This window comes from Limnohabitans sp. Rim28, from assembly GCF_000293865.2.
Lineage (GTDB): Bacteria > Pseudomonadota > Gammaproteobacteria > Burkholderiales > Burkholderiaceae_C > Limnohabitans_A.
On sequence record NZ_ALKN02000005.1, the window covers coordinates 111,118 to 168,109 of the forward strand.

The 56,992-nt window shown below is 57.6% G+C and carries 53 protein-coding genes, 1 other RNA gene, 1 pseudogene and 1 CRISPR repeat array (2 of these 56 running past the window's edge); of the genes and pseudogenes, 42 read left to right on the top strand and 13 right to left on the bottom strand.

All coding sequences use genetic code 11. The annotated features are described in order from the left end of the window. Positions 1-147, bottom strand: partial view of a hypothetical protein gene (locus B472_RS07390; RefSeq protein ID WP_133176079.1) — the 5' end (the start) only. The gene continues 645 nt to the left of window position 1, outside the view; the window shows 147 of its 792 coding nt (coding positions 1-147); its start codon is at positions 145-147; its stop codon lies off the left edge, out of view. Between the two features lie 130 nt (positions 148-277). Between B472_RS07390 and B472_RS07395 the strand changes: the two genes are divergently transcribed. From B472_RS07395 to B472_RS07410, 4 genes are all read left to right on the top strand, one after another. Further along, the gene (locus B472_RS07395; RefSeq protein WP_019426574.1) at positions 278-1,210 is read left to right on the top strand and encodes a hypothetical protein; all 933 of its coding nucleotides are present in this window, start codon (positions 278-280) and stop codon (positions 1,208-1,210) included. Between the two features lie 123 nt (positions 1,211-1,333). Further along, positions 1,334-3,001, top strand: coding sequence for a recombinase family protein (locus B472_RS07400; protein ID WP_192877859.1), 1,668 nt, complete (start codon positions 1,334-1,336; stop codon positions 2,999-3,001). A gap of 170 nt (positions 3,002-3,171) precedes the next feature. Then, complete coding sequence (locus B472_RS07405; protein ID WP_019426576.1) at positions 3,172-4,857, top strand: AMP-binding protein; 1,686 nt, start codon at positions 3,172-3,174, stop codon at positions 4,855-4,857. 13 nt (positions 4,858-4,870) lie between these two features. Then, positions 4,871-5,326: an SET domain-containing protein gene (locus B472_RS07410; RefSeq protein WP_019426577.1), complete on the top strand. Its 456-nt coding sequence runs from the start codon at positions 4,871-4,873 to the stop codon at positions 5,324-5,326. Between the two features lie 31 nt (positions 5,327-5,357). On the opposite strand, the gene B472_RS07415 is transcribed toward B472_RS07410, so the two are convergent. Further along, entirely contained in the window at positions 5,358-5,666 is a 309-nt protein-coding gene (locus B472_RS07415) for a VF530 family DNA-binding protein (RefSeq protein WP_019426578.1), read from the bottom strand. Positions 5,667-5,828: 162 nt separating this feature from the next. Here B472_RS07415 and B472_RS07420 point away from each other — a divergent pair, with 162 nt between their 5' ends. From B472_RS07420 to B472_RS07435, 4 genes are all read left to right on the top strand, one after another. Next, the gene (locus B472_RS07420; RefSeq protein WP_238147404.1) at positions 5,829-8,207 is read left to right on the top strand and encodes an ATP-binding protein; all 2,379 of its coding nucleotides are present in this window, start codon (positions 5,829-5,831) and stop codon (positions 8,205-8,207) included. A gap of 161 nt (positions 8,208-8,368) precedes the next feature. Next, positions 8,369-9,004, top strand: a complete 636-nt coding sequence (locus tag B472_RS07425) for a response regulator transcription factor (RefSeq protein ID WP_116798627.1) — start codon at positions 8,369-8,371, stop codon at positions 9,002-9,004. 39 nt (positions 9,005-9,043) lie between these two features. Beyond that, entirely contained in the window at positions 9,044-9,337 is a 294-nt protein-coding gene (locus tag B472_RS07430; protein WP_019426581.1) for a hypothetical protein, read from the top strand. Between the two features lie 146 nt (positions 9,338-9,483). Further along, the gene (locus B472_RS07435; protein ID WP_019426582.1) at positions 9,484-10,128 is read left to right on the top strand and encodes a response regulator transcription factor; all 645 of its coding nucleotides are present in this window, start codon (positions 9,484-9,486) and stop codon (positions 10,126-10,128) included. On the opposite strand, the gene B472_RS07440 is transcribed toward B472_RS07435, so the two are convergent. Together B472_RS07440 and B472_RS07445 are read right to left on the bottom strand one after the other, a co-directional pair. After that, complete coding sequence (locus tag B472_RS07440; protein ID WP_157951963.1) at positions 10,052-10,843, bottom strand: Crp/Fnr family transcriptional regulator; 792 nt, start codon at positions 10,841-10,843, stop codon at positions 10,052-10,054. The two genes, B472_RS07435 and B472_RS07440, sit on opposite strands and share 77 nt — an antisense overlap. 126 nt (positions 10,844-10,969) lie before the next feature. Then, complete coding sequence (locus B472_RS07445; RefSeq protein ID WP_157951964.1) at positions 10,970-11,620, bottom strand: Crp/Fnr family transcriptional regulator; 651 nt, start codon at positions 11,618-11,620, stop codon at positions 10,970-10,972. A gap of 235 nt (positions 11,621-11,855) precedes the next feature. Here B472_RS07445 and B472_RS07450 point away from each other — a divergent pair, with 235 nt between their 5' ends. Further along, positions 11,856-12,500 carry a hypothetical protein gene (locus B472_RS07450; protein ID WP_157951965.1) on the top strand — a complete coding sequence of 215 codons (645 nt, stop codon included), beginning with the start codon at positions 11,856-11,858 and terminating at the stop codon, positions 12,498-12,500. Between the two features lie 17 nt (positions 12,501-12,517). Here the strand turns inward: B472_RS07450 and B472_RS07455 are convergent, their stop codons facing one another. Beyond that, entirely contained in the window at positions 12,518-14,335 is a 1,818-nt protein-coding gene (locus B472_RS07455) for an NAD(P)/FAD-dependent oxidoreductase (protein ID WP_019426586.1), read from the bottom strand. A 42-nt stretch (positions 14,336-14,377) separates the two neighbouring features. Next, positions 14,378-15,298: a cysteine synthase A gene (gene cysK, locus B472_RS07460; protein WP_019426587.1), complete on the bottom strand. Its 921-nt coding sequence runs from the start codon at positions 15,296-15,298 to the stop codon at positions 14,378-14,380. Between the two features lie 145 nt (positions 15,299-15,443). Here cysK and rnpB point away from each other — a divergent pair. Then, positions 15,444-15,796, top strand: an RNA gene (gene rnpB / locus B472_RS07465) — RNase P RNA component class A. A gap of 104 nt (positions 15,797-15,900) precedes the next feature. Here the strand turns inward: rnpB and B472_RS07470 are convergent. From B472_RS07470 to B472_RS07480, 3 genes are all read right to left on the bottom strand, one after another. Beyond that, positions 15,901-16,422: an Rrf2 family transcriptional regulator gene (locus B472_RS07470; RefSeq protein ID WP_026039466.1), complete on the bottom strand. Its 522-nt coding sequence runs from the start codon at positions 16,420-16,422 to the stop codon at positions 15,901-15,903. A 180-nt stretch (positions 16,423-16,602) separates the two neighbouring features. Beyond that, entirely contained in the window at positions 16,603-17,298 is a 696-nt protein-coding gene (locus B472_RS07475; protein ID WP_019426589.1) for an RNA pseudouridine synthase, read from the bottom strand. A gap of 28 nt (positions 17,299-17,326) precedes the next feature. Continuing rightward, positions 17,327-18,973 (bottom strand): MBL fold metallo-hydrolase, encoded by a 1,647-nt coding sequence (locus B472_RS07480; protein WP_019426590.1) that lies wholly within the window; start codon positions 18,971-18,973, stop codon positions 17,327-17,329. Between the two features lie 71 nt (positions 18,974-19,044). Here B472_RS07480 and dapF point away from each other — a divergent pair, with 71 nt between their 5' ends. The 4 genes from dapF to B472_RS07500 all read left to right on the top strand — a co-directional run bounded on the left by dapF (position 19,045) and on the right by B472_RS07500 (position 22,826). Beyond that, a complete protein-coding gene (dapF, locus tag B472_RS07485) occupies positions 19,045-19,905 on the top strand; it encodes a diaminopimelate epimerase (RefSeq protein ID WP_019426591.1) in 861 nt (286 codons plus the stop codon). A gap of 25 nt (positions 19,906-19,930) precedes the next feature. Further along, positions 19,931-20,614, top strand: a complete 684-nt coding sequence (locus tag B472_RS07490; RefSeq protein WP_019426592.1) for a DUF484 family protein — start codon at positions 19,931-19,933, stop codon at positions 20,612-20,614. A gap of 6 nt (positions 20,615-20,620) precedes the next feature. Then, positions 20,621-21,592, top strand: coding sequence for a tyrosine recombinase XerC (locus tag B472_RS07495; RefSeq protein WP_019426593.1), 972 nt, complete (start codon positions 20,621-20,623; stop codon positions 21,590-21,592). Between the two features lie 118 nt (positions 21,593-21,710). Continuing rightward, positions 21,711-22,826, top strand: a complete 1,116-nt coding sequence (locus tag B472_RS07500) for a GTP-binding protein (protein WP_019426594.1) — start codon at positions 21,711-21,713, stop codon at positions 22,824-22,826. 228 nt (positions 22,827-23,054) lie between these two features. Here the strand turns inward: B472_RS07500 and B472_RS07505 are convergent, their stop codons facing one another. Continuing rightward, on the bottom strand, positions 23,055-23,507 hold the full coding sequence (locus tag B472_RS07505; protein ID WP_019426595.1) for a hypothetical protein: 453 nt from the start codon (positions 23,505-23,507) through the stop codon (positions 23,055-23,057). A gap of 58 nt (positions 23,508-23,565) precedes the next feature. Between B472_RS07505 and dksA the strand changes: the two genes are divergently transcribed. The 17 genes from dksA (at position 23,566) to lpxC (ending at position 43,012) form a co-directional block, all read left to right on the top strand. Next, positions 23,566-24,240 carry an RNA polymerase-binding protein DksA gene (gene dksA / locus B472_RS07510; RefSeq protein WP_369908187.1) on the top strand — a complete coding sequence of 225 codons (675 nt, stop codon included), beginning with the start codon at positions 23,566-23,568 and terminating at the stop codon, positions 24,238-24,240. A 360-nt stretch (positions 24,241-24,600) separates the two neighbouring features. Next, entirely contained in the window at positions 24,601-25,029 is a 429-nt protein-coding gene (gene mraZ, locus B472_RS07515) for a division/cell wall cluster transcriptional repressor MraZ (protein WP_026039468.1), read from the top strand. 5 nt (positions 25,030-25,034) lie between these two features. Beyond that, positions 25,035-25,964: a 16S rRNA (cytosine(1402)-N(4))-methyltransferase RsmH gene (rsmH, locus tag B472_RS07520; protein WP_019426598.1), complete on the top strand. Its 930-nt coding sequence runs from the start codon at positions 25,035-25,037 to the stop codon at positions 25,962-25,964. Beyond that, positions 25,961-26,290 (top strand): cell division protein FtsL, encoded by a 330-nt coding sequence (gene ftsL / locus B472_RS07525; protein ID WP_019426599.1) that lies wholly within the window; start codon positions 25,961-25,963, stop codon positions 26,288-26,290. The genes rsmH and ftsL overlap by 4 nt, the downstream gene beginning before the upstream one ends. Further along, positions 26,287-28,026 (top strand): penicillin-binding protein 2, encoded by a 1,740-nt coding sequence (locus B472_RS07530; RefSeq protein ID WP_019426600.1) that lies wholly within the window; start codon positions 26,287-26,289, stop codon positions 28,024-28,026. Before ftsL ends, B472_RS07530 begins: the two co-directional genes overlap by 4 nt. Then, a complete protein-coding gene (locus B472_RS07535; protein WP_019426601.1) occupies positions 28,026-29,570 on the top strand; it encodes a UDP-N-acetylmuramoyl-L-alanyl-D-glutamate--2,6-diaminopimelate ligase in 1,545 nt (514 codons plus the stop codon). Before B472_RS07530 ends, B472_RS07535 begins: the two co-directional genes overlap by 1 nt. Beyond that, positions 29,567-31,024: a UDP-N-acetylmuramoyl-tripeptide--D-alanyl-D-alanine ligase gene (murF, locus tag B472_RS07540; RefSeq protein ID WP_019426602.1), complete on the top strand. Its 1,458-nt coding sequence runs from the start codon at positions 29,567-29,569 to the stop codon at positions 31,022-31,024. The genes B472_RS07535 and murF overlap by 4 nt, the downstream gene beginning before the upstream one ends. Further along, positions 31,014-32,192, top strand: coding sequence for a phospho-N-acetylmuramoyl-pentapeptide-transferase (mraY, locus tag B472_RS07545; protein ID WP_026039469.1), 1,179 nt, complete (start codon positions 31,014-31,016; stop codon positions 32,190-32,192). The genes murF and mraY overlap by 11 nt, the downstream gene beginning before the upstream one ends. A gap of 3 nt (positions 32,193-32,195) precedes the next feature. Beyond that, a complete protein-coding gene (gene murD, locus B472_RS07550) occupies positions 32,196-33,833 on the top strand; it encodes a UDP-N-acetylmuramoyl-L-alanine--D-glutamate ligase (protein ID WP_019426604.1) in 1,638 nt (545 codons plus the stop codon). Between the two features lie 47 nt (positions 33,834-33,880). Next, a complete protein-coding gene (gene ftsW, locus B472_RS07555; RefSeq protein ID WP_026039470.1) occupies positions 33,881-35,131 on the top strand; it encodes a putative lipid II flippase FtsW in 1,251 nt (416 codons plus the stop codon). Beyond that, positions 35,128-36,198 carry an undecaprenyldiphospho-muramoylpentapeptide beta-N-acetylglucosaminyltransferase gene (gene murG / locus B472_RS07560; RefSeq protein WP_019426606.1) on the top strand — a complete coding sequence of 357 codons (1,071 nt, stop codon included), beginning with the start codon at positions 35,128-35,130 and terminating at the stop codon, positions 36,196-36,198. Before ftsW ends, murG begins: the two co-directional genes overlap by 4 nt. Continuing rightward, positions 36,195-37,625 carry a UDP-N-acetylmuramate--L-alanine ligase gene (murC, locus tag B472_RS07565; RefSeq protein WP_019426607.1) on the top strand — a complete coding sequence of 477 codons (1,431 nt, stop codon included), beginning with the start codon at positions 36,195-36,197 and terminating at the stop codon, positions 37,623-37,625. The genes murG and murC overlap by 4 nt, the downstream gene beginning before the upstream one ends. Further along, positions 37,622-38,602, top strand: a complete 981-nt coding sequence (locus tag B472_RS07570) for a D-alanine--D-alanine ligase (protein WP_019426608.1) — start codon at positions 37,622-37,624, stop codon at positions 38,600-38,602. Before murC ends, B472_RS07570 begins: the two co-directional genes overlap by 4 nt. Next, positions 38,599-39,402 (top strand): cell division protein FtsQ/DivIB, encoded by an 804-nt coding sequence (locus tag B472_RS07575; protein WP_019426609.1) that lies wholly within the window; start codon positions 38,599-38,601, stop codon positions 39,400-39,402. The genes B472_RS07570 and B472_RS07575 overlap by 4 nt, the downstream gene beginning before the upstream one ends. Positions 39,403-39,426: 24 nt before the next feature. Further along, the gene (gene ftsA, locus B472_RS07580) at positions 39,427-40,656 is read left to right on the top strand and encodes a cell division protein FtsA (RefSeq protein WP_019426610.1); all 1,230 of its coding nucleotides are present in this window, start codon (positions 39,427-39,429) and stop codon (positions 40,654-40,656) included. A gap of 146 nt (positions 40,657-40,802) precedes the next feature. Further along, on the top strand, positions 40,803-42,011 hold the full coding sequence (gene ftsZ, locus B472_RS07585) for a cell division protein FtsZ (protein WP_019426611.1): 1,209 nt from the start codon (positions 40,803-40,805) through the stop codon (positions 42,009-42,011). Between the two features lie 77 nt (positions 42,012-42,088). Further along, on the top strand, positions 42,089-43,012 hold the full coding sequence (lpxC, locus tag B472_RS07590; RefSeq protein ID WP_019426612.1) for a UDP-3-O-acyl-N-acetylglucosamine deacetylase: 924 nt from the start codon (positions 42,089-42,091) through the stop codon (positions 43,010-43,012). A gap of 59 nt (positions 43,013-43,071) precedes the next feature. On the opposite strand, the gene B472_RS07595 is transcribed toward lpxC, so the two are convergent. Further along, entirely contained in the window at positions 43,072-43,977 is a 906-nt protein-coding gene (locus B472_RS07595) for a DMT family transporter (protein ID WP_026039471.1), read from the bottom strand. Between the two features lie 77 nt (positions 43,978-44,054). Between B472_RS07595 and pyrF the strand changes: the two genes are divergently transcribed. Together pyrF and B472_RS07605 are read left to right on the top strand one after the other, a co-directional pair. Continuing rightward, positions 44,055-44,897 (top strand): orotidine-5'-phosphate decarboxylase, encoded by an 843-nt coding sequence (gene pyrF / locus B472_RS07600; protein WP_026039472.1) that lies wholly within the window; start codon positions 44,055-44,057, stop codon positions 44,895-44,897. A gap of 8 nt (positions 44,898-44,905) precedes the next feature. Further along, the gene (locus tag B472_RS07605; protein WP_019426615.1) at positions 44,906-46,264 is read left to right on the top strand and encodes an MFS transporter; all 1,359 of its coding nucleotides are present in this window, start codon (positions 44,906-44,908) and stop codon (positions 46,262-46,264) included. A 1-nt stretch (position 46,265) separates the two neighbouring features. Here the strand turns inward: B472_RS07605 and B472_RS07610 are convergent, their stop codons facing one another. Next, the gene (locus B472_RS07610) at positions 46,266-46,562 is read right to left on the bottom strand and encodes a BrnA antitoxin family protein (protein WP_040505893.1); all 297 of its coding nucleotides are present in this window, start codon (positions 46,560-46,562) and stop codon (positions 46,266-46,268) included. 248 nt (positions 46,563-46,810) lie between these two features. On the opposite strand from B472_RS07610, the pseudogene B472_RS17325 reads away from it, so the two are divergent. The 9 genes and pseudogenes from B472_RS17325 to cas2 form a co-directional block, all read left to right on the top strand. Next, a pseudogene (locus B472_RS17325) lies at positions 46,811-47,386 on the top strand (CRISPR-associated endonuclease Cas3''); the annotation flags it as partial. Positions 47,387-47,533: 147 nt separating this feature from the next. Then, entirely contained in the window at positions 47,534-49,129 is a 1,596-nt protein-coding gene (gene cas3, locus B472_RS07615) for a CRISPR-associated helicase Cas3' (RefSeq protein WP_238147409.1), read from the top strand. Positions 49,130-49,144: 15 nt separating this feature from the next. Then, on the top strand, positions 49,145-49,822 hold the full coding sequence (gene cas5c, locus B472_RS07620) for a type I-C CRISPR-associated protein Cas5c (RefSeq protein WP_019426618.1): 678 nt from the start codon (positions 49,145-49,147) through the stop codon (positions 49,820-49,822). Continuing rightward, on the top strand, positions 49,819-51,141 hold the full coding sequence (cas8c, locus tag B472_RS07625) for a type I-C CRISPR-associated protein Cas8c/Csd1 (RefSeq protein ID WP_050995434.1): 1,323 nt from the start codon (positions 49,819-49,821) through the stop codon (positions 51,139-51,141). Before cas5c ends, cas8c begins: the two co-directional genes overlap by 4 nt. Then, positions 51,126-51,683, top strand: coding sequence for a type I-C CRISPR-associated protein Cas8c/Csd1 (locus B472_RS17425; protein ID WP_255418413.1), 558 nt, complete (start codon positions 51,126-51,128; stop codon positions 51,681-51,683). The genes cas8c and B472_RS17425 overlap by 16 nt, the downstream gene beginning before the upstream one ends. A 17-nt stretch (positions 51,684-51,700) precedes the next feature. Further along, positions 51,701-52,582: a type I-C CRISPR-associated protein Cas7/Csd2 gene (gene cas7c, locus B472_RS07630; protein WP_019426619.1), complete on the top strand. Its 882-nt coding sequence runs from the start codon at positions 51,701-51,703 to the stop codon at positions 52,580-52,582. Positions 52,583-52,628: 46 nt separating this feature from the next. Continuing rightward, positions 52,629-53,306 (top strand): CRISPR-associated protein Cas4, encoded by a 678-nt coding sequence (gene cas4 / locus B472_RS07635; RefSeq protein WP_116798631.1) that lies wholly within the window; start codon positions 52,629-52,631, stop codon positions 53,304-53,306. Then, the gene (gene cas1c / locus B472_RS07640) at positions 53,303-54,319 is read left to right on the top strand and encodes a type I-C CRISPR-associated endonuclease Cas1c (RefSeq protein WP_019426621.1); all 1,017 of its coding nucleotides are present in this window, start codon (positions 53,303-53,305) and stop codon (positions 54,317-54,319) included. The genes cas4 and cas1c overlap by 4 nt, the downstream gene beginning before the upstream one ends. Before the next feature lie 4 nt (positions 54,320-54,323). After that, entirely contained in the window at positions 54,324-54,617 is a 294-nt protein-coding gene (gene cas2, locus B472_RS07645; protein ID WP_019426622.1) for a CRISPR-associated endonuclease Cas2, read from the top strand. A 177-nt stretch (positions 54,618-54,794) separates the two neighbouring features. Further along, positions 54,795-56,399: direct repeats of the CRISPR family, unit length 32 nt; unit sequence GTCGCCCCTCATGCAGGGGCGTGGATTGAAAC. A gap of 442 nt (positions 56,400-56,841) precedes the next feature. On the opposite strand, the gene B472_RS07650 is transcribed toward cas2, so the two are convergent. Then, positions 56,842-56,992, bottom strand: partial view of an acyl-CoA dehydrogenase family protein gene (locus B472_RS07650; RefSeq protein ID WP_019426623.1) — the final stretch only. It continues 1,028 nt past the right edge of the window; only the last 151 of its 1,179 coding nucleotides appear in the window; its start codon lies off the right edge, out of view — the gene reads right to left on this strand; it ends in the stop codon at positions 56,842-56,844.

Sequence of the window (56,992 nt, forward strand, 5' to 3'; positions counted from 1 at the left end):
ATCGTAGAGACCTTCGTTCGCTTTCTTGAATGCTGTTTGTTCCCAGTTATCACGAGCAATAGACAGAGCGTCCAGTGACTGGACGATGCTTGTCGCAAATGCGGTGTTTAAGGCGGATGGGGTGAAGGTTTTAGTTTGCTTGCTCATAGGTTTCTCCTTTAGTTGAGCTATCAACATCCAACTAGGCACTGCGCTTTCGTTGAGTCGATATAAGGAATATACCTACTTCATCAAGTAATTTTATATTCATATAATTAGTCAAATTATTTGTTGACATATGGCTATCAATCTTCTTCCGTGGGTACTTAGAGGCGGTGACTTTTCAAAGCCAGGCTGGCATTCGCAGCCAACTGCTGCCTATCAATTGATGTTCGAGTTTTTGCGAGTTAGTCCAAGTTATGAACTTGCTAGAAAAGAACGTACTACTGGATTGAGCCAAGAGGAAAAGACAGCTCTGCCTGATGACTTTGAGAAAGTCCTCAAGACATATGACTTGATCGGCGACGTGAACTGTGTGTTGTTTCGGTCGTGGTGGTTAAAGCGCGGCTTGAAGGTGTTCGGTAATCCTTACAGCAAGCCCGATGTCCATGAAATTTCTGTCATACCCGCAGGAAGCGACATGGACAACAAGAAAGTTTTGAATTCGCTTCAAACAGACTTCTCAGATAAAAGACGAGATGAAGGATTGACAGCTTCGTTGCTGATTTCATTGCCACTTGATTTGAAGACAACCGAAATACTGCGAAAAGTTCGGAAGTTGCTGAATGCTTATAAGGACAGGGATGTGGGTGCACCGTCACCACCGAAGATCAAATTGATGGGAAAGCGATTTCACGCCAATCCGATGTTCAAGGGTTTGCGACTGCTTTGGTTTAGAGCGGCTAAACCTAATTGGGAGTTGTGGCGATTAGGTGCGAAAGCTCAATTGAGTGACAGCTACTCAAAAGTGCTTGACCCTGCCGCACCACGCAAGCCGAAAGATCCGATTGAAATGGATGATCGCATCACCATGAGCAAGATCACATTCCGTGCTGTTCATCGCTTCGAACACATTGCTGAAAACGCCGCACGTGGACGATTCCCATGCGCTGACCCGGTGGATATGTCAGTCTTTAACTATCCCGAGATTGCTCAAAGGTTGTTGAAGCACTCAAAGTGGGTGAAGAGTCAGAAATTGAAATGGGTAGAAACTCATAAAAAGGAAAAATGACCGTCCCGTAACGGGACGCTTGTGAACCAAAATGGGCACATTAGAGCTATCTGGCTAGGAAATGATGCCCAAAGGGAATATGCTTAGTTTTTAGGCGAAAAATTGATTTTTGAGAGCAATTCAGTGACTGGTGCCACTTCAGCCGATAAGACGCTTCACATTTACACCCGTGTGTCTACGGTCGCACAGGCAGAGCAGGGCACATCACTTGAGTCACAGCATGACCTAGGGGTCAAGAAGGCTAAAGAGCTTGGGTTTGACTTCAAGGTATGGAATGAAGGTGGACGCAGTTCCCACCATGAAAACATCGCTGATCGCCCAGAACTGAATGCTCTGTATGTTGCGATGAAGGCAGGACAAGTAAAGCATCTTTGGGTTTATGACCAGTCCAGACTTTCGCGGAACGACCAAGTCGCTTCTGTCTTTCGGTATGAGTGCAACAAGCAGGGTGTCACGCTCTACACAAAAGACGGTCAGTTTGATCTGTCATCACCACAAGACAAGTTTCTGAAACAGTTGTTGGACGCTGTTGCCGAGTTTGATAACGTCACACGGGCAGAGCGAACAAGACTTGGAAAGCTCAATCGTGTTCGTTCGGGCAGCTGGCACGGTGGACCTCCACCATACGGCTACAAGCTAGACGACAGAAAACTCGTCGTTGTTGAAGAAGAAGCGAAATGGGTCAGGCGCATCTTTCAAGAGGTCGTGAAAGGTGGCGCGGCAACGCATATCAAGCAAGTCTTAGATTCAAATGGTGTGAGTCCAAGAAGAAAGAAAGGCTTGTGGACGATTGGATCAATCAATGCGCTACTGAAGAATACGCACTATTCAGGGCACTACATCTACACCGACAGCAAGTCAGGTCAGACGATTGAAGTTCAATGTCCCAGCATCATTGACCAGACCACTTGGAATGCGGCTCAGCACAAGCGTTCCAGCGAGGTGCTCAGAAATTCACAGAAGAACGCTACTGTTAAGAACTTCTATCTTTTGCGTGATTTTATGTACTGCGCTCATTGCGGTCGTCCGATCAGTGGACGAATCATCAAGGCTCGTACAGAGTCTTCTTATTACTGTCCCAATAAAGAGCGTGACTGGGTTGAAAAGGGTGGATCAGACACGCCATGGAAAAGGGGCACGGGTTGTGGCTTCGCTCGTGCCATGAACATTCCACAGACTGACAAATTGGTGTGGGAACTTGTCACATCACTTCATGCGAAGTCCAGCACATTGAAAGAAGAGGTTAAGAATCGGTTGCTCAAAGAAAGCGGCATCAAGATTCGCACCGATGCTGAGATCAGAGCATTACAGGCAAAGATTCGCAGGCTCCAGAAGAGCTATGGCTCCATGAGCGAAACGCTTGGCAATCTTGAAGCGAATAAGTTGATCGGCAAGATCAATGATGTGAGTTACGACACCACAGTTCAGAGAATTCGGGATGAACTCGGCAACATTGAAACGGAGCTTGCCAGCGCACGGCTAGAACTGGCTGGTACTGCGGAATCTCGGAAGTGGGTGAACTGGTTGAAAGCGTTTGGCGACGAAGTAGAGAAGCTGGACGCACTGACTGATGAACAAAAGAAGGAATACATCGGTGGCTTGGTAAAGCGGATTGATGTGCGCTACGACTCTAAAAATCGTGAACACCACTTAACGTTGACCATGAGTCTGCCCATCGTCGATGACGGTATCAAGAAATTGCGATCTGGGCGACAGGGACGGGAATACGAAGTCATTCCAGGAACAGACAAAGTCGCTCTAGTCTCCAAAAAAAAAGACGGTCGAGGATAGATATTTATGAACACAAAAATTACTCACTACCTGAACCAGTCTGTCACGGTGGAGTAAAAGTTTGAAGCGCCCATCGCCTTGAACCCCACACGGTTAATTCGCGGTCTGGCTCGGGTTGGTGATAATTTCTGCAGCTTCGCGCCGCATGCGCACTTAACCCGCACCGATCCATGACAATTCACTCCGCCTTGTCCCAGCCGCGCACCCCGTCTTCGGGTCTGTCCCATGTTCGAGGTGTTGACGATCAGCCCCTGAGCAAGGCTTGTTTGCACGAGTTGCTGGCCCAAGCTGTGCAGCGCTGGCCTGAGCGCGACGCCGCCATTTTTTGTGCCGAAGGCATCCGCTGGAGTTGGGCGCAATTTCAGAGCCAGGTGAATGCCGCCGCAGCCGCCTTGCATGCGCTGGGTGTGCGGTGTGGCGACAGGGTGGGCATCTGGTCGCCCAACCGATCCGAGTGGTTGGTCACGCAATTTGCCACTGCCCGCTTGGGGGCGATTTTGGTCAACATCAACCCCGCCTATCGGGTGGCCGAGTTGGCTTATGCGCTGAACAAAGCCAGCGTATCGGTTTTGGTCAGTGCCAGCCGTTTCAAAACCAGCGATTACTTGGGCATGCTGGTTCAGCTGGGCTTCGGTGCTGCTGACACCCAGCTGCCCGCTTTGCGGCGTGTGATTCGACTGGGTGAAGGGGGCAACGCCGACATGCTCGATTGGGCGACCTTGATGGCACAAGGCCACACCAGCCTGCCCGATGCACAAAGCCTGCATGCGCACCAGCCCATCAACATCCAGTTCACCAGCGGCACCACGGGCGCGCCCAAAGGGGCCACCCTCACGCACCACAACATCGTGAACAACGCCATCGCGGTGGCCGCCTGCATGCGGCTGTCGGCGCAAGACCGGCTGTGCATTCCGGTTCCGCTTTACCACTGCTTTGGCATGGTGTTGTCGGTCTTGGCTTGCACCTCGGTCGGTGCTGCCATGGTTTTTCCGGGTGAGGGTTTTGACCCGGTGGACACCCTCGCAGCCGTTCAGTCTGAGCGCTGCACCGCTTTGCATGGCGTACCGACCATGTTCATTGCCGAGCTCGACCATCCTGAGTTTTCCAAGTTTGATTTGCACACCTTGCGCACCGGCATCATGGCGGGTGCACCTTGCCCCATCGAGGTGATGCGGCGGGTTCAGTCGCTCATGCACATGCGCGAGGTGACCATTGCTTATGGCATGACGGAGACCAGCCCGGTGAGCTTTCAAAGCGCGACCGACGACCCACTCGACAAGCGGGTCACCACGGTGGGCCGCGTCTTGCCGCACCTCGAAGTGCGCATCGTCGATGCCCAGGGCCAAACCGTGCCGATTGGTGAAACGGGTGAGCTGTGCACCCGGGGTTATTCGGTCATGCAGGGTTACTGGGACGAGCCCGAACGCACGGCCGACACCATCCAAGACGGCTGGATGCACACGGGCGATTTGGCCACCATGGATGCTGAGGGCTATTGCAACATCGTGGGGCGACTCAAGGACATGGTGATTCGTGGCGGCGAGAACATCTATCCGCGCGAAATCGAGGAATTTTTATTTCGCCATCCCAAAATTGCCGCGGTGCAGGTGTTCGGTGTGCCGGATGAGCGGTATGGCGAGCAGCTGTGTGCTTGGGTGGTTCAGCGCCCGGGGGCCGAATGCACCGAACAAGAGCTTCGGGTCTTTTGCGAGCAAAACATCGCGCACTTCAAAGTGCCCCGTTACATCCGCATGGTCGAAGAGCTCCCGGTCACGGTGACGGGCAAGCCGCAAAAATTTTTGATGCGCGAGGCCATGGTGGCCGAATTGGGTCTGAGCCGCCCGGCTTCGGCCTGAACGCGAGGCCTTCGTGAAGCCCTCAGCACCGCCCAGTCCCATTGAGGTCCTGTCTTCGGCCGTGCATGGCAAAGGCGTGTTTGCCACACGCCACATGGCCGCAGGGGAACGGGTCATCGAGTACGCGGGTGAGCGCATCAGCATGGCCGAAGCCATTCGCCGCCACCCGCACGATGCGGACCAGCCTGACCACACCTTTTATTTTCACCTGGACGATGGTCAGGTCATTGATGCGCTGTACGGTGGCAATGACTCGAAGTGGATCAACCATTCCTGCCGTCCTAATTGTGTGCCCGACGAAGTCAAAGGTCGGATTTACATGTTGACGCGCAGGCCTGTCTTCAAAGGGGAGGAGCTGACCTTTGACTACGGCCTGTTCAGCGACGAGCCGATGACCGATGCGCTGAAAGCCCGGTATGCCTGCCGCTGCGGCGCCACCAAGTGCAGAGGCACGATGCTGTCGGACTGAGCAGCCGGGCGCTGCTGGCTGCCCGCGCCGATCAAAAGTCCTGGCGTTTTTGGTCGCGCAACATGAACAGGTAAAGGCTTTCCACCTTCTCGCGTGCCCAAGGTGTTTTGCGCAAAAACTTCAGGCTGGAGCCGACGCTGGGCTCGTGGGTGAAACAGCGCACAGGGATACGTTGGCCCAGATCGTCCCATCCATAAAAGTCGGCCAATTGGGTCACGATGGCTTCTAAGGTCAGGCCATGCAGCGGGTTGCGTGCTTGTTGTGGCCGTTGTGCTGGGGCGCTTGAATCCGGCATGGCGAGCAATGTGTGGGGTGTGGCGGTGGGTTCGTCAGCTTGCATAGAGCGATTGTCAACGCAAAAAGTCTCGTCCGTCACAAACAGGGCGTGACCGTGGCTTGCCGCACAGTCTGCGAGCGGGGTGGGCCATACGCTCAGGCTTTGCCAAGACGGTGATGCCCGATGACTGTTGCTGAATTGAGCCCATCTGATTTGTGTCTCTCCGTGAGTCCTGCCCAGCTGGGCTTTGAGGACACGTCCGAGTTGCTGGGTCTGCCCTTGCCTTGGTTCGGGCAAGAGCGTGCCGAAACAGAGGCCCGTTTTGGGCTACAGATCCGTCAGCCGGGCTACAACCTGTTGGTTTTGGGTGCTGTGGACACGGACACCACCGGCATGCTGACCCGTCTCATGCTGGAGCAGGCTGCCTTGCGGCCTGTGCCCCCAGACCTGTGCTTTTTGAACAACTTTGAGCAAACTGGCCAAGCCCTGGCGCTTCGGGTGCCCGCCGGTCTGGGCAGGCAGTTGCACCAAGGCATGGCCGCTTGGGTGCAAGCCATTCAGGAGGACGTGCCGCAACGCTTTTTGGAGGCCGATTTTTTGGTGGCACGAAAAGAGCTTGAGCAGGCGTTCAAAGCCCAAACAGAGGTGGCTTATGCCGCGTTGACCGCTTATGCCCAGGCTCACCATTTCGCGGTGGTACGCGACCAGGGTCACATGGTGTTCACCCTGAAAGACGCCCACGGTGAACCTGTGACGGCAAGCAAAGCCTTGTTGCTCAGCGCAGCTGAACGCACAGCGTTGAACGCGGCCGAAGAGGCGCTGCGGGGAGAAATGGACCAGTACCTTGAATGCGCCCGTTCGACGGAGCGTGCCATGGCGCAAGCGCTGGCTGCTTTGCGCCAGCGTTTTTTGCGTCCAGTCTTGGCGCATGGTTTGGCCCAGTTGCGCCAAGCACTGAATTTGTCGCCTGACACCGATGCCCGGTTGGCGGCCTACATGGCGCTGGCTTTGCAGTGCGTGCTTGAAAAGCACCGCCTGCTGATGCCCGGTGACGAAGAAGCGACGCGACGGGCCGAGTTGGCCCTGTTGCTGTCGTGGCTCAAGGTGAACGTGGTGGTGGACCACCACGCCACAAAAGGCGCACCCGTTGTGGTGGAAGACAACCCGGTTTTTAACAACCTGTTTGGCAGCATCGCCCTCGCGGCCGACGGTGGGGGGCAGGAGATCGATTTCCTCAACCTGCGTGCAGGCAGTTTGCTGCGGGCTAACGGTGGGTTTTTGATGTTGCACCTGCAAGATCTTTTGGCCGATGCGCCTGTCTGGGAAAGGCTGCGGCGGCTCTTGCGCAGTGGCCGATTGCAGCTGGAACAGCCGGGTTTTTCATCCAACGCCGGCGTCCAACCGCACGCGTGGTCCGACGCGATGGATGTGGACATCAAGCTCGTGCTGATCGCTTCGGACCGGGCCTTCGATGCGGTGCAAGAGATCGTCCCCGATTGGGCTTGCCATTTTGCTTGCAAGGTGGAATTGGCCGAAAGCTTCAAGGCGACACCTCAAAATGCACAGGCCATGGCCGTGGAGGTGGCACACATTTGCCAACGCTTGGGTTTGTTGCATTGCACGGCCGCAGCCGTTGCGCGGGTCATGGAGGACAGCCACCGTGCAGCGGGCGACCAAACGCGCCAGAGCGCCCGCACCGGCTTGTTGCGAGCCTTGGTGGTGGAGAGCCATGCCTTGGCACAAATGCGTGGGGCGCAACGGGTGGAGGCGCAGGACGTGTTGCTTGCAAGACAGCACCAAAGAGCGCGGCGTGATGGCCTTGAAGCGCGGGTTCAAGACAGCATTGCCAGTGGTGAACGCTTGTTGGTGGTCAGTGGCGAACGGGTGGCGCAGGTCAATGGCCTGACCGTCATGGACTTGGGCGACCACAGTTTTGGGGTGCCTGTCCGGGTCACCGCCCGCGCGTTCGCTGGCGACGAGGGCTTGCTCAACATTGAACGCGAAGTCGACATGTCTGGCCCCATCCATGACAAAGGGGTGCTGATCTTGCACAGTTATTTGTCGGGCTTGTTTGCCCACATCGCCCCTTTGTCGATGAATGCGGCGGTGGTGTTTGAGCAGGAGTATGGCGGTGTGGAGGGTGATTCGGCGTCATGTGCCGAGTTGTATGCCTTGTTGTCCAGTCTGTCTGGTTTGCCTTTGCGCCAGGGCATTGCTGTCACAGGTGCTGTCAACCAGCAAGGTGACTTGCTGCCCGTCGGCAGCATCAACGAAAAGATCGAGGGCTACTTCCGCAGCTGCGAGTTGTTGGGACTGGATGGCCAACAAGGGGTCTTGATGCCGGCGCGCAATCGGCGGCACCTGATGCTGGCACCCCAAGTGGTGCAAGCCGTGGCACGGGGGCAGTTTCACATCCATGTGGCCGACCAAGTGGGGGAGGGCATGAGCTTGCTGACAGGGGTTCCTTATGGCCTCTGGGGTCCTGGTGGGTATGCGGTGGGTTCGGTGCTGGCCCGTGTTCAAACCACGTTACAGCGTTTCCGCCATGCCTGCGAGCTCTTGGCTTCGCACCGGTCCAAACGCCGATGGCGCGCGGTTCGGTGATGGATTTCGCTGACCAGGCCGTCAGCGCACTACTGGTTTGAAAGTAATGATTTTGATATTTTTAAGGATTTCCATTTGTCCTTGGCTTGGCTATCGTGGTCATCAGGCCTTAGCCCAGCGGGTGTAGGGCAGCATGTGCCATGTTTCAGAAAGAGCAATCCATGAGCATTGAACTGGTTTTGGCAGATCCCCATCCGGTGCTGCTCGAGGGTTTGTCGCAAGTTTTTCAAGCATGCCCTGAGTTTGTGGTCAAAGCCTGTGCCAGTACGGGAGACGATGCCCTGGCAGCGGTGAAAAAACACGAACCGGACATCCTTGTGATGGATGTGTCCTTGGCGAACCGAAGCGGCTGGTCGGTCTTGGAAGACATGAAGCAGCACCACGCGCGAACTCGACCTGTGGTGTTCACCGATGCGCCGATTGACGATGTCATGCGTGTCATTGATTCGGGGGTGCCGGGTCTGGTGGGCAAAGACAAGTCCCGCCAAGAGTTGGCCCGTTGCATTCAGGCGGTCCATGCAGGTCATAAGTGGTTGGACCGGGACCTGACCCTCAAGACCATGTCTGTGCTGATGGCGCAGCAAAAGAAAAAGCCGGCGCTTGTCACGCCATTGACCCCCCGAGAGTTGACCGTGGCCCGCATGGTCACGGAGGGTTTGCCGAACAAAAAAATTGCCAGCCAGTTGTTCATCAGTGAGGGCACCGCCAAGCTGCACCTGCACCACATTTACCAAAAATTGCAATGTCCTGGGCGCATGTCTTTGCAGCGCTACATGCAAGACAACGGCTTGATGTGAAGCTTGTCTATTTCAATTCAACCCACAGGAGAAGACACGATGGCCAACGATCAGAAAACCCCTGAAATCGAAAACTTGGAAAACATGAGTCACCATTACAAGCAGGCTTCGGAGGAGTTGCTTCACGCTTACCAGCGCAATAAGGAGGCGGCACGCCATCACGATGCAGGTGCTTTCAAGGCGGCATTGCACCACGCCAAGTTGTCCAAGCACCACAGCTTCAACGCGCATGCGCACTTGACCGATGCGCTCGGCATCGCTGAGAAACTGGATGCAGCCCAGCCATGGCCAAGTCTGGTGGTGCGCCCGCCGTCCGGTTCGGGCGTTCACTGATTCGCTGAGTCTTTCGCGCGGTGTGTGCTGTCGCGAACAGTCAAAAACCGGGACGCTTCTTACACTGAATCCAGTACTTGCATTGGCGGCCTCGTCTTGATGAGCGGCTGTTGGTTGCAGCACAAGATCAATTAAGGAGCGTTTCCATGTCCATCCGTGTTTTGTTGTCGTCCAAGCACAAAGTGGTGTCAGAGGGCATTGCGGCTGTCTTGCGAACGCACCCTGACATCCATCTGGTCGGAATGGCCGACACCGACGCCACCACACAAGCACTGTGTGCGGCGTCGGAACCCGATGTCCTGTTGATCGGTATGCATGCCCATGGGCAGCAGGATTTGTCCTTGATGCAAAAAATTGCCCAAGACCCCACCAGCCCCCACATGGTGGCTTTTTCGGGGGACACCGATCGGCACGCCATCATCGAAATTCTGGATGCTGGTGCCAAGGGCTATGTGTCGACCACCAGCAGCATTGACGAGTTGATGTCGGCCATTCGATCGGTGGCATCAGGGCGGGTTTATTTGTGCCAAACCGCGGCCTCGGAAATGATGGCGTCTGTGCGCAACTTCCGTTCAGGTCATGGCACTGGGAAAAACCATTTGGGCAACCGCGAAGAACAGGTCTTACGCTTGATTGCCGATGGTTTCTCCTCCAAGGAAATTGCGCGAAATCTGCAAATCGCCCCCAGTACAGTCGAGGTGCATCGGCGCAACATCATGCGCAAAGTAGGCCTGCATAAGGTGGCAGACTTGACCCGCTATGCCATCCGCAATCAGATGGTTTCGGTTTGACCACCGCCCCTTTGACACAAAACTCTTGACACCTGAGCTGTTGCAGCAGTTTGTAGCATTCACAGCTGCGTTGCACCAAGCCCGCTCGGTCCAAGACCTCAAGATGCCCTCTTGAATAGCTGATAAAGCCTTGTTTCATGAGTTTGGCAGCGGCCAAACTGACGGACTCTCGGCGCACACCCAATGCCTGCGCCATGCCTTCATGCGTCTTGTGCATGTGCAGCTCTTTTTGTCGGTCCAAAACCATCAAGATCATGCGGCTCAGTTGTTGCTCAACCGTGTGGTGTTGACGGCACACATTGCCATGCGACATTTGTGCAATCAGTGCCCCCGCGTACAACATGATCAAGCTTTGCGCGATCTGATTTTGTTGAAAACTTTGCAGGACCACATCCAGTTTGATGCGAATGCAGTGGCCTGCAGTCTGAACAACGGCCTGGTTGTTGCTGTGCATGGCCCCCATCAACAAGTCCAGGCCCACCAAGCCCTCCTTGCCCACCATCGCGATTTCGGTGCATTCGCCAGAGGCCAGCAAATATTGCCAAGACACGATGGCCGTGGTTGGGAAGTAAATGTGCGTCAGCGCTTGGCCGGGTTCACAAAGGATCCGACCTTCTGGCAGCGCCAGCTCTTCAAAGTGGACCTCCCAATGGGCCCAAACATCTGCCGGTAATTGGGTCAAAATGCAATTGCCCAATGCTTGTATGGGGATCATTTTTTTGCAATGACTGGTTAAATTCATCATCCGATGAACATAACAGGGGCTGTGCTGATGTTGTGTTCGACAACGCACATACGGGGTCTTCAGGCGGCAGTTCACCTGTGTTGTGCGATGCGGCTTTCAGTTGGGCAGGGCAGCTTGCGCCAAGCCGGGCAGGTTCAGCAAATGCACTTGGCCGCGTGAATAGCTCAAAAGACCCTGCTCGCGCAGTTGGCCTGCCGCCAGCGTGATGCTCACGCGCCGAACGCCCAGCATGTGGGCCAGGTGCTCATGGGTGAGGCTCAGGTGCTGGCTGTGGGCAGTTTCAGCGGACAGCACCAGCCAGGCCGCCAACCTGGCTTGGATGTCCAGGGTTTGGATGCTGGCGGCAAACGAGGCCACATGGGACACCAACAACCAAAGTTGGCGGGAAATCGCGTTCAGGATGGCCGCATGGTCCAGTGCCAGGGCTTGGAGCAACGGGGCTGGAATACACCATGCTGCCCCTGCGGTTTGCACGCGGTGCTCGAGTGTGGGGTTGTGGCAACCCAGCACCTGCTCAAGGCCCACCGCATGTGCAGAGCCGAGCAGGCCGACCGCCAAGCTGGCGCGGTGTTCATCCATGACCAAAAGAGCCACAGTGGCACCCGTCAAAAAGTACACCATGGGCGTGACGTCTTTGGCCCCCAACACTTGGCCCGCTTTCAATTCGATCGGCTCACAGGTCTTCATGAGCAGTGAACGCTCCAGTTTGGGCAGGTCAGCCAGGAGACCGTTGTCTGACAGGTTCACAAGAAACACCTGATCAGTTGCAAGGCTTGCAAGGGGGTTTTCACGGGTTTTGGACGGTTTGGGGATCATGAGCAAATCATTCTGAGTATAGGTTCGGTAAAACCTGAGTAAACCCGTTTTTGAGTCTGTTTTTATGTTCGGTGGAGAACATAGAATGAACGAAACCCAACATCCTCCAGGGTGACCTCCATTGACCCACCCTTTATCCCCTAACTCGCTCATTCAAAGTTTGCTGTTGTCCGCACCGGAACGCCTGTCGGTTTTGGAGCGGGTGCACCTGGACATGGGGCCTTGGACCGAACAGTCCGGTGATGGCGGCAACTTTTTGTACTTTCCTGAAGACGCCTTGCTCGGTGTGTCCTCAGACCTCAAGAGGTCTGGGGTGACGCACGCTGCGCCTTGTGCTTGGTTGGGTCGCCATGGTGTTTGGTCGCCGAATCCAGTGCTGTCCAGCGGTTTACAAGTTCAGGTGATGGTGGCCGGTTGGGCTTTTCGGGTGCCTGAGGGGGCGTTGCTTGCGGCAGACAGGCGTTTGTCGTCTTGGGCCTTGCAAATGGCGGCCAGTTCGCAGAAGTTGCTGTCTCAAATGGCCCAGATGTCTTTTTGTGTCCGTCATCACACGGTTGAGCAAAGTTTGGCCAGTTGGTTGTTAATGGCTTGGCATCACAGCCCTGGACACCGGCTGCAGGTGCCTGTGGCATCGCTGCAAGCCGGTTTCGGTTTGGCGCCCGAGACATGGCAGCAAGCTTGGCAAAAACTGCATGGCCTAGGTGCGGTAACTTTGACAGGTCAAGGCGCTTTGGCCGAGATTCAATCCCGCTTACTCCCACCTTTGTCGGGTTTGGCCTGTAGCTGTCATCACAAAATCCAGGTGAATTGAGGCGGGCCGTTTAGGGTTCAAGAACAGGCCACCAGGGACCGCCCCAAAGACTCGGCCACCTTGATGCCGTCCACCCCTGCCGACAAAATGCCGCCCGCGTAACTGGCGCCTTCGCCAGCCGGGTACAAGCCGTGGGTATTGGTGCTTTGGTGGTCCTCGCCGCGCGGAATGCGCAGGGGTGAGGATGTGCGTGTTTCCACCCCGGTCATCACCGCATCGGCCATGTCATAGCCCTTGATCTTGCGGCCAAACACCGGCAGCGCTTCGCGCATGGCCGCTACCGCGTAGTCGGGCAACACATCGGCCAGATCGACCAGCTTCACGCCGGGTTTGTACGACGGTTGCACGCTGCCCCAAGTGGTGGAGGGGCGTTGTGCCAAAAAGTCGCCGACCAGTTGGCCTGGGGCTTCGTAGTTGCTGCCGCCCACTTCAAAGGCCCGCGTTTCGAGTTGGCGCTGCAGCACGATGCCCGCCAGAGGATGCGGTGAAGGCGGTTGTTGCGCGGCCAAGGCATGGGCTTCTTGCGCCAGCTGCGCGCCGTCTTGCGCACCAAAGGCGGCTTGCCAGGCGGCGGTGTCCAGCGGGTAGTCGGGCGGGTCGATGGCCACCACCATGCCCGCGTTGGCATTGCGTTCGTTGCGCGAGTACTGGCTCATGCCGTTGGTGACCACGCGGCCCGGCTCGCTGGTGGCGGCCACCACGGTGCCGCCAGGGCACATGCAAAAGCTGTAAACAGCCCGGCCGTTTTGTGCGTGGTGCACCAGTTTGTAGTCGGCCGCACCCAGCAGCGGGTGACCTGCATGGCGGCCCCAACGGGCTTGGTCGATCACGCTTTGCGGGTGCTCAATGCGCACGCCAATGGAAAACGCTTTGGCCTGCATGGCCACACCACGGCGGTGCAGCATGACAAAAGTGTCGCGCGAGCTGTGGCCCAGGGCCATGACGGCGTGGCGGGTGTGCAGGGTGTGGTGTTCTCCGGTGCGCAGGTCTTGTACGTGCAGCCCCGTGAGTTGCTGGCCGTCTGCGGCGGACGAGAGCAGCACATCGCTCACGCGTTGCTCAAATCGGATATCGCCGCCCAGCGCGATGATCTGCTCGCGAATGTGCTCGACCACCTTGACGAGCTTGAAGGTGCCGATGTGCGGGTGCGCGGCGTACAGGATGTCGGCGGGGGCCCCTGCCTTGACGAACTCGTCCATCACCTTGCGGCCCAGGTGGCGCGGGTCTTTGATTTGGCTGTAGAGCTTGCCGTCAGAAAAGGTGCCTGCACCCCCTTCGCCAAACTGCACATTGCTCTCGGGGTTGAGGACCTTTTTGCGCCATAGGCCCCAAGTGTCTTTGGTACGCTCGCGCACCGGTTTGCCCCGCTCCAGCACGATGGGCTTGAAACCCATTTGCGCCAGCGCCAGGGCGGCGAACATGCCGCATGGCCCAAAACCCACCACCACCGGGCGTTCGCTGGCCTCAGAGCCAAAACCGGCAGGGGCTTGGCAGGGCGGGTGCCAAGCCATGTCGGGCGTGGTTTGGATGTGCGGGTTTTGTTCGAACTTGTGCAGCAAGGCGGCTTCGGTCTGGGCATCGGCCAGCGACACATCCACGATGTACACCGCCAGCAAATCGGCCTTGCGGGCGTCAAAGCTGCGTTTGAAGACGTGCAAAGAGGCGATGTCGGCGGCGCTGATGCCCAGTGCTTGGGCTGCGAGTTGGCGCAGCGCATCGATCGGGTGCGGCGTGGGCAGCCGGTCTTCGTCGGTTTCGGAGGGCGCATCGGCGGCGCGGCGCACGTCGACCGGCAAGGCCGACAAGGGGAGTTTGAGTTCTGAAATCCGGATCATGGCAACCTCTGTGGCTTGTGGTTATCAAGCAAGAAGCGTTGATTATCCTTGAGGCAAGAAACCATCGACCGACAAATAACGCTCGCCCGTGTCGTAGTTAAAACCCAAAACGGTGGCACCGGAGGGCAAGTTTGGCAGTTTTTGTGCAATGGCCGCCAGCGTGGCCCCCGACGACAAGCCCACCAGCATGCCTTCTTCGCGGGCCGATCTGCGGGCGAACTCGCGTGCCTCTTCCGCATCGATGGGGATCACGCCATCGAGCAGGCTGGTGTCGAGGTTTTTGGGAATGAATCCGGCCCCAATGCCCTGGATGGGGTGAGGCGCAGGTGTGCCACCAGAGATGACTGGCGAGGCCGCAGGCTCGACCGCAAAGACTTGGAGTTTGGGGAATTTGGCCTTGAGCACCCGGGCCACGCCTGTCAGGTGCCCTCCCGTGCCCACGCCGGTGATCAGGGCGTCAATGCCCTCCGGAAAATCGGCCAAAATTTCCTGCGCGGTGGTGCGCACATGCACGTCGATGTTGGCAGGGTTTTCAAACTGCTGGGGCATCCACGCGCCGGGTGTGCTGGCCACCAAGGCCTGGGCCCGGGCAATGGCCCCTTTCATGCCATCGGCGCGGGGCGTGAGGTCGAAGCTGGCGCCATAGGCCAGCATCAGGCGGCGACGCTCGATGCTCATGCTGTCGGGCATGACCAGCACCAGCTTGTAGCCCTTGACGGCAGCCACCATGGCCAGCCCGATGCCGGTGTTGCCCGAGGTGGGTTCGACGATGGTGCCGCCGGGTTTTAAGGCGCCCGATTTTTCAGCATCTTCAACCATGGCCAGCGCGATGCGGTCCTTGATCGAGCCGCCTGGGTTGCTGCGCTCGGACTTGATCCAGACATGGGCGTTTGCCCCAAACAGGCGTTGGATGCGCACATGGGGCGTGTGGCCGATGGTGTCAAGGATGCTGTGGGCTTTCATGGCGGCTCCTAAGGGTTGATGCAGTTCTGAGCCATTGTGCGCGGGGGGGGCGCAGGCCGATGTCTTGCACAGCACCAACAGAGCTGGGCCCCTGACACTGTGAGACGCAGTGCCTGGGGATGCGCTCAGGTGATAATCACGGCGTGAAGCTCGCCAGACCGTCGCTGGTGCAATTTCCGAAAGGAAGCACTGGAGGAACGTCCGGACTGCACAGGACAGCGTAGGAGGCAACGCCTCTCCACCGTGAGGTGAGGATCAGAGCAACAGAGACGAGCCGATTGAGTTCGGGTGAAACGGGCAATCTCTACGCGCAGCAATACCAAGTAGGCCTTCCTGAGGGTGTGCGGTTCGCCGCATGCCCTCTCCCTGTGGTTCCGCGGGGTGAGTTGGCGGGTAGGTAGCACCGAGCCGGGTGGGCGACCCCCGGCCCAGAGTAATGGCGGTCACGCAGCGGGCAACCGCTGCGCACAGAATCCGGCTTATCGGCGAGCTTCACACTTTTCCCCAGCACCCCGCCGCAGGCATGGCGCGACGCTGAATTCCAGAACCCAGGGCAACAAAAAACCCGCCGAGGCGGGTTTTGGCTTGGGCGACCGAGAGGCTCAGCTGCGTGAGGGCATCAGGCTGCCACCCAAGGCGAACACCGAATTGGGTGCGGTGATTTTCAGCGCACTTTTGGGCTTGGCAAACACGCCGCGCTTGACGGCAGGCTGCGGCGCAGGCTCTACGGTCACGCCTTTGGTGCGCTGTTCGGCCACCAGTTGGCGCAGGCTGATGGACTGCAAATGGGTCAGCATTTTTTCATTCAAGCTGGCCCACAGTTCGCTGTTCATCCAACCCCCTTCTGCGGAGGCTTCTTCGTCAGAGGGAGCATCCACCGCGCCCACGATGTCGGCCATGGTGATTTTTTCGGCATTGCGGGACAGCGAGTAACCGCCACCTGGGCCGCGTGTGCTTTCGACCAAGCCATGCTGACGCAGTTTGCTAAAAAGCTGTTCCAAGTAGGACAGAGAAATTTGATGGCGTGTGCTGATGGCGGCCAAAGATACAGGTCCGCGGTCTTCTCGCAAAGCGACATCGATCATGGCAGTGACTGCAAATCGGCTTTTGGTGCTCAAACGCATGGTGGGCTCCTTTTAGCGTTGTGGTGGGCTGTAGATGCAGACCCAACCTGGGGTGTCAAAACATATCGTGTACGTTTGTGACTGATCGGTCGTTTCTCAAACTGTCATTCAGCTGAGGGTGTATCGCGATTATTCAAGGCTAAAAGGCGCATTTGGGGTGTGTAGGGGATTAACAGAAGATTAAAACCTTTCATAGCCTTCCAGTTGCCGCCATTGACCGGGCTCCAGAGGCGCCAAACTCAGCCGTCCCACCCTTTGGCGACGCAGGTCTTGCAGGGGACATTGTTCGTCCAGCCAGCGGCCCAAATCCAGCCCGTCGATGTCTTTTCCTGCGATCCGGAGCACCGTGAGTTGGTCGGTCTGGCGGTTGATGCTGGCGCGGATGCCCGGGCCGTTCAGGGCCTTGACCAGGTCCCCGGGCACTTCGCCGCCCAAAGTGGCCATCCATTCTTGCTCCATCGGGCTGCGGCGGTCTTCCAGGTGGCGCAGCACGCTCAAGTCGTCTGTGAAGATGCACAAACCACTGGCGGGCTTGGCCAATGGCAGCGGCATTTGCATTTTGGCCAGGCGTTCAGGCCCCCAAATACCAGGCTGGGGGGCTTTGAGGCCCACGGTGTCTTGCAGCCAGGCCAAGTTGGCCGCCCGGTGCGCGGGCTTGAACAGCACCAGGGTCATGGGTGCGAGCGCGGCCATCGAGACCAAGCGGTTCACCTGCACGGCTTGTTCTTCACGCACCCGCCGGGCCGGGTCGGTGACCACTTTGCCCGCCACCTGTACACCACCGGCCACGATCAGGGCCTCGGCTTCACTGCGTGAACAGTTTTGCTCAGCGGCCACCCGTTTGGCCAGGCGTATGCCTTCTTCAGAGGAGATCATCCATGCTTTCAAAAATGCTCAAAGCGAATCAAGACAGGGTTTGCTCGCGGATGTGGTCCACATGCGCTTGCAGGGAACGTGCCGCCACAGGCCACAAGCGAGGCGGCACGTCGTCGTAGGCTTTTTCCACCCATTCTTTCAAGCTGCCTTGGGGCAAGGCTTGCATGGCGGCGGCTATTTTGGCCTCGCGCTTCAAGCGGTGGGCCTTCAGGTGCGTGATGGCTTGGTGGGCAAAACCCAGCACATGGCCGTGCGCGGGCAGGATGAACTCGATGTTCCCGGCCTTGCAGGCGGCGGCCAGTTTGTCCAGCGAATCGAGGTAGTCGCCCATGTGGCCATCGGGTGGGTCGATCACGGTGGTGCTGCCGTTGAGCACATGGTCGCCCGAGAACAGCAGGCCGTCTTCTTCGAGCACCAGACACAGGTGGTTGGCCGCGTGGCCAGGGGTGTGCACCACGCGCAGGGTGTGGACGATCTCGCCATCCGAGCCGGTGCCTTGCAGCACCAATTTTTCACCGTCGGCCAGTTCGCGTTCGGGCGCGAAGCGGCTGTTGGCGCGGGCGGTCGCCTTGGAGGCCAAGCCCAAAATCGGTGGCTTGTTGGCGCACAGCGCCTGAAGTGGGGCTGCACCGGGTGAGTGGTCCGGGTGTGAGTGGGTGCAAACAATCATGCGGATTTGTCCGCCCGCTGCACGCCATAGGCGTTGCAGATGGTCGTCGTCGGCCGGGCCGGGGTCGATCGCGATGTAGCCGGTGTTCGGGTCGCCCACCAAATAGCTGTTGGTGCCCGGGCCGGTCATCACGCCGGGGTTGGGTGCGGTCAGGCGCTGCAGGTTTTTCAGCAGCTGCACAGCTTGGTCGGTTTTCCAGTCCAGATGGTGGTGGATTTGCCCGTCGGGTGTGACCAGCGCCAACTCACCAAAAGGGGCTTCGTGCTCCATGTAGCGCGCTTCATTGCCCGCCAGCCAGCCGGCGCGGGGGCAGCTGGTCCACAGGGGTTCGTCGTTGACTGCGCAGGCTTGCAACACCGCATCTACCGTCGCAAACGCTTTCAGGCGCTCCAATGTGCGAACGGTGGGGTACACCATGAAAAACTGACCGGCTTCGTGGCGCGTCAACGCCTCCACCGGGCTCACCCAAACAGGCTCAAATTGTTCGGTTTCGTCGGCCACAGGCGTTTGGCCTTCTGGCATGCGGGCCACCAAAAAAGGCACGTCAAAGCGGCGCGGCAGGTCGCGGTCGGTGATCCAGTGGGCCAGCACAAAGACCTGATCAGCCGCCAGTGTCAGGCCCTGAGTCTGGCACTGTGGGACAAAAGCGGCTTTGCGTTCAATCTGCGCAATGTCGCTGTTGTTGGCCCAGCGGCCATCGGCATGGCGGGCGAACAAAATACCCAGTTCCTCAAAGCTCTCACGGATGGCGGCAATCGCTTGCGTCAGGTGCAAGTCACTTTGCTTGGGGCGGCGTGAGGCCATGCTGTGAGCCTGTGCGTCGGCCGCGTCAATGCCGCCGCCCGGAAATACATAGGCACCGGGTGCGAAACTGGCCGTCATGGAGCGGCGGGTCATCAGGACCTCAAGGCCTTGCGGGCCATCGCGCAGCAGCAGCACGGTGGCGGCGGGGCGCAGGGGCGCGGGTTCACGTTGGGGGTGTAAGAGTTGGGATGTGCGTGCCATGCCCCATTATCAGGCGGCTGATGCCGCATCCCCGGGCGATAATCCCGAACATGCACATTCGATTTACCAAGATGCAAGGGGCCGGCAACGACTTTGTCGTGCTCGACGAGACCCGCGGCCTCTTGGGCCTGAGTTCGGCCCAGTACCGATTTTTGGCCGACCGCCACTTTGGCGTGGGGGCCGACCAGATCCTGACCGTGCGGCCTTCGCCGGCACCTGGGCTGGATTTCGAATACGTGATCCACAACGCCGATGGCGGCGAGGTGGAGCACTGCGGAAACGGAGCCCGTTGTTTTGTGCGCTATGTCCGAGACAAGGGTCTGACCGATAAAACCACGGTCCGCGTGAAAGTTCAAAAAGGCGAGATCGAGCTGCGCATGAACCGCGATGGCCGTGTCACGGTGGACATGGGCACGCCCGTGTTCGATTGGGCCAACGTGCCCTTCAACCCCATTGGCCTCATCAGCGACCAGGTCAACGGCTGGCCGGTGTTTGATTTGCCCCTGGGCGAGCTGGGCATTGTTCCTTCTATGGCCCGTGTGGGTGTGGTGTCCATGGGCAACCCGCACGCGGTGCAGCGCGTGGACAACGTGGCCACCTTTCCAGTGCGGGTCCAGGGTCCGCTGATCGAAAACCACCCGGCTTTCCCCAACCGGGTGAATGCGGGTTTCATGCAGATCGTCTCGCGCAGCCAGATCAAACTGCGCGTTTTCGAGCGCGGTGCCGGCGAGACCCTGGCTTGCGGCACGGGCGCGTGCGCGGCGGTGGTGGCGGGCGTTCGACAGGGCTGGCTAGACGCTCGCGTGGATGTACAAACACATGGCGGCGTCCTCACCATCGAGTGGGCTGGTCAGGCCGACAGCCCGGTGCTGATGACCGGCCCGGCCACATCCGTTTTTGAGGGCAGCATTGACGTGCCTGACTCACTTTGACCTTTTGAATTTCTGGAGCTGCCCAATGATCCCCTCCGAGCCCATGAGCCCCATCACCGAAGACGACATTGCCAATTATTTGGTGAACACGCCTGATTTCTTTGAGCGCCATGCTTCCCTTTTAGCCACCGTGCAATTGACGCACCCTCAAAGCCATCGAGCTGTGGGTTTGCAAGAGCGCCAGGCGCAAATGCTGCGCGACAAGATCAAGGGCCTTGAGCACCGCATCATGGACATGATGCGCCATGGCCATGAAAACATGCTGCTCACCGACAAGCTGCACCGGTGGTCCTGTGAACTCTTGGTGACCCCCCACGACCAGCTGGCCGAGTCTGCCGTGTTCAACATCCGCGAGTTGTTCCAAGTTCCCCAATTGGCCTTGCGCCTGTGGTCACTGGGGGGTGTGCACGCACAAGCGCCCTATGCGCAGGGCGTGACAGAGGCGGTGCAAGCCTTGGCCACCTCCTTGGACACGCCTTACGTGGGACCTAACGCTGGCTATGAGGCGGTGCAGTGGTTGGACCAACCCACCCAAGCCGCTTCGGTGGCTTTGCTGGCACTGCGGGCCGCACCTGGTCAACCGGCTTTTGGCTTGATGGTTCTGGCTTCGCCCGATGCCCAACGCTTTAACAACCAAATGGGCACCGATTTGCTGGAGCGTTTGGCCGAATTGGCGGGGGCGGCTTTGTCGGTTTTGCGGGCCCCCTGACCCGCCATGACGTCAGCAGCCCAGGACCCACTGGTCACGCGTTACTTGGACCATGTCCGTTTTGAAAAGCGCCTGGCCGAACGCACCTGCACGCTGTACCAACTGGACTTGACCCGTCTGGCTTCCATGGCAGCCGACGCGCAAGTGCCTTTGTTGCAGGTGCAAAGCGGTCATGTGCGCCGTTGGGTGGCTCAAATGCACAACGCCGGGCGCAGCGGGCGGGGCATTGCACTCATTTTGTCTGGCTGGCGCGGTTTTTACACATGGCTGGGTTTGGAAGGCCTGATTCCGCTCAACCCGGTATCCGATGTGCGTGCGCCGCGTGTGCGCAAGCCCTTGCCCAAAGCCTTGGGCGTGGACGAAGCGGTGCAATTGGCCGAGCACGAAGAGGCCAACGACGACCCTTGGCTGGAAGCCCGGGATGCTGCGATGGTCGAGTTGCTTTATGGGTGCGGTTTGCGCATCGCAGAGTTGACGGGTTTGGATGTGGTGGCCAGCACAGACGCCGCCCGCGCCGGGCGCGGCTGGATTGACCTGCCCAACGCCGAGGTGCAAGTGCAAGGCAAGGGCAGCAAACGCCGCAGTGTGCCTCTGGGCCGCTCCGCGGTAGAGGCACTGACGCATTGGTTGACGGTGCGCACCCAATTGACCGGTATGTTGACCCATCCAGTCCCCGGCGCATCCAGTTTGGCGCTGGCGCTGTTTCCCGGGCAGCATGGCACACGGCTCACGCCACGCGCTGTGTCTCAGCGCCTGAAGCGCCGCAGCTTGCTGGCGGGATTGGCCACGCCAGTGCATCCACACATGCTGCGCCACTCTTTTGCCAGTCATGTGCTGCAGTCGAGTGGCGATCTGCGGGCCGTGCAGGAGCTGCTGGGTCACGCCAACATCAGCACCACCCAGGTTTACACGCGGCTGGATTTTCAGCACTTGGCCAAAACCTACGACGCAGCGCATCCGCGTGCCAAGCGCAAATGAAGCCTTGGCGTCGCCTTCAAGCGGCTTGTGAGGCCAAGCCCAAGCGGATGAGCTCAAGCTTGAATTCATCGCTACACTCCCCAACTCTTGTTGTCTTGTTCCCCACCGGAAGCGTGCCATGTCCTTGATCCCCACCACCATCCTGACCGGCTTTTTGGGCTCGGGTAAAACCACTTTGCTCAAGCGCGTGCTGACCGAGGCCCATGGTCAAAAGATCGCCGTCATTGAAAACGAGTTTGGTGAAGAAAACATCGACAACGACATTTTGGTGTCCGACACCAACGAGCAAATCATCCAGATGAGCAATGGTTGTATTTGCTGCACCATCCGTGAAGACCTGCGCGTGACCCTGCAGTTGTTGGCGGCCAAGCGCCGCAAGGGTCTGCTGAGTTTTGACCGCATCGTCATCGAGACCACCGGCTTGGCCGATCCAGGCCCGGTGGCGCAGACCTTTTTCATGGACGATGAAATCGCGGAAACCTTTTTGCTCGATTCCATCCTGACTTTGGTGGACGCCAAGCACGCGGCCCAGCAATTGAATGAACGCCAGGAAGCACGCCGTCAGGTGGGCTTTGCCGACCAAATCTTCATCAGCAAGGCCGATTTGGTCTCGCCCCAAGAGCTGGACGCTTTGCAGCACCGCTTGAAACACATGAACCCGCGCGCACCGCAAAAGGTGGTTCATTTTGGCGAAGTGGCTTTGTCCGAAGTGTTCGATCTCAAAGGTTTCAACTTGAACGCCAAGTTGGACATTGACCCGGACTTTTTGAAAGACGATGCCCATGGACACGACCATGACCATGTGCACGGCGAGCACTGCGACCATCCGTCGCACCAGCACGGTGCAGCGACCGAGCACGCCCATGACCATGAGCACGGCGAGCATTGTGATCATCCGTCGCACCAACAAAACCAAGGTCATCACCACCACCACGACGACGATGTCAAAAGCTTTGTTTTCAAGTCGGAACGCGCGTTTGACCCTGCCAAGTTAGAGGACTTTTTGGGCGCTGTCGTGAACATTTACGGCCCACGGATGCTCAGATACAAAGGCATCTTGAACATGCAGGGCACCGAGCGCAAGGTCATTTTCCAAGGCGTTCACCAGCTCATGGGCAGCGATTTGGGACCCATGTGGGCTGCAGGCGAGACGAAAATGAGCAAGATGGTGTTCATTGGCATCGACTTGCCCAAGGACATCCTGTTGCAGGGGCTTGAACAAAGCTTGGTGTGAAGCGTTTGCTCTCGGGATTGGCGGATGGTCGTGTTTTTTTCAACAAAATCGCTTTAATCGTTCGGCGTCAGATTTTTTACCGTTCTAGTCGCTACAATCGCCCGCCTGCAACGGTGCCTTTTGGCGACGTTTTAAAGCCGAATCCACGATCGATCCATGGGTTCGAGATCAGCATGAACAGTGTTCCTTCGGTGCGTGCGGTTTGCGTGCTGTTCGAGAACTGCCTTCTTACAAGGCTAGGAGACAAGACGTGACGACCCCCAAAAAATCACCTGCTAAAGCAGCCTCTAAAGCTGCAAAGACAGCGGTGACTGCCCAGAAAAAATCCCCGGCAGTCAAGCCGTCCGTTGCAGCCAAACCCCAGCCGAAGGCCAAAACTGTGGCGCAAGTCAAAGCCGTTAAAAAGGTGCCTGTAAAAGCCAAACCGGTTAAAACGGTGCCTGCCAAAGCCAAGCCGGTTAAAACGGCGCCCGCCAAAGCCAAGCCGGCTAAAACGGCACCCGCCAAAGCCAAACCGGTTTCTGCTTCTCTTGCCAAACCCAAGCCAAAGTCAAGTCCACCCTCCAAACCTGCCGTCAAAGCCAAGTCAGCACCTGCCAAGCCGGTGGTGAGTTCCGCCAAGGCGGCTAAAAAGCCGCCCGTTTTAGCCAAAACTGTTGCAGCCAAGTCTTCTGTGTCCAAGCCAAGTGCTGTCAAAGAATCTTCGAAGAAGTCTTTGACAGCCCCTCAAGTGAAACCCATGACCGTTCAAACCAGCGAGGCTGTTGAAGCCTCCATTGCGCCCGTTCCGCTCACGCCAGTGGCGTCAGACCAGCCTGTGCGTGCCGCTCGCCCGTCCGCCAGGTTGGCTCAAATCACCGTGCCCTCCTTGCCGCCAGCCGTGGCCTCCACTGCCGCCAAGTCGAGTTTCCTGCCCAGTTCGGCGCCCCCCGCACAAAGTGTTCCTTTTGCACCGATCAAAAAAGACCCGAAGCTCGCCAACAACTGGAAATCCAAAAAAGTCGATGCCCTGACCGATGCTGAAATCTTGGCCATGCCCGATGACCAGTACATGAACGACACGCAGCTGGCCTATTTCCGGCGCAAGCTCAGCATCCTCAAGCAAGACATCCTCAACAGTGCCGGCGCCACCACAGAGCACCTGCGCGAGGACACCGTGGTGGTTCCCGATCCCGCCGACCGGGCCACGATCGAGGAGGAGCATGCTTTGGAGCTGCGCACCCGTGATCGCGAACGCAAATTGCTGAAGAAGATTGAACAATCCATACACCGTATCGATGCAGGCGATTACGGCTTTTGTGACGAGACAGGCGAGGCCATTGGCGTGGGTCGTTTGTTGGCCCGCCCGACGGCAACCTTGTCTTTAGAGGCGCAGCAGCGTCGTGAGCTGAAGCAGAAAATGTTCGGCGATTGAGTCTGGCCAAACCGGGCTGACGGCTCGGTGAAGCTTTGAAAACCCCTTGATTGGGGTTTTTTTACGTCTGGAAGCTTGATATTGTTAAAAACAGCAGATGACTTGCCTCAAATGAGTTTGATATTTTTATTTGATTTACTCCTTGAGATCTTACTTTCATAGCCTCTTGTAAGTGCCTAATTTACAAGGAAATTTAGTCCAAGTGTGCTTGCGATTTCGGCGCTAAGCCCTTGATTTCATTGAAAAAAAACGATCTTCTGTGTTTGAGTTGGCGTGAAATCCTGATACAGTGCAAAAAAGTGCAATTAAGTGGGGAAAAGTGTCTCCGCTGGTACTTTTGAACTGAAAAAGGTCGTGGCTGTGTTTCAAGGGGCTTCATCGCTGAGTCTGGATGCCAAAGGGCGGTTGTCTGTGCCGACCCGGCACCGTGACGTCCTGAGCGCCACAGCGCAAGGGCAGCTGACGATCACCAAGCACCCACACGGATGTTTGATGGTTTTCCCTCGGCCTGAGTGGGAAAAGTTCCGCGAGCGGATTGCCCAACTGCCCATGTCGGCCCAGTGGTGGAAGCGGATCTTTTTGGGCAATGCCATGGATGTGGAGATGGATGGCACGGGCCGCGTGCTGATCTCGCCCGAATTGCGACAAGCCGCAGGCATTTCCAAAGACACCATGCTGCTGGGCATGGGCAATCACTTTGAGTTGTGGGACAAAGCCGCTTACGACGCCCAAGAGGCGCAGGCCATGCAGGGCGATATGCCGGATGTGTTCAAAGACTTTTCTTTTTGAGCGCCATGACCGACACCGTATTGACCCACACCACCGTTCTCTTGAATGAGGCTGTGCATGAGTTGTTGCAGGCGACAGCTGGCGCTGACGGCGCTTACGTGGATGCCACGTTTGGTCGCGGCGGACATTCCCGTCTGATTTTGTCGCGCCTCTCGGCGCAGGGTCGCTTACAAGCTTTTGACAAAGACCTGGAGGCGATTGCTGAGGCGGCCTTGATTTCAGACGCCCGGTTTGCCATCCGCCATGAAGGTTTTTCGAACCTGGGTGAACTGCCGCCCGGCAGTGTGGATGGCGTGCTGATGGACTTGGGCATCAGCTCCCCCCAAATTGACAGCCCCGAGAGGGGTTTTTCTTTTCGTTTTGACGGCCCACTGGACATGCGCATGGACACCACGCGCGGACAAAGTGTGGCCGATTGGTTGGCCACTGCAGAGGTGGATCAAATCACGGAGGTGATACGTGACTATGGCGAAGAACGGTTTGCTTTTCAGATTGCAAAGGCGCTTGTGGCTCGCCGACAAGAACGGGGCCCAATTTCAAGCACCACCGATTTGGCCCAGCTCGTGGCTGACACGGTCAAAACCCGCGAGCCGGGCCAGAACCCTGCAACGCGGACATTTCAGGCTTTTCGGATTTTCATCAACGCAGAGCTTGCGGAGCTTGAACAAGCGCTAGAGGCCAGTCTGCTCGTCATGGCCCCGGGCGCCCGGCTGGTGGTGATCAGCTTTCATTCGCTGGAAGACCGTATCGTGAAGCAGTTCATGGCCAAGCATGCCAAAGAGGTGGTGGACCGCCGCGTGCCTTTTGCTGAGCCGGTCAAGATGCGTTTAAAGCTGTGTGGTCGGATTCGCCCCAGCGAGTCAGAGGTGCGCGGCAACCCCCGTTCGCGCAGCGCCATCATGCGCATGGCTGAGCGCACCGAGGTGCCCGCATGATGCGTTTGAGCATGTTCTTGCTGGTTGCCATCGTGAGCAGCGCCTTGTGGTTGGTGCACAGCCATTACGAGTCCAGGCGCCTGTTCATGGCGCTGGAGACAGCACGCAAAGAAAACCAGCGCATCGAAGTGGACCTTGACCGCATGGAAGTTGAGCGACGGGCGCAAACCACGCCTTTGCGTGTGGAGCAAATCGCACGCCAGCAATTGCAAATGCGCAATGTCTCTCCCGCCATTACCCAATACGTGACCACCACGGGTGCGGTCAATTCGACCGTACCTGGGAAAACATCTGCTGCGCCAGCTGCAAGCGGAGGCGCCCGATGAACCGCGGCCGCAGTGTGCAGCTGAGTTCCAGCCCTTTGCTGGCCAGCAAGACGCCGGTTTGGCGCAGCAAATTGATCGTGGGCTTGATGGCTTTGGGGTTCACGGGCTTGGTGGGCCGTGCAGCGCATGTTCAGGTCATCGACAATGATTTTTTCATCAGGCAGGGTGAAGTGCGTTTTGCCCGAACCTTGAGCTTGCCCGCTAACCGTGGCCGCGTGTTGGACCGCAATGGCGTGTTGTTGGCCTCGAGTGTGCCGGCCCCCAGCATTTGGGCCAACCCGGAGGACTTGGAGCGTGACCCGCTCAAACTGCGGCAGCTGGCCAAGTTGCTGGAGATGGCCCCCGCCGAACTGGACGCCAAGCTCAAGAACGAAGAAAAAACCTTTGTGTGGCTGCGCCGTCAAATGGACGAGTCGGTGGTCAAAGAAATTCGTGCCCTCAACATCAAAGGGGTGTACGACATCAAAGAGTACAAACGCCTCTACCCTGAGGGCGAGGCCGCAGCCCACATCGTGGGCTTCACCAACGTTGAAGACAAAGGTCAAGAAGGCGTTGAGCTGATTTTCCAAAAGCAGTTGGCCGGTCAAGCGGGCTCAAGGCGCGTGATCAAGGACCGTTTGGGCCGCGTGGTCGAGGCAGTGGGCGAGACGGTTCAGCCCATCGATGGCCAGGACCTGCAGTTGAGCATTGACAGCAAGGTTCAGTTTTATGCTTACCAGACCCTGCGTGATGCGGTGGCGCAGCACAAGGCCAAGGCCGGCAGTGTGGTGGTATTGGATGCGCAAACCGGTGAAATTTTGGCCTTGGCCAACTACCCCAGCTATTCGCCGGACAAGCGCGGCAACCTGACGGGCGAGCAGCTGCGAAATCGGGCCTTGACCGACAGCTTTGAGCCCGGCTCCACCATGAAGCCGTTCACAGTGGCTTTGGCCTTGCAACAAGGTTTGGTCAAACCCGAGACACCGATTCAGACCGCACCCGGCCGAATCACCATCACAGGCTCCACCATCAGTGATGTGCACCCTTATGGGGTGTTGACGGTCAACGAGGTCATCCAAAAGTCCAGCAACGTGGGCACGGTGAAGATGGCCATGCAATTGCAGCCCCGCGAAATGTGGGAAATGTTTGCAGACTTGGGTTTTGGTCAAAAGCCCCAGTTGCCCTTTCCGGGTGTGGTCAGCGGTCGGCTGCGGCCTTACAAGACATGGCGTCCGGTGGAGCAGGCCACCATGAGCTACGGTTACGGCGTCTCCAGCAGTTTGTTCCAGGTGGCCCGTGCGTACACGGTGTTTGCGCGCGATGGTGAAATTGTGCCCGCCACCCTCATGAAAACCACCCAGCCCGCAGTGGGCACGCGCGTGTACAGCCCCGAGCACGCCATCGCCATGCGCAAGATGCTGCAAATGGCCTCAGGCCCAGGCGGCACCGGTCAAAAGGCCCAGACCATGGGTTATTCGGTGGGTGGCAAGTCAGGCACTGCACGCAAGCAAGAAGGCAAGGGCTACGCCAGCAAAAAATACCGTGGCTTTTTTGTCGGCATTGCCCCCATTGACCAGCCCCGCATTGTGGTGGCGGTGATGATCGACGAACCGTCCAATGGTGTTTACTACGGCGGTGCCGTGGCTGCGCCCGTGTTCAGCCAGACGGTTCAGCAAACCTTGCGTTTGATGGGCGTGCAGCCTGACATGGCGGTCAAGCCTCAAATCGTGGCCAAAGCCGTCGAGGAGTCGTTCTGATGCAGACCCTGCACAGCGCCTCACAAGCCGCCTCTTGGTTGCGCACCCGTGTGACCGGTGCACTTCGCACCGACAGCCGACAGGTTCAGCAAGGCGATGCGTTCATCGCATGGCCCGGCGCAGCCACCGACGGGCGTCGATTTTTGGCACAAGCTTTGGCGCAGGGGGCCAGTGCCTGCTTGATGGAAGAGGCGGGCCATGCACCTTGGTTGACCGCTTTGCAGGGCAAAGTCCCCGACGACAAATTGGCCTGCATGCCGCAACTCAAATCGCAAACGGGCTGGGTGGCCGATGCGTATTACGAGCAGCCCAGCCAAACTTTGCAGGTGTTGGCGGTCACGGGCACCAACGGCAAAACCTCGACCGCTTGGTGGCTGGCGCAGGCTTTGTCATCGCCCGTGTTGGCACAGGCTTGCGCCGTCATCGGCACGCTGGGTGTGGGGCGCGTTCCTCATTTGGTGTCGACCGGCATGACCACACCTGATCCGGTGTTGGTGCAGCAAGAATTCAGGGCCATGGCCGATGCCGGCGTGACCCATTGCGCCATCGAGGCTTCGTCCATTGGTTTGGCCGAAGACCGACTGAACGGCACGCAGATTCGCGTGGCGGTGTTCACCAACTTCACACAAGACCATTTGGACTACCACGCTGACATGGGGCAGTACTGGTCTGCCAAAGCGGCCCTGTTCAGCTGGCCTGGTTTGCAGGCTGCGGTCATCAACACCGACGATGCACAAGGTGCACTGTTGGCCCGCCAGTTGCAAGGCGGCCCCTTGGACGTTTGGACGTGTTCGAGGCAAGGACCTGCCCGTTTGAAAGCACGCGCATTGCACAGCGCCGATGGCTTGGCCTTTGACGTGATCGAAGGCGATGCGGTGCAGACGCTGCACACCGATTTGATGGGCGACTACAACATCGACAACTTGTTGGGCGTGATCGGTTGCTTGCGTGCGCTGGGGTTTGACTTGGCGCAGGCCGTGCAGGCTTGTACGCACTTGAGTGCGGTGCCTGGCCGCATGCAAAGGGTTCGTGTTGGCCAAGCGCCGTCGGTGCAAGGCGAGCTGGATGCAAGCTTGCCCCTCGCAGTGGTCGATTACGCGCACACGCCCGATGCCATTGTTCATGCCTTGTCAGCACTCAGGTCGCAGGCACGTTTGCGTGGCGGCCATTTGTGGTGTGTGCTGGGTTGTGGTGGGGACCGCGATGCGCTCAAGCGCCCCTTGATGGCCGCTGCGGCAGAGGCTTGTGCCGATCGGGTGATGTTGACCAGCGACAACCCCCGCTCTGAATCGCCTGAAGCGATTTTGGCAGCCATGGTGGAGGGGCTCCAGCACCCAAGCCAAGCCTTTGTGCAAGCTGACCGCGCCTTGGCGATTGCCCAAGTGCTGGCTCAGGCGGCAGCGCAGGACGTTGTGTTGGTGGCCGGTAAAGGCCACGAGAGCGAGCAAGACATCATGGGCGTGCGCCATCCTTTTTCGGATGTGGCGCATGTTCGCCAGGCCCTGCAGCAGCGCACGGCGCAATGTCAGGGAGACACCGCATGAGCGCGGTTCACACCCCCATGAACTTGCAACTCGAATCGGCATTGGCTTGGCTGAGCCAAGCGCGCGGCGTGAATGTGCAGGCTGTGGTGGCCGACCGGGTCCACACCGACAGCCGCAGCTTGCGCGCGGGCGATCTGTTTGTGGCGTTGCGCGGCGAGCGGTTTGATGGCAACCAGTTCATGGCCCAAGCCAAGGCGCAAGGCGCAGTGGCCGTGGTGTGCGAAGCCTCTGGTGAAGCCGAAGCCACAGCCCAGGGCTTGCCTGCGCTGGTGGTGCCTGACGCCCGCTTGGCCTTGGGCGAATTGGCCGCAGGCTGGCGTGCACAGTTTGATCTGCCTTTGATCGCAGTGACCGGCAGCAACGGCAAAACCACGGTGACCCAAATGATCGCGGCCATTTTGCGTGCACACGTCGGTGACGGCGCCTTGTCAACGCAGGGCAACTTGAACAACGACATTGGCGTGCCCCTGACCTTGCTCAACTTGCGCAGCCATCACCGCCTGGCTGTGGTGGAGTTGGGCATGAACCACCCTGGCGAAATCGCTTATTTGGCCCAGTTGACCCAACCCACCGTGGCCCTGGTCAACAACGCGCAGCGTGAACACCAAGAATTCATGGGCACTGTTGAGGCAGTGGCGCAAGAAAACGGTGCAGTCTTGCTGTTTTTGCCCAGCCAAGGTGTGGCGGTCTACCCGACGGACGAAACGCACACCCCCGTTTGGCAGACCCAATCGGGCGCTCGCACACAACACACGTTTGCCATGGGCCATGGCGATGGGGTTGCCGATGTTCGGGCAGCTGTGGTGGTCTGGCAGTCGGGTGCTTGGCAATTCACACTCAAAACGCCGGTGGGCACAGCCCCTGTCCGCTTGCACATCGCTGGCCGACACAATGTCAAAAATGCCTTGGCAGCCAGCGCTTGTGCCTTGGCGGCAGGGGTGCCGCTGGTGGCGGTTGCGCAAGGGTTGCAAGCCTTTGAGCCCGTCAAGGGCCGGTCGCGCGCTTTGTTGGTGCACACCTCGGCAGGCGAAATGACGTTGGTCGACGACACTTACAACGCCAACCCCGATTCGGTGCGTGCGGCCATCGATGTGCTGACCGAATTGCCTTCGCCACGCCTCTTGGTTTTGGGCGACATGGGTGAGGTCGGTGACCAAGGACCGGCATTCCATGCCGAAGTGGGCGCCTATGCAGCGGAGTGCGGTATTGAGGCTTTCTACACCTTGGGTGACTTGTGCCAACACGCAGGTCAGGCCTTTGGATCAGCCCAGCATTTTGAAAACATGGACAGCCTGTTGGCGGCCGTTGCACAGCATGCGGCGCACTTTCAGAGCATGGTTGTCAAGGGGTCTCGCTTCATGAAGATGGAGCGTGTGGTCGAGGCGGTGCAAGCCTTGGACTTGTCCAACAGCCCACAACACCACAACAAAAAAGGGGAGGCCCATGCTGCTTAGCTTGGCCCAATGGCTGCAAAGTTTATCGCCCGAATGGGGGTTTTTGCGCGTTTTCCAATACATCACGTTTCGTGCGGTGATGGCGGCGATGACCGCTTTGCTGATCGGCCTGGCTGCAGGGCCTTGGGTGATTCGGCGCTTGACTTCACTCAAGATCGGCCAACCCATCCGTGGCTATGGCATGGCATCGCACTTGGCCAAAAGTGGTACGCCCACCATGGGTGGCGTGTTGATTTTGATGTCCATCGCCATTTCGACCCTGTTGTGGTTTGATTTGTCCAACCGCTTTGTCTGGATTGTGCTCATCGTGACCTTGGGTTTTGGCGCGATTGGCTGGGTTGACGACTGGCGCAAAGTGGTCAACAAAGACCCTGAGGGCATGCGTTCACGCGAAAAGTATTTCTGGCAATCGGTCGTGGGCTTGTTGGCCGCATTGTGTTTGGTGTTCAGCATTTCCGAAAACTCCAACGAGCGGGTGTTGGACTTGTTTGTTCAGTGGGTCATGTCGGGCTTTGAAGTGAGCTTGCCCCTGAAGGCCGGTTTGCAGGTGCCCTTCTTCAAAGAGATCACTTATCCACTGGGCGTGCTGGGCTTTGTGGTGCTGACCTATCTGGTGATTGTGGGTTCAAGCAACGCGGTCAATCTCACGGACGGTTTGGATGGCCTCGCCATCATGCCGGTGGTGATGGTGGGCTCGGCCTTGGGTGTCTTTGCATACGTGACAGGCAGCTCGGTTTTTTCCAAGTACTTGTTCTTGCCGCATATCCCCGGATCGGGTGAACTCTTGATCTTTTGCGCCGCCATGGCGGGTGCGGGCTTGGCCTTTTTGTGGTTCAACACCCATCCCGCTCAAGTCTTCATGGGGGATGTGGGCGCACTGGCCTTGGGCGCCGCTTTGGGCACCATCGCTGTGATCGTGCGCCAAGAAATTGTGTTGGCGATCATGGGCGGTATCTTCGTGGTGGAAGCCCTGTCGGTGATGGCGCAGGTGACTTACTTCAAGTACACCAAGAAAAAATACGGTGAAGGTCGGCGCATCTTGAAGATGGCGCCCTTGCACCACCACTTCGAAAAGAGTGGCTGGAAAGAAACGCAGGTTGTGGTCCGTTTCTGGATCATCACCATGCTGCTGTGCTTGGTCGGCCTGTCGACCCTGAAGCTGAGATAAGCCATGCAGCTCCAAGGCCAACATGTTCTGATCCTCGGTTTGGGTGCTTCTGGCCTGGCGATGGCCCGTTGGTGTGCCCGCGCTGGAGCCGAAGTGTCCGTGGCCGACACCCGTGATGCCCCTCCCCAGTTGGCCGCCTTGCAGGCCGAGTGGCCATCGGTGCGTTTTGTTGCCGGTCCCTTGGTCGCCGGATTGGTGGAAGGCACCTCGGTGCGTGCCGTATTCCGCAGTCCAGGTTTGGCACCCGAGGTGGTTGCGCCGGTGGTGAACGCCGCGCAAGCCATGGGCTTGTGGCAAGGTGGTGAGCTGAGCCTGTTCGCGGCCGCATTGAACGACCTCTCCACACGCTGTGCGTACCAACCGCATGTGTTGGCGATCACGGGCACCAATGGCAAAACAACCGTGACCGCGCTCACGGGTCAGTTGGTGGCGCGTGCAGGCAAGTCGGTGCAGGTTGCGGGCAATATTGGCCCCACCTTGCTGGACACTTTGACCGAAGCCTTGACGCAGGCGCAAACCCAAATAGACGCTCAGGCCGCATCAGAGGTGCAAGACAACGTCGAAATCGAGTTGCCAGCGGAATCCACTTCCTCTGAAACTGAATCCAAAATCACCCAGCGACACCCTCTGGCAGCAGCCCTCCCCGAAGTGTGGGTCTTGGAGTTGTCCAGCTTCCAATTGGACAGCAGCGAGGGCTTTGAGCCCACAGCCGCCACGGTGCTCAATGTGTCGCAAGACCATTTGGATTGGCATGGCGACATGACGGCCTATGCAGCGGCCAAAGCCCGTATTTTTGGGCTTCAAACCCTGATGGTGCTCAACCGCGAAGAGCCCCAAGTCATGGCCATGCGCCCAGCGCCTGTCCGTGCAAAGTTGCAAAAACCCGTAGAACGGGAATGCCTGCTGTTTGGGGGTGACATGCCGCAGCGGCCCGGTGATTTCGGCATCGAAGTGGCCAACGGCATGACGTGGCTGGTGCGTGCACTCGAGGCCGATGAAACACGTCGCCGCCGCAAGGACCAAGACGACGATTTGCACATTCAACGTTTGATCCCTGCCGATGCCTTGCGCATTCGGGGCCGCCACAACGCTGTCAACGCCTTGGCCGCTTTGGCTTTGGCCAGCAGTGCAGGTTGCGCTTTGGGCCCCATGTTGTACGGTTTGCGCGAATACCGGGGTGAGCCCCATCGGGTCGAGCCGGTGGCCATCATCGATGGCGTTGAATTTTTTGACGACAGCAAGGGCACCAACGTGGGCGCTACGGTGGCCGCACTCAAGGGTTTGGGCGCTGATCGGCGGATCGTGGCCATCTTGGGTGGCGAGGGCAAGGGGCAAGACTTCTCGCCTTTGGCTGAGCCCATTGCACGTTTTGCCCGAGCCGTGGTGCTGATTGGCCGGGATGCCCCGCTGATTCGGGCAGCACTGCAAGACAGCGCAGCGCCATTGCACGATGCCGCAGACATGGCCTCTGCCGTGAGCTTGGCAGCCGAGTTGGCCCAAAGCGGTGATGCGGTGTTGATGTCCCCCGCCTGCGCCAGTTTCGACATGTTTGACCACTACGTGCACAGGGCCGAGGTTTTTGTCCAATCGGTCAGCCAATTGGCGGAAGCCGCCGGTGTGGCCATGGAGGGCGGGCTGTGAGCGAGGTCATGTCTTTCACCCAACGACTGCAAGCCAGTGTTGCACGCATGGGCAGTGTGTTGACGGGCGGCGCTTGGGGTGGTCAGGCGGCGTCTCAGCAAGGTTTACCGGTCAATCTGGGTGTCTACGACTTGGCCAGCCGTTCGCGGGGCCAAGGCTCGCGCATGATGGGTGTGGACCAAAGCTTGGTTTGGGTGGTCGTGGCCTTGGTGCTGTGGGGCATGGTCATGGTTTATTCCGCCTCGATTGCGATGCCGGACAACCCCCGCTTTTCACGCTATACCCATACGCACTTTTTGATCCGCCATGTCATGGCCATCACGGTCGGTTGCGTCATGGCATTGCTGGCCTTCCAAGTGCCCATGGAAACTTGGGAAAAAATGGCCAGGCCCTTGTTTGTGTTGTCCTTGATCCTGCTGGCCTTGGTGTTGTTGCCCTTTATTGGTAAAGGCGTCAACGGCGCACGGCGCTGGATTTCTTTTGGCGTGATGAACTTTCAGCCCTCAGAGTTGGCCAAGCTGGCGACCATCATTTATGCCGCCAATTACATGGTGCGCAAAATGGAAGTGAAGGAAAATTTCTTCAAGGCCGTCTGGCCCATGGGCGCAGCGGTGGGTTTGGCGGGCGTTTTCTTGTTGGCCGAACCCGACATGGGCGCCTTCTTGGTCATTGCCACCATTGCCATGGGCATTTTGTTCTTGGGCGGTGTCAACGCCCGGATGTTTTTCCTCATCTTGGGTGTTTTGATCTTGGCCTTTGTGATCATGATCGCCGAGTCGCCCTGGCGCCGCGAACGCATCTTTGCCTACCTGGACCCCTTCAGTGCCGAGCATGCCTTGGGCAAAGGTTATCAATTGACACACTCCTTGATCGCGATTGGGCGTGGCGAAGTGTGGGGCGTGGGTTTGGGCGGCAGCGTGGAAAAGCTGCATTGGCTGCCCGAGGCGCACACCGATTTCTTGTTGGCGGTCATTGGCGAAGAGTTTGGCCTGATCGGTGTGTCCTTGGTGATCTTCATGTTCCTCTGGCTCAGCCGCAGGATCATGGTGATTGGCCGTCAGGCGATTGCTCTTGAGAAAGTGTTCTCAGGCTTGGTGGCGCAAGGTGTGGGCATCTGGATCGGCTTTCAGGCCTTCATCAACATGGGTGTGAACTTGGGTGCATTGCCCACCAAGGGCTTGACGTTGCCTTTCATGAGTTACGGCGGCTCTGCCCTCATGATGAACTTGATTGCCATCGCCGTGGTGTTGCGCATCGATGCCGAAAACAAGCAAATGATGCGTGGGGGCCGCTCATGACCGCCAAACAAAAAACAGCGCTGGTCATGGCTGGCGGTACCGGCGGTCATATTTTCCCGGGTTTGGCGGTGGCTGAAGCGCTGCGCGAGGCGGGTTGGCAAGTTCACTGGCTGGGCGCGCCCAACAGCATGGAGCACGACTTGGTACCAACGCGCGGGTTTGCGTTCGAGCCCGTGGCATTTGGCGGCGTCCGTGGCAAAGGCATTCAGACCCTGGCTTTGCTGCCATTGCGCTTGCTGCGTGCGTTCTGGCAAAGCTTGCAGGTGGTGCGGCGCGTCCAGCCTGATGTGGTGTTGGGCTTGGGGGGTTACATCAGTTTTCCGGGCGGCATGATGGCCAGCCTGTGGGGCAAGCCCTTGGTCTTGCACGAGCAAAATTCGGTGCCAGGCATGGCCAACAAGATCTTGTCGCAGCTGGCAGACCGGGTGTTCACGGCCTTCCCCGGGGTTTTCAAAACCGGGCAGTGGGTGGGTAACCCCTTGCGCAGAGCTTTTACCGAGCAAGCCTCGCCCGCTGAGCGCTTTGCAGGTCGCAGTGGTCCGCTGCGCCTGCTGGTGGTCGGCGGCAGTTTGGGGGCCAAAGCCTTGAACGACATCGTGCCGCAAGCCTTGGCTTTGATGAGCCCTGACAAGCGCCCCGTCGTCACCCACCAAAGTGGTGCCAAACAAATCGATGCGCTGCGCACCAATTACCAAGCCGCAGGTGTGGAGGCCGAATTGACCCCTTTCATCGACGACACGGCCAGCGCTTTTGCGCAGGCCGATGTGGTCATTTGTCGCGCGGGTGCCAGCACCGTGACCGAGCTGGCCTCAGTGGGCGTGGCCGCCTTGTTTGTGCCTTTCCCTTTTGCGGTCGACGACCACCAAACCACCAATGCCCAGTTCTTGGTGGGCGCTGGCGGTGGATGGCTCATGCCGCAAGCCGAATTGACGGCGCAGGGTTTGGCCGATTGGTTGAGCCGCCTCGACCGCGCGCAGTTGTTGGCGGTGGCAGACAAGGCCAGTGCACAGAAAAAAAATCAGGCGACCCGGGAGGTCTTGATGGCTTGTGAGGAGTTGGCAGCATGAAACACGCCATCCGAAAAATTCACTTCATTGGTGTGGGCGGCTCGGGCATGAGTGGGATCGCCGAGGTCTTGCTCAACTTGGGTTACCAAATCTCAGGTTCAGACTTGTCAGACAGTGCCACTTTGCGCCGATTGGCCGCACTCGGCATTGAGACCCATGTGGGCCACAGTGCTGAGCACGTGAAAGACGCCGATGCGGTGGTGACTTCCACTGCCGTCAAGGCTGACAACCCCGAAGTGCAGGCAGCGCGCACACGCCACATTCCCATCGTGCCGCGAGCGGAGATGTTGGCTGAGCTCATGCGCATGAAGCAAGGCGTGGCCATCGCGGGTACGCATGGCAAGACCACCACCACCAGTTTGGTCGCCAGTGTCTTGGCCGAGGCCGGACTGGACCCGACATTCGTGATCGGCGGAAGACTCAATAGCGCAGGGGCCAATGCCAAATTGGGCACCGGTGATTACATTGTGGTCGAGGCCGACGAATCCGATGCGTCGTTTTTGAATTTGTTGCCCGTGATGGCGGTGGTGACCAACATCGATGCCGACCACATGGAAACCTATGGCCATGACTTGGCCAAACTCAAAGGCGCTTTTGTCGAGTTTTTGCACCGCATGCCTTTTTACGGCACGGCGATTGTGTGTTCAGACGATCCAGGCATTCAGTCCATCGTTGAGCGCATCGCTCGGCCCGTGACCACGTATGGCTTGCACGAAGGCGCACAAGTGCGCGCCTTGAATGTTCGGGCCGACAACGGGCGTATGCACTTCACGGTTCAACGCCGCAATGGGGTCACCTTGCCCGACATGCCCATTGTTTTGAACTTGCCCGGTGAACACAACGTCCTCAATGCCTTGGCGGCCATTTCGGTAGCGGTCGAATTGGGCGTGGACGATGCGGCTGTTCAAAGAGCCTTGGCCCAATTCAAGGGCGTTGGTCGCCGCTTTCAGCGTTATGGCGATGTCGCCACGGCAGACGGCACAGGCCGTTTCACGGTCATCGACGATTACGGTCACCACCCTGTGGAGATGGCCGCCACTTTGGCGGCAGCGCGTGGCGCGTTTCCAGGCCGCCGTTTGGTCTTGGCCTTCCAGCCGCACCGTTACAGCCGCACACGCGATTGCTTTGAAGACTTTGTCAAAGTCATCAGCCAAGGCTGTGACAGTGTGCTGTTGTCCGAGGTCTATGCCGCTGGTGAAGCCCCGATCGTGGCCGCAGATGGCCGCTCATTGGCGCGTGCCTTGCGGGTCGCGGGCAAGCTGGAGCCGGTGTTTGTTGACCAAATTGCCGACATGCCTCGCATGGTGATGGACAACGCACGCGATGGCGACGTGCTCATTTGCATGGGCGCTGGCTCCATTGGTGCCACCCCAGCCCAACTGGTGGCCTTGGCCGGTTCGGTGGCAACGCAGGAGGCTGCAGCATGACCGGTTCAAGGCTGCCATCGAATGCAAAGCTGGGCAAAGTGGCCGTGTTGATGGGCGGACGCTCGGCCGAGCGTGAGGTGTCCCTCATGTCGGGCCAGGGCGTCCTCAAAGCGCTTTTGGACAGCGGTGTCGATGCCCATGCCTTTGACCCCGCACAGCGCGACTTGATGGCTTTGAAGCAGGAAGGCTTTGACCGCTGCTTCATTGCTTTGCATGGCCGCTTTGGCGAAGACGGCACCGTGCAAGGCGCCTTGGAATTGATGGGCATCCCCTACACAGGTTCTGGCGTCATGGCGTCCAGCATGGCCATGGACAAGGTGATGACCAAGCGTGTCTGGCAAGCCGAAGGTTTGCCCACGCCGCGCCATGTGCTGGTGCATCCTGCCCAAATTGACAAACTGTCGGCCGATGAACTGATCGCTGTTTTGGGTTTGCCTTTGATCGTCAAGCCCGCGCGCGAAGGTTCATCGATTGGTGTGAGCAAGGTCACCCAAGCGGCCGATTTGCCCGCTGCATTGCGTGTAGCCGCCGCCTGCGACAGCGATATTTTGTGTGAGCAATGCATCGTGGGCGACGAGGTGACCTGCCCCGTGTTGGGTGATGGCAGCGATGCCCAAGCCCTGCCCATGATTCGGATCGTGGCGCCCGACGGCAACTACGATTACCAAAACAAATACTTCACAGACGACACGCAGTACTTGGTGCCCTGTGGATTGCCCGAATCAGAAATGGCAGCCATCGATGCCTTGGTCATCAAGGCCTACCAAGTTATGGGGTGCAGGGGCTGGGGCCGCATCGACGTGATGATCGACGCGGCTACGCGTCAGCCTTACTTGCTTGAGATCAACACCTCGCCAGGCATGACGGGTCATTCGCTGGTGCCCATGTCGGCACGCGCAGCAGGCATGTCTTACGAAGCCCTGTGCTGCCATTTGGTGGCCCACGCCAGCCTCGATTACAAAGGGGTCGCGCAATGAGCAACAGCCTGCCTTTGCCCACCGATGTTCGGCTCATGAATCTGGCGGCTGCGTTGCTGTTGCTGGTGTTCGTGGTGCTGTCTTTGGGCAGCGGGGCTTGGTGGGTGTTGCGCCATCCCGTATTTGCCATTCAATCGATCACTGTGCAGGGCGAGGTGGTTCGCAGTCATGCAGCGAGTTTTCGCAACCATGTGGTGCCGCAGTTGAGTGGTAATTTCTTCACCCTGAATTTGGCGCAAGCACAGCAGGCGTTTCAGTCGGTGCCCTGGGTCCGCGAGGCGGTGGTGCACCGCGTTTTCCCCGGACAACTGCGCTCGGTGGTGCTGGAGCATCAGCCGATGGCGACTTGGGGTGAAGAAGGCGGCAACTTCATGGTCAATGAACAGGGCCAAGTGTTTGAAGCGCCGGTGGAAGACGTGGACATCGAGAAGCTGCCGCGCATGCAAGGACCAGAGGGCACATCCCAGTTGGTCACACGCATGTACCGGGTCATGACGCCTTTGTTTGAAACCCTCGACTTCAGACTTGAAAAAATCGAATTGACGGCCCGTGGCAGTTGGCGGGTATGGACCGACAGCGGCGCACTCGTGGAGTTGGGCCGGGGTACGGAAAGCGAGCTGATGCAACGGGTGGATTTGCTCTTGAAGACATTGCCCCAGGTCACGGGTCGGTACAACCGGACACCGTTGGCTTTGTTGGGCGCTGACCTCAGACACAAAGATGGCTATGCCTTGCGTTTGCGGGGAGTGAGCACGCTGGCTGAGAACGACAAAAACGGTCTTGATGGGTCAAGACGATGACATTAAACGGAAACGGTGGTTGACATGGCAAAAGAGTACAAAGATCTGGTCATTGGCTTGGACATTGGCACCTCCAAGGTCATGGCGGTGGTGGCTGAGGTCATGCCCGATGGTCAACTCAAGATCGCAGGTCTTGGGATTGCACCCGGCAACGGCCTCAAGCGGGGCGTGGTGGTCAACATCGACGCCACAGTGCAAAGCATTCAGCAAGCCTTGAAAGAGGCCGAGCTGATGGCCGATTGCAAGATCACCCGGGTCAATTGCGGCATCACGGGCAGCCACATTCGCGGCATCAACTCGAGTGGCATGGTGGCCATCAAGGACAAGGAAGTGACCCAGGCCGACCTGGCCCGAGTGATGGAGACGGCGCGTGCCATCAACATCTCCAGCGATCAGCGCTTGCTGTTGGTCGCGCCCCAAGAATTCGTGATCGACGGGCAAGAAGTCAAAGAGCCGATTGGCATGAGTGGCATGCGCCTCGAAGCCAAAGTGCACATCGTGACCGGCGCCCAAAGTGCGGCAGAAAACATCATCAAGTGTGTTCGCCGCTGCGGCTTGGAAGTGGACCAACTGCTGCTCAACCCGCAATCGTCGAGCTTGGCCGTTTTGTCCGAAGACGAGCGCGAACTGGGCGTGGTGTGTGTGGACATCGGTGCAGGCACAACCGATGTGGCGATTTTCGCCAACGGCTCCATTCGCCATACAGCGGTGATCCCGATTGCAGGTGACTTGATCACCAGCGACATTGCCATGGCTTTGCGCACCCCCACCAAAGATGCCGAAGACATCAAAGTCGAAAGTGGCTATGCCAAACAAATGTTGGCTGATCCGAATGCGCAAGTCGAGGTACCCGGCTTGGGTGACCGGGGGCCTCGCATGCTCAGTCGTCAGGCTTTGGCTGGCGTCATCGAACCACGCATCGAAGAAATTTTCTCGCTCGTGCACCAAGTGATCCGTGAGTCGGGCTACGAAGAGGTCTTGTCTTCGGGCATCGTCTTGACCGGTGGCAGCGCGGTGATGCCCGGCATGATCGAGTTGGGCGAAGACATCTTCCTCAAGCCCGTGCGCAGGGGGCTGCCCAAATATTCTGGCGGGTTGGCCGACATGGTGAGCCAGCCCCGAGCAGCCACCGTGATGGGCTTGCTCGAAGAGGCCCGATTGGCCCGTTTGCGTGGCTACAAGGTCACGCAAAAGAAAAGCTCTGTGAACAACGCTTTCGGGCGGTTCAAAGACTTCATCGTGGGGACCTTCTGATGCGCTGGATCCTCGCATTCACGATTCGTGGCAGCCCTCTTTGGTCCAGGCCATGTCGATGTTGACAAGCCTTGACCCCCTCAAAAAAATTGACTTTAAAAAAACGTTTACAAATTCCGGCAACTGCAGATATTTAGGAGAGCACCATGACCATTGAAATGATCCAAACCGAAGAATTCAACCAAGGCACCCAGATCAAGGTGATCGGCGTGGGCGGTGGCGGCGGCAATGCTGTCGAACACATGATCGTGAGCGAGGTCCAAGGCGTTGAGTTCATTTGTGCCAACACCGACGCGCAAGCCTTGGCGCGCAGTGCTGCACACCGTTTTGTGCAACTGGGTCAGACGGGCTTGGGCGCTGGCAGCAAGCCAGACAAGGGCCGTGAAGCGGCTGAGGCGGCTGAATCAGAAATCCGTGCCGCCATCGAAGGCGCGCACATGTTGTTCATCACCGCTGGCATGGGCGGCGGCACTGGCACAGGCGCAGCCCCCGTGATTGCCAAAATCGCCAAAGACATGGGCATTTTGACCGTGGGTGTGGTGACCAAGCCCTTCGACTTCGAAGGCAAGCGCCGCATGACCAATGCCGATGAAGGCATGCGCGAACTCGAAGCCAATGTGGATTCCTTGATCGTGGTGCTGAACGAAAAACTGCTGGAGTTGCCCGGCGGTGAAGACATGACGCAAGACGAGGCCTTCTCGCACGCCAACGACGTGCTGAAAAACGCCGTCGGCGGCATTGCGGAAATCATCAACGTGCCTGGCCATGTGAACGTCGACTTTGAAGATGTGCGCACCGTCATGGGCGAGCCTGGCAAAGCCATGATGGGCACTGCAGCGGCCAGCGGCCCTGACCGTGCCCGCATTGCTGCAGAGCAAGCCGTGGCCTGTCCCTTGTTGGAAGGCGTTGACTTGAAAGGTGCACGCGGCGTTTTGGTGTTGATCAGCGCAGCCAAGGGCTCTTTGAAGTTGTCCGAGTCCAAGCAAGCCATGAACACCATACGCGACTGCGCCTCAGAAGAAGCCCACGTCATCTACGGTACGGCTTACGACGAAAGCTTGGGTGACCAGATCCGCGTGACCGTGGTTGCAACCGGTTTGCTCAAGGCAGGCGCTGTGCGTCCGGAACTCAAGGTGCTGCGCACCGGTACCGACAACGTGCCATTCATGATGGGCGGGCAAGATGCGGTGTCGGCGCCTTTGACCTCGGCCGCCAGCTTGGGTGCCAGCGGCATGAACACACCTGCCATCTGGCGCAGCAACCGCACCCATGCGGCTGCGCGAGTAGACGGTATGGCCAATGCCGGTATGGACGACATCGAGATTCCAGCTTTCTTGCGCAAGCAGGCAGACTGATCGGCCCCCCAGCCTTGGCAACACCGCAGTAAGGGTCAGAAGGGCAGCGATGCCCTTCTGGCCTTTAAAATTGGCACATGCTTGCACAACGCACACTCAAAACCTTGACCCAAGCCGTCGGCGTGGGTTTGCACAGCGGCCAGCGGGTCGAACTGACCTTGCGCCCTGCAGCACCTGACACGGGTATCGTGTTTCGCCGGGTCGATCTGCCCGAGCCTGTGGACATCCCCGTTCGCGCTGAATCGGTCACGGACACCCGCCTGGCCTCCACCATTTCAGTGGGTCAAGCCAAGGTTTTTACCGTCGAGCACCTGATGTCGGCCTGCGCAGGGCTGGGCATCGACAACCTGTATGTCGACATCACAGCCGAAGAAGTCCCTATCCTGGATGGCTCCGCCTCTTCTTTTGTCTTTTTGTTGCAAAGTGCGGGCATCGTTGAACAATCAGCACCCAAGCGGTTTTTGCGAGTGCTCAAGACCGTTCAGGTCAGCGAGGGCGAGGGCGCCAACATCAAGTGGGCCAAATTGGAGCCTTATCACGGCTACAAGCTCAGCTTCGAGATCGACTTTCGGCACCCCGCGGTGGACTCCACCGGCCAACAGGTGGTGTTTGACATGTCGGAAGGCGTGTACTCGCGCGACATTGCCCGCGCCCGCACTTTTGGCTTCACCAAAGACGTGGAAATGATGCGCGCCAACGGCTTGGCCCTGGGTGGTGGCTTGGACAACGCCATCGTCATGGACGACTACAAGGTCCTCAATGCCGATGGATTGCGTTATGACGACGAGTTCGTCAAGCACAAAATCTTGGACGCCATGGGTGACCTTTACATCGTGGGCAAGCCTTTGTTGGCCGCCTACAGCGCCTTCCGTTCGGGTCATGCCATGAACAACCTGTTGCTGCGCGCGTTGTTGTCGCAGCCTGATGCCTATGACGTGGTGACTTTCGACAAAGCCAGCCAGGCCCCAAAGGGCTTTGCGGCCCTGCAACCGGCCTGGTGAACTTTTGAGCGGCGGTGGACTGCCCGCTCAAGAACTTTTCCGTTCAAGCACCGGCCTGCTCAAGCACCCGTTGTATCCAGTTTGTCGGGCTTTTTTTGAGGCCAAAGCACACAGGCAATCGAGGCCACCATCAAGGCCACCGCAGCCCAGTCTTGCCAGTGCAAGACCTCCTCCAGCCAGACTGCACCACTGAACACGCCCAGAACGGGAATCAGCATCACGCTCAGGGTTGACGCCACGGGCGGCAAACTGCGCGCCAGATAAAACCAAGCGGCATGTGCAAAGCCAAACACCAGCACCGCATTGAACACAATCGCAAACCCGTTGGATGGCGTGGGCGCCACCCATTGATCGGACTCCAACACCAAAGCCAACACCGTCATCACCCCGGTGGTCATCAAGGTCATCCAAAAAGAAATGGCCAAAGTCGGCACGGGCATGCGGGTGCGGCGCAGCATTTGCGTGCCCAGTGCCCAGGTGCTGGCAGCCACCAAAGCCAACAACACACCGGTGGGCCTGCCACTGAGATTGGACAGTTCGTGCCACAACAACAGCACCACGCCCAGGCTGGCAGCCGCCACACCGGCCCAAGAGCGTTTGGCCAGTTGGTCACCAAAAAACCAGGCGCCCAACAAGGCCGAAAACATGGGCATGGTGTAGCCCAAAATCGCAGCCCGTCCGCTCGACAAGGATTGCACCGCGATGATGATCAGCGCGTGCCAAATGAACATGTTGAACACCGCCAACACCAGCAGCTCACGCCAATGCGCACGCGGAATTCGAAACGGCACCTTCATGGCCAGCAGCGCCAAACCCAACACAGGCGTGCCCAGCCAAAGGCACAGGCTGCGAAACGTCAGGGGTGGAAAGCCAGTGACCCCCAACTTCATGATGGGCCAGTTGATGCCCCACACCAGGGTCAGCAAAACCAGCAGGGTCCATTGTGTGGAGGTCAATTTGTGCATGGGCTGCATCTTAGACGGACCCGTGTCACTCTGCTGTCACCCAACCAGCTTCATGGCGCCCCCTTAAAATCCCCGGCATGACCTTTTTAGACATGCTGCGCGCCGCTGAGCGCCAAAACGGCTCCATGCTCTGCGTGGGCCTGGACCCCGAACCCACCAAATTTCCGGACCGCTACAAAGGCGACGCCAACAAGATCTACGACTTTTGCGCCGCCATCGTGGACGCCACGGCCGACCTGGTCAGCAGTTTCAAACCGCAAATTGCCTACTTTGCCGCCCACCGCGCCGAGGGTCAACTCGAACGCCTGATGGAACACATGCGCCGCGTGGCCCCCCAAGTCCCGATCATTCTGGACGCCAAGCGCGGCGACATTGGCAGCACGGCCGAGCAATACGCCAAAGAGGCCTTTGAGCGCTACGGCGCCGATGCCGTGACCCTCTCACCCTTCATGGGCTGGGACTCGGTGGCACCGTACCTCAAGTTCGAAGGCAAAGGCGCATTCTTGTTGTGCCGTACCTCCAACCCCGGCGGCGACGACCTGCAAAACCAGCGCCTGGCTTCGGTTGAAGGCCAACCCCGCTTGTACGAGCATGTGGCCCGCCTGGCTCAAGGCCCCTGGAACCTGAACGGCCAACTCGGTTTGGTGGTCGGTGCAACCTATCCCGCAGAGATCGAACGCGTGAGAGAACTCGCTCCCACATTGCCCCTGCTGATCCCCGGTGTGGGCGCACAAGGGGGTGACGCCGTGGCCACCGTCAAGGCCGGTTGGCGTGCCAACGCCGATGGTTCCAGCGCTGGTTCGGTCATCGTCAACTCATCGCGTGCGGTGCTGTATGCGTCCAGCGGTGACGACTTTGCTGAGGCCGCACGCCAGGTGGCCATGCAGACCCGCGACACGCTCGAAGCGGCCAAGGCCTGAAGGCCCTGATGACCACCGCCGTCAAGCCAGCAACCGACGGCATGCATCGGATGGCCCTGCTGTCATTGCTGACCGCAGTCTTTCTCGGCTCGCTCGATCAATCGTTGGCCAACACGGCCCTGCCTGCGATCGGTGCGGCCATGCAACGCACGCCTGCCGAGTCGGTCTGGGTGGTCCATGCGTATCAGTTGGCCGTGGTGGCCGTGTTGTTGCCGTTGGCCGCGTTGGGGGACCGCTGGGGCGCCCGCAAGGTGTTTCTGCTGGGCATGTTGCTGTTCAATCTGGCGGCGTTGGGCAGCGCTTGTGCCACGAGCTTGGAGTGGTTGGCCTTTTTTCGTGCCATTCAGGGTGTGGGTGCGGCAGGGGTCATGAGCGTCAATTTGGCGCTGATTCAGCGCATTTTCCCGCCTGAGAAGTTAGGGCGCGGCGCCGGGCTCAACGCCCTGATCGTGGGTTTGGGCTTCAGCTTGGGGCCGACAGTGGCCTCGTTGTTGCTGGCCGTCTTGCCTTGGCCCTGGTTGTTTGGTTTTCAGGCCCCGTTGGGCCTGATGGCCGGGTTGCTGGCGCGGCGTTACCTGCCCCGCACGGAAGCGGCAAAGACCGACGAGCCCTATGACCGTGTGCTGGCGTTGATGTCGGCTGTTTGCTTTGCCTCGCTGGTGTTCACGCTCAGTGCCATCGCGCAGCAAGAAGGTGTTGTCGTGGTGGTCGGCTCACTGGTGCTCATGTTGGGCAGCGGCTACTGCTTGTTGCGCCGCCAGCGAGGGCATGTGGCGCCTGTGCTGCCGATGGATTTGATGCGCAGGCCCTTGTTCAGCTTGTCGGTTTTCACCTCGTTCAGCGCTTTCACGACCCAGGGCTTGGCGTTCGTGGCTTTGCCTTTCTTTTTTCAACAGCAGCTGGGCCGCCCTCCCCTGGAAACGGGGGTGCTCATGTCGGTTTGGGCGCTGGTGGTGGCCATGATGGCACCCGTCGCAGGCACGCTGTCTGACCGATACCCACCCGCGATCCTGGGCGGTGTGGGCTTGAGCATTCTGAGCATGGGCATGGCCGGGTTGGGCGTGATGAGCGCTGATGTGCCGTTTGGCCTGATGGCGCTGTGCATGGCGCTGTGCGGTATGGGTTTTGGTTTGTTCCAGTCACCGAATTTGCGCGCCATCATGACCAGTGCACCTGCCCACCGCACCAGTGGCGCCAGCGGCATGGTGGCAATGGCGCGGCTGATCGGGCAGGCCAGCGGGGCGGCTTTGGTGGCCCTGTGTTTCAACTTGTTTGGGCCGCTGGGCGCAGGTCGGGCCATCCTGTTGGGGGCCGTGGCGGCAGGCCTGGGGGCTGTGCTGAGCATGGCCCGACTTCGCGCCCGGTAAGTCACGAGCCGGGGTGCTCCGCAATGAATTGACGCAGCGCAGCGTCAATACGCGTTTGCCAGCCATCGCCGCTGGCTTTGAAATGCGCAATCACTTCTGGCGATAGTCGCATGCCCACTCGCACCTTCGTAATCTCAGCTTTGGGCCTACCGCGTGGTGTCAACAAGGACTGCGTTCGTTCAGGACTGAAAAGTTGGCCGAGCACTTCACCGGCGGGTCTCGCTTTGGCCAAGTCTTCTACCGTCCAGGCCGGATTGTCTGTGTCGGGTGTGTGTGACTGGGTTTTGCGTTTGCTCATGGCGTGGAGTTTTAAGCGCTTGACTATGCGCTGATGGTTGATCAAGTCAAAGCAGATGATTTGGCTTCTTTATTGTGCCCACAAAAATAGCACACAAGAAATTTTGAGGCATCTCAATATTTGAGTCAAAAAACAATTATTCTGGTGACTAATGAGATCTAAAGTTAATGTTTTATATGGATGCATCATGCTTGCTTTTGCAATTCATCTATTTGGAGTGCGCGCAGGGGTGATTCGGGGGCTGGTACATGAATGAGCAAGCCACACCAACTTATTACGCCCACACAGGCAATCGTTCAGATGGCACGGATTGGCAGCCCCTCAAAAATCACCTCACGTCAGTCGCACAGCTGGCGCAAACCCGTGCGCAAGCATTTGGGGCCGCAGATTGGGCTCACTTGGTCGGGTTGCTGCACGACCTGGGTAAATACTCTCGAGCTTTTCAAAAGCGACTCCATGGCAGCAATGAGCGGGCCGATCATGCGACGGCAGGGGCCAAGGTTGTGGTTGATCACATCGTCGAAATCATGGGGCCGCAATTTTTGCCGTTGGGCAAATTATTGGCCTTTGCTATTGCTGGGCACCACACAGGTTTGGCCAATGGGATTGATGAAGGGCAGGAACGCTCAAACCTGAAACAACGATTGGCTCTGGAGTTTGGCAAAAACCTCCCTGCTTTGGACGAACTCTGGCGGCAAGAAATTGAGCTGCCAAAGACTTTGCGAATTCCCGCATTGAAGCCACATTTACCTCAAGGCAAGTACACCAATTTTGGCTTGATATTTTTTGCTCGGATGCTCTTTTCTTGCCTGATTGACGCAGACCGCATCGACACCGAAAACCATGCACGTTCTACCGACGGCAAAGCGCCGTTAGCGACTAATTTCCCCAACATCGCAATTCTGCAAGCTCAATTAGGCCAACATTTGCAGCAGCTGGCTAAAGGGGCAAAACAGACGGATGTAAATGTCTTGCGGCAACACATCCTGACCCATGCACGCCAACAAGCGCTCAAACCCCGTGAGTCTGGCTTGTATTCACTGACGGTGCCTACGGGCGGTGGAAAAACACTGACATCGCTGGCCTTCGGGTTGGATCATGCGGTTCAGCATCAGCTGCGCCGCGTGATTTACGTTATTCCATTCACCAGCATCATCGAGCAAACCGCCGATGTATTTCGCCAGGCCATGGGTGAACACAAAGATGCGGTGCTTGAGCATCACAGTGCTTTTGATCGTGACAAGTTGCCCGAAGAAATCAAAACGGCCAGCAAATCCCGCCAAGCGGATTACCGCGACAAGCTGCGATTGGCCATGGAAAGCTGGGATGCGCCCATTGTGGTGACCACTGCGGTGCAGTTCTTTGAATCGCTGTTCTCTGATCGCACAACGCAATGCAGAAAATTGCACAACATTACAGGAAGCGTCATCGTGCTGGACGAGGCTCAAACGCTGCCCCTGAAGCTGTTGCGGCCCATCATGGCCAGCATTGATGAATTGGCCCTCAACTATGGTTGTTCGGTGGTCCTTTGCACGGCCACACAACCCGCGCTGAAAGACAGCGATGAGTTCAACAATGGGTTCAGCAAGGTGCAGGAAATTGCACCCAACCCACAAGAGCTTTTTAAAAAACTGCGACGAACGCAAGTCCAACCTTTGGGTGTGCAAAGTGACGAGCAGTTGGTAGCGCACCTTCGTAGCCACACTCAAGTGCTAATGATTGTTAATAACCGGCGACATGCGCGTGAACTTTTCGACGGCATTGCGATCGAAGAAGGCGCATATCACCTGACCACTTCGATGTGTGCGGAACATCGAAGCGAAAAACTGGCCCAAATTCGCCAACGTCTTAAGGATGGTCTGGCCTGCCGATTGGTCGCCACGTCATTGATTGAGGCGGGGGTGGATGTGGACTTTCCCACGGTGTACCGAGCTGAAGCGGGGTTGGACTCGATTGCCCAAGCCGCAGGCCGTTGTAACCGCGAAGGCAGACGTTTGTTGGCAGACAGTCAGGTTTATGTTTTTCAAAGTCCAGATTGGAAAGCCCCGCCTGAGCTGGCGCAGTTGGCCGCCCCCATGCGCTCCATTTTGCGCAACCATGAAGGCGATGTGCTTGCGCCAGAGGCATTGAAAAGCTACTTCCAGCAGGTGTACTACGCCAAAGGTGCCGATCTGGATCATCACCAAATCCTGAACAAGATTCGCATCACCGATGGCTGTGATTTCCCGTTCCAAGACATTGCCCGTGACTTTCGCATGATCGACAGCCACATGCTGCCAATCATCGTGCCGTTTGATGACGTGGCCAGTGACAACCTTGAATTGCTGCGCAACCTGCCCGAAAACATGAGCGTAGGAAAAATCGCGCAAAAGCTGCAGCGCTATGTGGTGCAAGTGCCAGAGAGGACATTCGTGCAGCTGCTCAAGCTGGGTGCTGTCGCTGTCATTGCACCTGAGAAATTTGGCAACCAGTTTTACGAACTGGTTGCGCAATCGCTTTACAGCCCGATTGCTGGCTTGAACTTTTCAGACCCTGTTGCCATGAGCGCAGAGTCTGCTGTTTTCTAAAGATTTGGAGGATAAATGAGCTACGGCATCAAACTGCACATCTGGGGTGAATACGCTTGCTTCACTCGACCGGAGATGAAAGTGGAGCGTGTGAGCTACGACGTGATCACGCCATCAGCGGCGCGTGGCATTTTGGAGGCGATTCACTGGAAGCCGGCCATTCGATGGCAGATTGACCGCATACATGTGCTCAAGCACATACGGTTTGAGTCGATCCGACGCAACGAAGTGGGCAGCAAGATTTCGGCTCGTAACGTGACTTCGGCGATGAATGCCAAAAGCACGCAAGACCTGCACCTCGTGTCGGACGAGGATCGCCAACAGCGCGCAGCAACGGTTTTGCGTGATGTGGCCTATGTGATCGAAGCGCACTTTGAGATGACCAGCAAGGCGGGCAGCGATGACAACGTTGGCAAACACCTCGACCAATTCAATCGTCGTGCACGAAAAGGGCAGTGCTTTCATCAGCCATGTATGGGCACACGCGAATTCGCGGCTCACTTTGCGCTGCTGGGCGAAGGTGATCAATGGCCACAGAGTGAATTGAATGAGGCCCAAAAGAACAGAGATCTGGGGTGGATGCTTCATGACATTGACTTTGCCGCTGGCTATGTGCCGCATTTCTTCAGGGCTGAATTGAAGGATGGTGTGGTTGAGGTCCCCGCATTTCAAAGCGAGGGTTTCAAGTCATGATTCTCAGTCGACTTAATGAGTTGTACAGCAGGTTGCTAACTCAATACGATGAATCAGGTAGTAAGCCTGTTTGCCTAGTACCGTCATATGGCTTTAGTGATGAAAAAGTTGGCTACCTTTTGGTGCTTGATGAACAAGGGAATTTGAAAGATGTTCAGCCAAATTTGGTAGAAGTGAAAAAAGGTAAGAAAACGCTGCAGGATGAGCGTCGAATGCGAGTGCCGTGTGCATTTGGACGATCAGGAAAATTTACCGAAAAGGCGTTCAATGCAGGAAAGAACGTTGCATTCTTTCTATGGGACAAGCCTGAATTTTTGCTGGGTGTTTTACTCAATGGTAAAAAAATTGAACTGGCAGATTTGCCTTATCGCGCTTTCAAAGCCAAGCAGAAAGATCTGATTGGTACTTCAGAAGATCCGGGGCTGAAAGCGGTGTTGAAATTCCTAGATCAATGGCAACCCGAAAATTTCGAAAAACTGTCGTTCTTTAATTCCGAAATGCTCAAGTCAAATTTCGCGTTCAAATTGGACGGAGATCTGAGCATCATTGCTGACAGGGCTGCGGCTGTTAAATGTTGGGATGACTATTGTAAAGATCAGAAAAATTCCGTGACTAGGCAGTGCTTAATTACTGGAGAGGTTGGGTCGCTTGCTGAAACCCACCCTGTTCTCAAGGTTGCAGGTGGTCAATCATCTGGCGTTGCAATCGTGACCTACAACGAAAAAGCTTATGAGTCATTTAGTAAAAGCCAAGGTGACAATGCTCCTGTTTCAGAGCAAGCCGCCTTTGCGTACACCACTGCGCTGAACTATTTGCTGCGACGCGAATACGGCCATTGCCTTGCGATTGGTGACACCAGCACTGTCTTTTGGGCGCAAGCAAAAGATGCACAGCAAGAACAAGAAGCCGCCAGCTTATTTGCCAGCATCGTTAACCCACCTACGGACGATGGACAGTCCAACAAGGTAAAGCACATTCTGGAGAAAATTTCCAAGGGTCGACCATTTGAAGAGGTCGCACCTGAAGTTGATCCGTGTACAAAATTTTTTGTTTTAGGTCTGGCACCTAACGCAGCCAGATTATCGATTCGATATTGGCTTGAAAGTACCCTAGGTGAGTTGGGGCCGCGTTTGGTTGAGCATTGGAAGGACATGCAAATTGAACCGCATCCCTGGCAGCCAGAAAGCCCACCTTCATCACAACTCCTTTTGCTGGAGCTGGTTCCGTTAAGGAAAAAAACGGAAAGCATGACTACCGTGGTCGCAAGTTTGACGACATTCCACATCAACTGGCTGGGGAGTTTTTGCGCAGCATCCTGACGGGGCAACGCTATCCCCGTCAATTACTCACAAAACTCGTGCAGCGCTTGCGTTCGGACGGCGACGTTAATGGACTGCGTGCGTCACTCATCAAAGCGTTGTTGCACCGCGACCATCGCAAAGGTTTTACAAAGGAGGCTATCCCCATGTCACTTGAATTAGAGAATGGACCACTGGCTTATCGCCTTGGGTGCTTGTTTGCTGTGTTGGAACAGGCCCAGCGCGGTGCGTTGGGCGATGTGAATTCCAGCATCGTCGACCGCTATTACGGAACCGCATCCAGCGTACCGTACTCGGTCTTTCCACGGTTGATTGCCGGTTGTCAGAACCACCTGTCCAAGATTCGCAAGGACAAGCCGGGCTTTGCGGTCAATTTGGATAAGCAATTGGGCAGTGTGATTGCAAGTCTCCCGCATTCATTCCCTAAGCAACTCACCATTGAGCAGCAAGGTCAATTTGCTGTGGGGTACTACCAACAAAAGCAAAGTTTCTTCGCCAAGAAAGACAGCTTGCCATCCGCATCACCCACCCCAAGTAATTGAATCAAAGGAGAATCCACATGACCATTCAAAACCGCTACGAATTTGTTTATCTGTTTGACGTGACCAACGGCAATCCGAACGGTGACCCGGATGCAGGCAATATGCCGCGTCTTGATCCCGACTCCAGCCGTGGCCTGGTGACGGATGTTTGCTTGAAACGCAAGATTCGAAATTTCATTGAGTTGATTGAAGATCAAACGCAGGGTTACGACATTTACGTCAAAGAAAAAAGTGTTTTGAACCTTCAGAATAAAAAAGCCTATGAGGCACTTTGCATCACTCCAGAATCTAAAAAAATGCCGAAAGACGAGGTCAAGGCTCGTGAAGTGACAGCTTGGATGTGTAAAAACTTTTTTGACGTTCGCACCTTTGGTGCAGTCATGACTACCGAGGTCAACAGTGGTCAAGTAAAGGGCCCGGTCCAACTGACTTTTGCAAAATCCGAAGACCCCGTTATTCCATTGGAAGTGTCCATCACCCGCATGGCTGTCACCACCGAAAAAGAAGCCGAGGCCCAATCGGGTGACAACCGCACCATGGGCCGCAAGCACATCGTGCCTTACGGCCTTTACCGTGCGCACGGTTTCATTTCAGCGCATTTGGCCAAGAAAACCACAGGCTTTTCAGACGATGACTTGAGCAAGCTTTGGCAAGCACTTGAGCAGATGTTTGAGCATGACCGCTCTGCTGCCCGTGGCGAAATGGTGGGTCGACATTTGGTGGTCTTCAAGCACGCCACAGCTTTGGGCAATGCACCTTCACATGAATTGTTTGAACGCGTGGTGGTGGATCGGGTTCAAGGCGAGAAGGGGTTGCCTGCACAAGCGTTCTCAGACTATTCGGTCAAGCTCGACGGGCAAGCGATCAAGGGCTTCAAGCACGTTGTAGAAGTCGTTTGATTTTTTGAGGCGGTTGATCGATAAACTGCACTGCCATCACACCACTGTGGATACGCCTCTCGCCATCTCCGCCCTGCAGCACTATGCCTATTGCCCGCGCCAGTTTGCTTTGATTCATCTGGAGCAAGCTTGGAGTGACAACCACTTCACGGCGCAGGGCAATGTGTTGCACGCGCGTGTGGACAGCCAAGAGGCTGAAACACGCGGCAGCAAGCGCAGCGAACGGTCGGTGGAGGTTCGGAGTGAGCGCTTGGGGCTTTACGGCAAGCTTGATTTGTTAGAGGTGTTCAGCCAGGCCGATGGCAGCAAGAGCTATGTGCCGGTCGAGTACAAGCGCGGCAAGCGCAAAGTGATGGATTGGGACCGCATTCAGCTTTGTGCCCAAGCCATTTGTTTGGAAGAAATGCGCGGCGTGTCGATTGCCGAAGCCGCCTTGTGGTACTGGCAAGAACGCTTGCGTGAGGTGGTGTCACTGGATGCGCGTTTGCGTGCCGACACCGTGGCTTGCATCGAGGCCGCACGCGCTGTCTTGCAAAGTCAAATCACACCAGCACCCACAACCGACGTTAAACGCTGCAAGGCGTGTTCGCTCATGGACGAGTGTGCGACTGCGGTGGTGCGCAAAGACCGATCTGCCCGGTACGTCCAAACATTGTTTGAGGGGCCTCCTTTGGGTGGCGATGCAAATATCGATGCCAACAAACATGTTGAGAGTTCAACTTGAAGAAGCTGCTCAATACCCTCTACATCACGCGACCTGAATGCTATTTGCATAAGGAGCGCGAGACCGTTGTGATCAAACAAGGGGACAACAAACTTGGCCAGTTTCCCATGTTGGCCTTGCAAAACATTTTGTGTTTTGGACAGGTGAGTGTGTCGCCCGGGCTCATGGCGGCGTGTCTTGAGTCTGGCGTCGGGTTGTCTTTTTTTACCGAGTTTGGAAAATTTCAGGCCCAGGTCATGGGCATGCCCAAGGGCAATGTGCTGTTGCGGCGCACGCAATACCGTTGGGCTGACGACGAAGAAAAATCGGTATCTGTAGCGCGCTTGATGATTGCGGCCAAGGTGGGCAATTGCCGCGCAGTGCTGATGCGTGAGCAACGCAATCATGGGGCCAGTGATGCGTTGGCTCACGCGGCAGAAAAAATGGCCGCACTTTTGGAGAACATACGTCATGCCCGAAATGTGCCGCAACTGATGGGCTTGGAGGGCGAAGCTGCCAGTGTTTATTTTGGGGTGTTCAATTCGTTGTTGAGGTCGCATGGGTTCGATTTCTCGGGGCGGGTTCGTAGGCCACCCGGCGATCCGGTCAATGCCTTGCTTTCATTTGCCTATGTTTTGTTGGCCAGCGAATGTGCGTCGGCTTTGGCGGGTGTGGGGCTGGACCCTTATGTTGGGTTTTTGCACCAAGATCGACCCGGCCGAAAAAGCCTTGCACTGGACTTGATGGAGGAGTTGCGCGCACCGCTGGCTGATCGTTTTGTGTTGACCCTCATCAACCGAGGGCAGATGAAGTTGGATGATTTTGTGACCGAGGCGAGTGGTGCTGTGCGACTGAAAGACGATGCCAGAAAAACTTTTTTGACGGCCCATCAAGAGCGCAAGAAAGAAAGCCTGAAACACCCCTATTTGGAAGAGAGCATTGAGCTGGGTTTGCTGCCCCATGCACAAGCCCTGCTGTTGGCCCGTCACCTGCGTGGCGACATGCAGTACTACACGCCATTTGCAGTGAGGTGATCGCATGTTGATGCTGGTGACCTATGACGTGAACGTGACCACCCGTGCGGGGGAACGGCGCTTGCGTCACATCGCCAAAGTCTGTTTGGACCATGGCGTGCGCGTGCAAAATTCTGTATTTGAATGCGAAGTTGATCCTGCTCAGTGGGTTCAATTCAAGGCTGAGTTGTTGCGCATTTATGACCCGAACCAGGACAGTTTGCGGTTTTATTCGCTGGGTAAACGTGGCGTGGAAAAGGTAGAACACTGCGGGGCAAAGCCGACCTTCAACCCGTTGCACAGCACGTTAATTTTGTAGCGCTAACCCTGCGCACTCATGTTTTAGCTAAAGGGTTAGCGGTATCTCTAAGCCTTTGATTTTTATCGATTTTTCAATAATCAATTGTTACTTGATTTCGGTTGATTGACTAAAACCAGCCTGGTTAGCGAAATGCGGTCTGAGAAGCCAGTAGTGGCATGGTGTTATCTTAAAGGGGTCGCCCCTCATGCAGGGGCGTGGATTGAAACCCAGATCACACTTGCTATGTCGAGGTGTTTGCGGTCGCCCCTCATGCAGGGGCGTGGATTGAAACCCCTTTGCTGGCAAGCAAATAGCCGTTGATCGTGTCGCCCCTCATGCAGGGGCGTGGATTGAAACGACAGTGCCCGACCAAAACGGTCTGACATGCAAAGTCGCCCCTCATGCAGGGGCGTGGATTGAAACTTCGTCAATCCAGGTGTCGCTGGCGTCAGACGTGTCGCCCCTCATGCAGGGGCGTGGATTGAAACAAGGCTATCAAAAAACGGCCTTGATTGCCACCAAGTCGCCCCTCATGCAGGGGCGTGGATTGAAACACGCTGGAGCTGTATGCGGGCGAAGACCGTGCAAGTCGCCCCTCATGCAGGGGCGTGGATTGAAACTGTCGTGGCCGCCTCAAGCTGGGCTTTGAGGGCGTCGCCCCTCATGCAGGGGCGTGGATTGAAACACGCCACCGGTGTGGAGGTCATCGCGCCGCCGCGTCGCCCCTCATGCAGGGGCGTGGATTGAAACGTGTTGAGGCCTCCAGTACCGCTCTGATGCGAAGTCGCCCCTCATGCAGGGGCGTGGATTGAAACGCGTTGGAGTTTGCCGTGTTCGCGGTGGTGTTGGTCGCCCCTCATGCAGGGGCGTGGATTGAAACGCCGTGGCTGTGGCGCGCGGCAAGGCCAAAATCAGTCGCCCCTCATGCAGGGGCGTGGATTGAAACGCAGCGGTGCAAAGCGCAGCAGCCGAAGCACAAGTCGCCCCTCATGCAGGGGCGTGGATTGAAACTATCCAAGTCGATCCACCGTCTGTGGATGTCCAGGTCGCCCCTCATGCAGGGGCGTGGATTGAAACTTTGCCCACCATGGCCTGAGTTGCCGCCAGTGGGTCGCCCCTCATGCAGGGGCGTGGATTGAAACCTGTCATATGCCCAAAATTCCACAGACCAAGAGCGTCGCCCCTCATGCAGGGGCGTGGATTGAAACCTGCGCTACTGGCAACAAAGCACAGACGACGCGATGTCGCCCCTCATGCAGGGGCGTGGATTGAAACATGTCCTCAAACATGGCCATGACACCAGCCTCCGTCGCCCCTCATGCAGGGGCGTGGATTGAAACATGCTCCACAAAAGCGAAGAGCGCTACCTGGACGGTCGCCCCTCATGCAGGGGCGTGGATTGAAACGATCCATTGCCCCCGTTGTAAGACACATTGCGAAGTCGCCCCTCATGCAGGGGCGTGGATTGAAACACCCAGGTCGCCATCTTGCAAAACGGTGTGGCGGTCGCCCCTCATGCAGGGGCGTGGATTGAAACTTCGTGCAGCTGGGTCATGGGGTTGAGGCCACGCGTCGCCCCTCATGCAGGGGCGTGGATTGAAACAGGTCGGTGACAGACCAGGTGGTCAGCCTGCAAAAGTCGCCCCTCATGCAGGGGCGTGGATTGAAACCGGTGCGGTAAAACGCACGCCCTTGTCTGCCCCGTCGCCCCTCATGCAGGGGTGTGGATTGAAACAGTTTTTCCTCTCGACCCCTGCCAAGTGGAAAAGTCACCCCTCATGCAGCGGCGTGGATTAAAACCAAGTGAAGGTTGTTGCAGGGCCAAAACTAAGGTCTCGAGTCATGCAGGGCATTCCAATGATCACTCCACGCCTGTGTTGTTGCCCCAGCAAAACCTCGTTTATAGGCTGCTTCTGTGCAAGGTCACGCGAAGTCCACGATGGATTGTCAATGTCGGGTTTGTGAGACTGAATTTTGGTTTTCTCCTAGCTCCCTGCGTGTATAGCTTGAGCATGTTGTCAAGTTCTTCATGGCGCAGCGCTCAGATAAAAAACAAAAGGCCCGAAGGCCTTTGTCTAAATTTTGGATTCCAAAATTATTGCGAGATTCCGTTACCACTGCGGGTTTGCAGACCTGCATTGCTGCAGGCGGCTGGTTCGTTTACGCACTCGCTCTCGAACCGTCTTTCAAAGAGTTTAGCAAACGAAGATCAGGTTTGGTCTGACGCCGTTTGCTGGGGTGCTTAGGCCTTTGCCGCCTGCTGCGCCTTGTGTACCAGCTTGCGCGCCATGCTCCAGCGGTGCACTTCGCTGGGGCCGTCGTACACCCGGAAGGCGCGCATGTCCAAAAAGATGCGCATGACCGGTGTTTCGGCCGTCACGCCCTGGCCGCCC

Excerpts from the sequence above, each read along its gene's own strand:
- B472_RS07395 (WP_019426574.1), top strand. The coding sequence starts at position 278 with ATGGCTATCAATCTTCTTCCGTGGGTACTTAGAGGCGGTGACTTTTCA.
- cas5c (WP_019426618.1), top strand. The coding sequence starts at position 49,145 with ATGAGCTACGGCATCAAACTGCACATCTGGGGTGAATACGCTTGCTTC.
- dksA (WP_369908187.1), top strand. The coding sequence starts at position 23,566 with ATGACCGTTCAAACCAGCGAGGCTGTTGAAGCCTCCATTGCGCCCGTT.
- B472_RS07595 (WP_026039471.1), bottom strand. The coding sequence starts at position 43,977 with ATGCACAAATTGACCTCCACACAATGGACCCTGCTGGTTTTGCTGACC.
- rsmH (WP_019426598.1), top strand. The coding sequence starts at position 25,035 with ATGACCGACACCGTATTGACCCACACCACCGTTCTCTTGAATGAGGCT.
- B472_RS07490 (WP_019426592.1), top strand. The coding sequence starts at position 19,931 with ATGATCCCCTCCGAGCCCATGAGCCCCATCACCGAAGACGACATTGCC.
- B472_RS07610 (WP_040505893.1), bottom strand. The coding sequence starts at position 46,562 with ATGAGCAAACGCAAAACCCAGTCACACACACCCGACACAGACAATCCG.
- cysK (WP_019426587.1), bottom strand. The coding sequence starts at position 15,298 with ATGAAAGCCCACAGCATCCTTGACACCATCGGCCACACGCCCCATGTG.
- B472_RS07435 (WP_019426582.1), top strand. The coding sequence starts at position 9,484 with ATGTCCATCCGTGTTTTGTTGTCGTCCAAGCACAAAGTGGTGTCAGAG.
- B472_RS07570 (WP_019426608.1), top strand. The coding sequence starts at position 37,622 with ATGACCGGTTCAAGGCTGCCATCGAATGCAAAGCTGGGCAAAGTGGCC.
- dapF (WP_019426591.1), top strand. The coding sequence starts at position 19,045 with ATGCAAGGGGCCGGCAACGACTTTGTCGTGCTCGACGAGACCCGCGGC.
- cas2 (WP_019426622.1), top strand. The coding sequence starts at position 54,324 with ATGTTGATGCTGGTGACCTATGACGTGAACGTGACCACCCGTGCGGGG.
- B472_RS07495 (WP_019426593.1), top strand. The coding sequence starts at position 20,621 with ATGACGTCAGCAGCCCAGGACCCACTGGTCACGCGTTACTTGGACCAT.
- lpxC (WP_019426612.1), top strand. The coding sequence starts at position 42,089 with ATGCTTGCACAACGCACACTCAAAACCTTGACCCAAGCCGTCGGCGTG.
- ftsW (WP_026039470.1), top strand. The coding sequence starts at position 33,881 with ATGGGCAGTGTGTTGACGGGCGGCGCTTGGGGTGGTCAGGCGGCGTCT.
- B472_RS07535 (WP_019426601.1), top strand. The coding sequence starts at position 28,026 with ATGCAGACCCTGCACAGCGCCTCACAAGCCGCCTCTTGGTTGCGCACC.
- B472_RS07475 (WP_019426589.1), bottom strand. The coding sequence starts at position 17,298 with ATGATCTCCTCTGAAGAAGGCATACGCCTGGCCAAACGGGTGGCCGCT.
- ftsL (WP_019426599.1), top strand. The coding sequence starts at position 25,961 with ATGATGCGTTTGAGCATGTTCTTGCTGGTTGCCATCGTGAGCAGCGCC.
- murG (WP_019426606.1), top strand. The coding sequence starts at position 35,128 with ATGACCGCCAAACAAAAAACAGCGCTGGTCATGGCTGGCGGTACCGGC.
- B472_RS07415 (WP_019426578.1), bottom strand. The coding sequence starts at position 5,666 with ATGCAAGCTGACGAACCCACCGCCACACCCCACACATTGCTCGCCATG.
- B472_RS07470 (WP_026039466.1), bottom strand. The coding sequence starts at position 16,422 with ATGCGTTTGAGCACCAAAAGCCGATTTGCAGTCACTGCCATGATCGAT.
- B472_RS07430 (WP_019426581.1), top strand. The coding sequence starts at position 9,044 with ATGGCCAACGATCAGAAAACCCCTGAAATCGAAAACTTGGAAAACATG.
- murD (WP_019426604.1), top strand. The coding sequence starts at position 32,196 with ATGCAGCTCCAAGGCCAACATGTTCTGATCCTCGGTTTGGGTGCTTCT.
- B472_RS07455 (WP_019426586.1), bottom strand. The coding sequence starts at position 14,335 with ATGATCCGGATTTCAGAACTCAAACTCCCCTTGTCGGCCTTGCCGGTC.
- B472_RS07530 (WP_019426600.1), top strand. The coding sequence starts at position 26,287 with ATGAACCGCGGCCGCAGTGTGCAGCTGAGTTCCAGCCCTTTGCTGGCC.
- mraY (WP_026039469.1), top strand. The coding sequence starts at position 31,014 with ATGCTGCTTAGCTTGGCCCAATGGCTGCAAAGTTTATCGCCCGAATGG.
- ftsZ (WP_019426611.1), top strand. The coding sequence starts at position 40,803 with ATGACCATTGAAATGATCCAAACCGAAGAATTCAACCAAGGCACCCAG.
- murC (WP_019426607.1), top strand. The coding sequence starts at position 36,195 with ATGAAACACGCCATCCGAAAAATTCACTTCATTGGTGTGGGCGGCTCG.
- B472_RS07425 (WP_116798627.1), top strand. The coding sequence starts at position 8,369 with ATGAGCATTGAACTGGTTTTGGCAGATCCCCATCCGGTGCTGCTCGAG.
- ftsA (WP_019426610.1), top strand. The coding sequence starts at position 39,427 with ATGGCAAAAGAGTACAAAGATCTGGTCATTGGCTTGGACATTGGCACC.
- B472_RS07575 (WP_019426609.1), top strand. The coding sequence starts at position 38,599 with ATGAGCAACAGCCTGCCTTTGCCCACCGATGTTCGGCTCATGAATCTG.
- B472_RS07605 (WP_019426615.1), top strand. The coding sequence starts at position 44,906 with ATGACCACCGCCGTCAAGCCAGCAACCGACGGCATGCATCGGATGGCC.
- B472_RS07480 (WP_019426590.1), bottom strand. The coding sequence starts at position 18,973 with ATGGCACGCACATCCCAACTCTTACACCCCCAACGTGAACCCGCGCCC.
- cas8c (WP_050995434.1), top strand. The coding sequence starts at position 49,819 with ATGATTCTCAGTCGACTTAATGAGTTGTACAGCAGGTTGCTAACTCAA.
- cas7c (WP_019426619.1), top strand. The coding sequence starts at position 51,701 with ATGACCATTCAAAACCGCTACGAATTTGTTTATCTGTTTGACGTGACC.
- B472_RS07440 (WP_157951963.1), bottom strand. The coding sequence starts at position 10,843 with ATGATCCCCATACAAGCATTGGGCAATTGCATTTTGACCCAATTACCG.
- pyrF (WP_026039472.1), top strand. The coding sequence starts at position 44,055 with ATGACCTTTTTAGACATGCTGCGCGCCGCTGAGCGCCAAAACGGCTCC.
- B472_RS07500 (WP_019426594.1), top strand. The coding sequence starts at position 21,711 with ATGTCCTTGATCCCCACCACCATCCTGACCGGCTTTTTGGGCTCGGGT.
- B472_RS07405 (WP_019426576.1), top strand. The coding sequence starts at position 3,172 with ATGACAATTCACTCCGCCTTGTCCCAGCCGCGCACCCCGTCTTCGGGT.
- murF (WP_019426602.1), top strand. The coding sequence starts at position 29,567 with ATGAGCGCGGTTCACACCCCCATGAACTTGCAACTCGAATCGGCATTG.